The organism is Flavobacterium frigidum, from assembly GCF_048286735.1.
Lineage (GTDB): Bacteria > Bacteroidota > Bacteroidia > Flavobacteriales > Flavobacteriaceae > Flavobacterium.
Map to the genome: position 1 here is coordinate 57,672 of NZ_JBLVPU010000014.1, position 48,679 is coordinate 106,350.

Here is a 48,679-nt window from a genome sequence, read left to right on the forward strand (position 1 = left end):
GCACATGGGAATTGTAAAAACGGATGCAGCCCAACGCTTATCCCTTTTTATCCCCATTCTATCAGCTTGGCTAATCTTCAACGAACAATTTAGTGTACTAAAAATAGTAGCTTTTGTTGTTGCAGTACCAGCCCTATTGCTAATTCTTTCAAAAAGCACCCAAAGTACTGCCACAAAATGGGTTTATCCAGCCGTGGTACTAATTGGTTTTGGGTTGATAGACATTCTCTTCAAGCAAATTTCCTCTTTTACAAGTCTGCCCTATACTACTTCATTATTTGTAATATTTGGAATTGCTATGACAATTATGATTGCCGTAGTTGCCTACGAAGTAATCCTAAAAAAAATAGTCATAAAAACTAGCAATGTTATTTTTGGGGCTTTGGTAGGAATGTTCAATTTTGGAAATATCCTTTTCTACCTCAAGGCACATCAGGATTTCTCAGAAAGTCCTTCTACAGTATTTGCGGGTATGAATTTGGGAGTAATTGTTATTGGAAGTCTAGTTGGGGTTTTAATTTTTAAAGAAAAACTTAGTAAAAAGAATATTGTAGGATTGTTTTTAGCTTTATTGGCAATCGTCTTAATTGTGCTTTCACAAGTGTAAAAAAACAACTATAATTTAGATCTAGTTTTTTGGCTTTTGCAAACTGATAAAAATTCAAATTGGATTTATTTGCATGGACTTTTACATCAGTTCTAAACTCAAAAACAAAATTCATAAATACAAAAAAACCGTCTGGCTTGCACGAGACGGTTCTTTTTAATAAAAAAATCTATTTCTATTCCGCTACAGTATTTAGTTTACTATTTTTTCGGCTAAAGCCAAAGTAAATTACTAAACCTAATAAAAGCCAGATTCCAAAATAAATCCAGTTCCAAACGCTTAATTCGGCCATCATATACAAACAACAGATTAAACCCAATAACGGTATTAAAGATAAGTTAGATTTGAAAGACCAAACGGCTAATCCGATTAAAGTAATCAAGAATATCCACATCGGAATTTTATGTTTGAATAAACTAAAACCACTTTCGTATTTTAAAGAATCCGCAATCGGTAAACCAGAAATGATTCTAGAATATTGGGCATCATCAGCTTGGTATTGACTCAATAATAATTCTAAATCAGGTGTTTCAGTTGTACTGTTTTTAGCATCAACTGTCACTAAATAATCGTAAACTTTTTGAGTTTCCTCTTTATTTAAAGAGGTGATAATATCAGCTGAATTATTGATTTGAGTTTCATTAGTAATAAAATCCATAGTCGCTTTTTTGTTGTAACCAAAGGCGAAAACCAACCCAATTACTATTAAAACTGGCAAAATAAATTTCGAATTAACATAAGGGGTTTTGAATTTTCCACGAGGAATATCGGTTTTGTTTTGTAACACTAAAACTCCCGCACAAACCAGTACAAAGGCAAATAAAGTACCAATACTACACAAATCCGTAACCAAAGTTAGGTTCAAAAACAAAGCCGGTACGGCTACTACAAAACCAGTTACAATTGTTGCATAAGAAGGCGTTTTGTATTTTGGATGTACTTTTGAGAAACGTTTAGGCAATAGACCATCACGGCTCATGCTCATCCAAATACGGGGCTGTCCCATTTGAAAGACCAATAAAACACTTGCCATTGCTACTACTGCGCTTACTGCAATAATACCCGACATCCATTTTAAGTCTAATTTTTCAAATACAAAAGCTAGTGGATCTCCTACATTCAATTGATCGTAACTCACCATTCCTGTTAATACCAATGCTATTGCAATGTATAAAACGGTACAGATAATAATGGCCCACATCATTCCTCTTGGCAAATCACGTTGTGGATCTTTACATTCTTCAGCCGTTGTTGAAATAGCATCAAAACCGATATAAGCAAAAAATACAGCTGAAACTCCTTTCAAAACTCCTGTAACACCATTTGGAGCAAATGGATCCCAATTTGCAGTATCTACATAAAAAACACCAACCGCAATCACTAAAAGAACGATACACAATTTGACCACCACCATAATATTACTTGCATTACGAGACTCTTTCATCCCACGGTAAATCAATGCCGTGATTAAAACGATAATCAACAATGCGGGAAGGTCTGCAACAAAATGAAACGATCCAATAACTGGAGAAGTCATCCAAGCGGTGTAAGCATCTTGTAAGGCTGGACTTAAGTTGACATATTCTTTACCACTTTGCATCAGGGCTGTGGCATCATCAAATCCCCTAGATGCGGACAAGAAATCCATTTGAACCCATTGTGGCAAACTCAGACCACCACTTTCGAGCAATCCTGTAAAATAATCACTCCACGATATAGCAACAGTGATATTTCCTACAGAGTATTCCATGATTAATGCCCAACCGATAATCCAAGCTATAATTTCGCCAAAAGCAACATACGAATACGTATAAGCACTTCCAGAAACAGGAACCATCGAGGCAAATTCAGCATAAGCAAAAGCTGCAAAACTACATGCGATTGCAGTAAACAAGAATAGGAAAATAACAGCAGGACCACCATCTGCACTTGCTTTACCGATGGTACTAAAAATACCAGCTCCCACAATAGCAGCGATTCCAAAAGCAGTCAAATCACGAGCAGTCAAATGTTTACCTAAAGCATTGTGACCGTCAGTATTATTTTTTTCTACTTGTTTTAAAATATCTTGTACTGTCTTTTTTCTAAATAAACCCTTTAATGCCATATTGTAAATTTTATCATTAAAAATTAAGATACCGTAAATTATTCGTTTTTATGTTAGATATAATGCAAATAATCTTCAAAAATCAAAAGTATAAAACAAATTGAACTATTGCCATTTCTCCAACTATTTTTTTTATTTTTTTTAATTCACAAAAAAATGATTTTTTTTGACACAAAAAAAGTCAAAAACCATAATTTTAATCTCAAAAAAAGTAAATAACAAAATGTAAAAAGAGGTTTCGTTCAACTCAAAACTTAAGTTCAATTGGTTTATTTTTTCAAACAGCTCCTTAATATAGAAACTGGATGTAGTGCCTTTCTAGTGGTTCCGTCAAAAATCTGGTGGCGACAACTCGTTCCGGCTGCTGCAATAGCTGTTGTGGGATCAGTAGTTCTAATTTTAGGAAATAAGGTATCTTCACCCATTTGCATACTGATTTCATAATGTTCTTTTTCATATCCAAAAGAACCTGCCATTCCACAACAACCCGAATTGTAAATAGTAACCGAACTGTTTTTCGGCACATTCAACATCGCAAAAGTCGCATCCATGGTACTCAATGACTTTTGGTGGCAATGTCCGTGAATTTTAATAGTTTTTTCCTCCTCAGAAAATTGTTCTGCATGAATTTTACCTTTTGCAATCTCATTTTTGAAAAACTCTTCAATCGTAAACACATTTTTAGCTAATTTTTTAGCACTTTCTATATCATCCGCCAATCGAATGTATTCGTCTCTAAAGGTCAATATCGCCGAAGGTTCTATTCCTATCAAAGGAAAATCAGTACTAATATAATCTAAAAAAATACCCACATTTGTATTGGCAATTGCTTTTGCTTCTTCCAGAAAACCTTTGGATATAAAAGCTCTTCCGCTTTCTTCATGATCTACCAGAATTACTTCATATCTTAACGTTGTCAATAACTCATACGCATCGATTCCTACTGAAACATCATAATAATTAGTGAACTCATCACTAAACAAACATACTTTTCCGTTGACAAAAGAATCACTTGGCGCTTGATTCCAATTCTTTTCATACCATTTTCTAAAAGTCATTGGAGCCAAAAGCGGTACTTCCCTTTTAGGAGCAATTCCCATACTTTTTTTTACTAAAGGCAAGTTCACCATGAAATTAGTAATTTTTGGAGTGATACTCCCCAGTCCATTCAATTTAGCATTAAAAGCAAAGACTTTATTGCGCCATGAAAATCCATTAGCTTTTTGGTACTGGTACAAAAATTCCGATTTCAAAGCAGCTACATCCACATTACTGGGACATTCGCTGGCACACGCTTTACAACTCACACACAAATCAAAAACTTTATACAATTCTTCATGATCGAACTTATTGTCTTTTTCGGAATGTGTCAAATATTCTCGTAGCGCATTGGCTCTGGCACGAGTCGTGTCTTTTTCATTACGGGTGGCACGATAACTAGGACACAAAGTCCCTCCAGCCGAAGGTAATTTTCTGCAATCACCAGAACCATTGCATTTTTCTGCAGCACGCAAAATTCCCATACTATCCGAGAAATCCTGAATAGTTTGAATATCCGGCTCAGCTCTACCCGCCTCCACCCGAAGGTTTTCATCCATTTTGAAAGCGTTTACAATTTTACCTACATTCAAAATAGTATTAGGATCAAAGGCAAGTTTAATTCGTTTTAACAATTCATAATTCTGTTGCCCAATCATAAAGGGTAAAAACTCGCCTCGTACAATTCCGTCTCCGTGCTCCCCACTCAAGGATCCTCTGTATTTTTTTACCAAAATAGCCACTTCGGTTGCGATGTTTCTAAATTGATGTAGTCCTTCTTTAGTTTTCAAATTTAAAACTGGACGCAAGTGAATTTCTCCAGCACCAGCATGTGCATAATATATGGCACTCTGTCCGTGACGCTCCATCATAGCGGAGAATTCTGCAATATAATTGGGTAAATCGCTCAACTCAACAGCGGTATCTTCAATAGAATCAGCGGCTTTATCATCACCAACAATACTTCCTAAAAGTCCGAGACCTGCTTTTCGCAATTCATTTATTTTATCAATATCGGCTCCGTAAATTTTTGGTAAAGCATACCCAAAATTATTTCTTTCCAAATCAGCAATCAAATCATTAGCTTGTATTTCGGCATCTTCCATACTGTTATGCGATGCTACTTCGAGCATAATAACCGCTTTGGGTTCCCCTTGAATAAAAAATCTGTTTTTGGCTTGCTCTCTGTTTGTTTTGGTACAATTCAATATCGTGTCATCCATCATTTCGCAGGTGTACAAATGATGTTTCATCGCGGTTACCACAGCTTCTAAACTTTCCTGAATGGTATGAAAATGAGCCACTACCATAACATTATACGTTGGTGGTAGGTGATCTACTTTCAAGGTAATTTCAGTGGTAAAAGCAAGCGTTCCCTCGCTTCCGCAAAGGAGTTTTCCTAAATTTATAGTCTTCTCGGTTCCTCCAAAAAGTTCCGATTTCAATACTAAATCTATTGCATAGCCTGTATTTCGTCTGTGGATTTCTGGTTTCGGAAATTCCTTGATAATCTCCTTTTGGTTTTCAATATTCGAAAGTTCCTCATAAATAGTTTTATAGATTGAACTTTCGAGCGTGTTCCCTTTTGTTTTTTCAATGAATTCAGCAGAAGTTATTTCGTTAAATATTGCTGAGCTTCCATCACTCAAAACCGCTTTGATTTCCAATATTTTATCTCGGGTAACGCCATAACGTATCGATGTGGTTCCCGACGAATTATTGCCTACCATTCCTCCTATCATACAGCGATTTGAGGTCGATGTATTGGGTCCGAAAAACAATCCGTGTTCTTTTAAATATAAATTCAGTTCGTCCCGAATCACGCCTGGCTGTACCGTAACTGCTTTTTTTATTGGATCAAAAGTGACAATTTTTGTAAAATGTTTCGACACATCTACAATTATTCCAGAACCTACTGTTTGACCTGCCAAGGAAGTTCCTGCAGTTCTTGGTGTGATAGAAATCTTATTTTTTGCTGCAAAGCGAATAATTTTGACAATATCATCCTCTGATTTTGGAATTGCTACAGCAACTGGCATAATTCGATACGCAGACGCATCTGTGGCATACAGTGTTTTATGAAGGTCATCATATAAAAGAGTTCCTTCTAATGATGCAGCTAAATCTTTTAATGGAGTCAAGTTGGACATGGGTAATAAGATAACTTTAGATTTCACAAATATAAATATATACCGTATCACATGCACCGAAATCAAATAAGAAAAAGAGAAAAAAATAACCTCCTATATATATTTAGTAGAATACCAACCACTGAAACTATTATAAAAATTGGCAAAGAAATTGACTAATCAAAATAAGTTGAATTTTAAAATCAATTTGTCACATCATTTTCACTAAAAAAACTATTTTTGAATACTTTATATAAAATGACTTTCATGAAAAATTATAAGCATCCCATTTTACTTTTTGCATTTCTTTTCTTTGCCTTTTGGAATAGTACTGCACAAGTTTTAACACCTAATCCTAAAAATGAATTTAGAGCCGTTTGGATTGCTACTGTAGTTAATATTGACTGGCCAAAAACCAGTAAAGATGATGTTGCCAAACAAAAGGCAGATTATTTGGAGATTTTAGATACTTATAAAAAACTAAATTACAACGCAGTAATTGTTCAAATAAGAAGCGTTGGTGATGCTTTTTATCCCACAAAATTAGCACCATGGTCTCGTTTTTTGACTGGAAAAGAAGGCCAAGCTCCGCAACCGTATTACGACACGTTGGCTTGGATGATTGCGGAAACGCATGCGCGTGGTTTTGAATTTCACGCCTGGATGAATCCGTACCGCGCTACGATGGACTACAATACAGCCATTTTAAGTCGCGAACATGATTATTACAAACATCCGGAATGGATGATTAAATATGGTGGAAAATACTATTACAATCCTGCCTTGCCTGAAGTTCAAAAACATTTATTGAATATTGTTAACGAAGTAGTTCAAAACTACGATATCGATGCAGTACATTTTGATGACTATTTTTATCCTTATAAAGTTGCTGGTGAAAAGTTTAATGACACTGCTGCCTACGAGAAATATGGTAATGGGATGAGTATTGAAGATTGGCGCCGTTCTAATGTAAATACTTTTGTCAAAGATGTTTCAATTTCAATTAAAAATATAAAACCTTGGGTGCAATTTGGAATTAGCCCATTTGGTGTGTGGCGCAACAAATCAGTAGATCCAAAAGGTTCTGATACTGAAGCAGGACAAACTAATTATGACGATTTATTTGCAGATCCTATCGCTTGGATGGAAAACAAATGGATTGATTACCTCGTTCCGCAATTGTATTGGAGCATGGATCATCCTAAAGCATCCTATTCGAAATTATTGCGTTGGTGGTCCGAAAATTCGACTAATACCGCAATTTACATTGGAAACGGAAGTTATAAAATCAACGCTGATTCTGATAAAAGGTGGAATAACCCAAGTGAAATCCCGAACCAAATTGACTTAACGAGATCCTACAAAAACGTTCAAGGCAATGCTTTTTTTAGTGCTAAATCATTCGTGAATAAGAATCAAAGTGTTACTAAATTACTTTCTGAAAACCAATATAAATATCCAGCTCTACCAACGGTCGTGCCAAATAATGTTAAGAAAATAACGATCATCCCCACTGTAAATTCGATTTTGACAGATCCAATTTCATCCCGATTTAATGTAACTTACCCTCTACTTAGCAAAGTGCGCTACGTGATGGTATATGGTTCTAAATTTAATTCAAAGATTGATATAAACGATCCAAGCCATATCATTGATAAAATAGTCTGTAAGGAAAACAGTGATACTGTTGAAGTGGTAATCCCTACGTACAAACTAGACAAGAATACTACCTGCGCGATCAGCTTCATTGATTTTTACGGTAATGAAAGTGACCCAACTTTAGTGCACTTTACACTATAAAATTTAACCGAATTTAAAACGCTACAAATGAAAACAGACAATAGTCCTTGGTATTGGATTCCATTATTAAATTTCGCTTCAGGTTTTCCCTATGCCATTATTCTTTCTGTTTCAGGAACCATGTATAAAAGTCTTGGTATCAGCAATGAAGACATTGGAGTTTATACAAGCTTAATGTATTTACCTTGGGTAATTAAACCATTGTGGAGCCCGTTTATTGACTTACATGGAACCAAACGGAAATGGTTTTTAAGTATGCAATTATTAATTTCGATTGCATTTTTAATAGTAGGTTTTATTATTCCGGCTAGCAATTTTTTCATCTTGAGTTTAGCTGTTTTTTGGGTAGCCGCATTTGCATCAGCGTCCAATGATGTGGCTAGTGATGGCTTTTATTTGTTAGTTTTAGAAAAAGATCAACAGTCTTTCTTTTTAGGGATTAGAAGCACTTTTTATAAAATTGCAATACTTACAGGAAATGGATTAGTTGTGATTTTAGCGGGATATTTAGAAATTGCATACGGTGACAAACATAAAGCTTGGTCTTATACAATGATACTTGTAGCAGTATTTATGATTGCTATTACAATTTACAATTTCTTTTTTACTCCAAAAACTGAAAATAATGGAGAATTAGAAACTAAAACAAAACCTAATTTTAGCAAAGTTTTTTCTACTTTTTTTCAAAAAAAACAAATAGTTCTTATTCTAGCTTTTATTTTACTATTCCGATTAGGTGAGTCACAGTTATTAAAAATGCTTAATCCTTTTTTAGTAGAGCCTATTAAGTATGAACTAGATGAATCAACCAAAAATATCAAACAAAAAACAGCATTACAATCCTATCATTCTATAATTAACAATGGAGGAGAAGCATCTAAAACTGAATTAAAAAACATTTACTATGAGCTACCAATATTAGCCGTAATGCAAAATGAAAAAACAGTATTAGATTTAAACATCATACCTAAAGCCGATATTACAACATATAATGATGTAATGTCAAAAAGAACAAAATTTATTGATGAATTAATTAAAGAAAAAGGTAACATCGATGCAATTCCCAAAAAAGGTATGGGCATATCAAATATGGACTTTGGTATTATCTATGGTATTTTTGGGGTAATTGCACTTGTAATTGGAGGGGTTATTGGCGGTTTCTTAATCTCAAGAGATGGATTAGGAAAATGGATGTTACCCATGATTTTAGCAATGCACTTACCAATTATTGGATTCATTCTAATTTCACATTTTCATCCTGAAATTATTTTTAATCTGAGTCTTCCCTACATTGAATATTCCTTAGATCCTTTTTATTTAAACGTATCTTCTTCTGTTTTTTATTTTAATCCTTATATAGTTGTTACAGTAATTATAGAACAATTTGGTTACGGTTTTGGTTTTGCTGCTTTCATGATGTATTTAATTTATGTAGCCGATGGGGAATCAAAAACGTCTCATTACTCTATCGCAACGGGATTTATGGCTTTAGGAATGATGCTTCCGGGAATGTTGAGCGGTTATATTCAAGAATATCTGGGATATGGAAATTTCTTTATTTGGGTGTTTTTGGCAACTATTCCAGGATTAATTTTATCTCGCTTTTTGATTTTTCCAGCCGATTTTGGTAAAAAATCAGAACAAGAAAAAACAAACTAGCTTTTTTTTAACATATAAGCGCTATGAGTTTGTTTAAGTAATTTTCTCATAAAATAAGTGTTTTTTACAATGTTTTTACAAAATTATTTATGCGCATAATTTGACTTACAGGACTTATATGTTGAAAATTAGTATTATATTTCTTTCAAAATGACTTTAGAACAAAAAATAGGACAATTTTTCTTTCCTGCCGTTTTCATCAACGATACCGAAGAAAACATTCAAGCTATGGAGCGCTTAATTAAAGAATACAATATAGGCGGATTGACTTTTTTTCATAGTCGGGCCAGTGCAGCTACCAATTATGAAACCAAGAAAAAAATTGTAATCAATGACGATAGTTGTCTGCGTTTAAAAGAACTCATCATTCGATACCAAACTTGTGCTCCTACTCCATTATTAATGAGTATTGATGCCGAATGGGGCTTAGCCATGCGTGTCGAAAAAACACCGCAATATCCGTATGCCATTTCGCTTGGTGCCTTACCCGAAAGTGAAAAAAATTTGGTTTATGAAGTAGGTAAACAAATAGGTTTAGACTTAAAATCAGTAGGGATTCATTATAATTTAGCGCCCTTAGCGGATATCAATAACAATCCGAATAATCCAGTTATTGGCTACCGTTCTTTTGGACAAAACAAAGAAAAAGTAGCTGCATTTGCTTTAGAATATGTTCGAGGATTGAATGATGCAGGCGTTCTAGGTTGTCTGAAACATTTTCCCGGACACGGCAATACAAATGTCGATTCGCATTTAGGATTACCGGTTTTAAAAGAAACATTGGACGAATTACTAACCAATGAACTAGTTCCATTTATAAAAGGAATCGAGAATAATGTCGATTCGATTATGATTGGTCATTTGGCCGTTCCCGCTTTGAATGAAGGAAAAGAGACTTCGGCGACCTTGTCAAAATCTGTTATCGAAACCCTTTTGCGAAAGCAATTAGGATACGATGGCTTAGTGATTTCAGATGCTTTAAACATGCACAGCGTTTCTAAAGTATACGATCAAAAAGGACAATTGGAATGGGAAGCTTTCAATGCTGGCAACGATGTATTGTGTTTTGCCGAAAACGTGCCTGAAGGAATCCATGAAATCTTAAATAATGCTACTCTGGAGCGAATTGAAGCTAGTTTTCAACGCATTTGGAAATGCAAACAGAAAGCCGGAATTACAGATGGAAATCTAAGTTTACCAAACCTTTCCCAGAATGACTTTGATTTTGAAACTACGTCGAAATTAAATTTTAAAATTGCTCAAAACAGTATGACTAAAATCAAAGACAACCACAATACGGTGAATGTTTTTGATGCGAAAAATAGAGAAGATTTAGCAAAATTAAGCATCTACAACAGCACTGATACAACATTTTTTAAAGCCTTATCTGCTGCTTTGCCTTCTCCTGAATTCAGTTATGAAAGTGGTGAAACTACCACTCTCGTGGAACTAGAACAAAGCCTATCTAGATTTGACACCCTAGTCATTTCTTTATTTGTACCAAAGGCTAAACCCTTGAATAATTTTGATATTGATGATGCAGTTCTTCAATTTTTAGGCAATTTATTTAGTACAAAAAAATGTATTTTATATGTTTTTGGAAATCCATACGTTCTACAAATCATACCAAATATCAATAAAATATCAGGAACTGTACAAGTATATCAAGATTTTCCAGAATTTCAAGAAGCCGCAGCAGAGCAACTTTTGGAAAACATAAAATGCGAAGGGACTCTGCCTGTTGTGGTTAACTACTTATAAGTGATAGTTTAAAAATCACAGTATAGTAACTCCCTATTTTGAAATAAGTATTTATAATCAAATACTAATTTAATTCATCTTTTGTATACCTACTTTTGCACCATCAAAAAAATAACTTAAAAAGTAAATAAAAATGTCATTAGTAGGTAAAAAATTTCCAAGTATTGCAGTAGACGCTATCTCTGAAATGGGTGATAATTTAAAAATTAACATTTTCGAAGAAGCTGTAAATAACAACAAAAAAGTACTTTTGTTTTGGTATCCAAAAGATTTTACATTCGTATGCCCAACTGAATTACATGCTTTTCAAGCTGCTTTACCAGAATTCGACAAAAGAAATACACTAGTAATTGGTGCCTCTTGTGACACTAACGAAGTGCATTTTGCTTGGTTAAATACTCCAAAAAATAATGGTGGAATTGAAGGTGTTACGTATCCAATTCTAGCTGATACTAACAGAAACTTATCTAACATCTTAGGAATTCTTGATATCGATTCAACTGAATATTCTGAAGAAACTGATTCTGTAATTATTGAAGGTTCTAATGTAACTTTTAGAGCGACTTACCTTATTGACGAAACTGGAAAAATTTTCCACGAAAGTGTAAACGATATGCCACTTGGACGCAACGTAAACGAGTATTTACGTATGGTTGATGCGTACACACACATTCAAGAAAAAGGAGAAGTTTGTCCTGCAAACTGGGAAGCTGGAAAAGAAGCTATGAGTGCTGATAGAGTGAGTACTGCTGAATACTTAAGTTTAAACTAAATCAATAACAACTTCAATAGCAATAATCAATTTCAATTCTACAAATGGATTATTGCTACTGATTTTTTAATATTAAAAAATATGTTAATCGAATTAACCGACGATACGTTACAAGATTTAATTGCAAAAGAAGAAAAAGTAGTGGTTCAATTTTCGGCATCATGGTGTGGCAACTGCCGTATTATGAAACCAAAGTTCAAAAAATTAGCTTCAGAAAACGAAACAATTACTTTTGCGCTTGTTGATGCAGAAAACTTTCCTGAATCGAGAAAATTAGCTAATGTGAGCAATTTACCAACTTTTGCCACTTTTGTGAATGGTAAATTGGTTAATGAAACACAAACTAATAAACAAGAAGTTCTAATTGAATTGGTAAATGAAATCGTTTAATTTTATTCCTTTACTTATTCGTTTAAAGTAACGATTCTCTTTTTAAACAAACATTTCAACGAAAAACCAAATAAACAATTAAATAATGAAATTACCAGTAATCAAACATTTAACGCAGTTTATAGAAGAAAACGACGAAGATTACATCATTGAAACAATCGAAGTTTTAGAGGCAATGACTGAAATTGCATCACTAAAAGACGAAGAATTAGATGTTATTGGAGAATTAATTTCGAATATGTATGGCGCTCTAGAAGTGAATAAATTGGTTAAAACTGGAACCGACAAAAAAGAAGCTTTAAACAGTTTTATGAAACGTGTTCTAGGATCTATTGATCAATAAAAATAGAATTCAAATACTAAAATATTGAAACGTACTCCAATCCGAGTGCGTTTTTTTATATTTGAATGAAGAGAAATCGCCATTCAAAATTATAATAAAAATTGTTTGGCTAAGTTTGTTTTTAAGTACGTAAGATTTTTTATCAAAGATCATAATACCATTTTTTTAGTACTGCCAAAGCAGGTTTAAAAATCTAAATTTCCAGTTTAAAAACCAGCATTAACCCAAAGATGTAGTTTTAACATGACAGTCATTTAATAATCATGCGCAATTGCATTGCTGGCAATAATTCCTTCCGTACTTTCGCTCCACCATTTCTCTTGGTTATTATAGTGAACTGTGGTTCTCTTTCTCTTTACTAAAGCATAGGGAATTAAAGATATCGCATTAATGTGATGGTTGCTCTATTCCTCAAAAGTGTTTTGTTTACGCTCCTTTATTGACGCCAGTACGTTCATTACTTTTAATTCTAGTTCCAAATATGCTGAAAATTTTAAACGGCATTTTCTTCATCTCATTAAATAGCACCAAAGCAACAACAATATATTCTATAGCAATTAGACCTAAATTTTCTTTAAATACAGGATTAGAATACGTGTAATAGCTAACAACAACCATCAAACTCCAAACAATTGGAAATTTAAAATTTGTAAAAACACTAATTAACACGAGATTAATAATGTACCAAGGGTGTACCGTTGTAGCCGTAAAAAAGTAAATGCTTAACACCAGTAAAAAACTTTGAAACAAATTTAAGGTTGTCTTATTCTTTCCAAAAAAGGACTGTAATACGATAAAAACAATCATCAAAACTGGAATTACTTGACCAGTACTTTGAATAATATTGTACCCTTTAAAATAATAACCAATGGCTCTAATAATATAATAAACACTTGCATTAAATTCAAAATTGGTAAACCACAAACCAATAGTTTTAGAATAATTTGAAATCAATTCAGCAGAAAAAAATGGTACAAAAAACAAAATATTTATTCCGATTATAATTCCGTAAAAAGCGAAACTTTTTTTCCATCCTAATTTTTGAAAAAACAAAGGCAATAACAGTAAGGGCAATAGTTTTGTAGCAATAGATAATGCCAAAATCACAGCAGCTTCCCTCCATTTATTCATCTGCAATAAATAGAGACTCCAAATAAAAAAGAAGAGCATTACACCTTCAAAATGCAAATTACCAGTTAGTTCTATAATTACCAACGGATTTAATAAAAACCAAAATATGCGGTGTCTTTCTAATCCTAACTTTTCTAATAATTTGCTACCAAAATACAAAGTTCCAAAGTCGGCTGCAATGATGATTGTTCTCAAAACTATTGTTCCACCTAGAATAGAATGATTACTGAAAAAACCAGCCAATACAAAGAATAATTGATTGACAGGTGGATAATTAGAAAAATGAGATGCACTTAAATTACCCATTGCTCCTACTAATTCACGTGCATGTGAAAGTGTGAAATTTGGATCTAAAATTAAATCATTCGGAAGGTTTGTAAATGGATTTAGACCTAATAAAATAAGGCGGCCATCCCAAATAAAACGATAAAAATCTTGTGATAAATTGGGTAAACTAAAAATAAAAAGTAATCGAAACAGTACCGAAATTAAAATTAAGAAATTAAAATTATTCTTTTCTGTTTGGATAATTTTGTAAGTAAAAAAAAAGAGTAATCCAAAAGAAAATAATAAGGCAAGAAAATCAGTTCTTTCTAAAAAGTAAGCAATATAAGCATACAAAAATACGCTGCATAAAACATACGATTTAGTTGCATTGCTGTTCTGTTTCATTGAATTTGTAAGAATCATAAATTTACATAAAAGAAAGCATTAGATTCAGGGCACAAAATGAATTGATTAAATCTACTATTGATCAACTTCGAGAAAACAAAACATCAAAATTGAATCTTTATCTACAAAATAGATGTCAAAAATTTAATAGAATTTACTAAAATATTTTTTTATTTTAAAGATGTAAACTCCAAGAATTTTATTGTTTTGTCTAAAAGATCTATAAAATTAGTCGGTAATTTGGATTGATTTAACGAAAACATATCCATATCCAATGGAAAGCATCAAATGAAATGGTAACAAACCATAATCATTCAAGCGAATACCACTATAGATTCCAAAAAGAAAATAAATTAAAAGTAATCCCTCTATAATAATATTTTTAGATACTTTTTTGGAGATATAAGTATTCTGTTTCCATTTATCTTTTAAACTTTCGATATTGAATTTTGGCGTTCGGATAAACTCACTTTTTTTACCCCAAAGACCCTCTAAAACCGCCACGGTGTTATGGAATGAGAAACCCATAGCAATACTATAAAAAGTAAAAAACAAACCAATATACTTTAAAAAATTAGTAATTCCTCCGCCGTTAATTTTTTTGAAAGTAAACCAATAACATGTAAAAAATATTAGCGAGGTAAAAACAAAAAGTGCCAATATATCAAAGAAAAGGGCTAATTGTGGATATTTATTTTTAATGAATACAACTGGAACACTCAATACTGCCATTAAAAATATAAACAAAAACATTGAACTATTGAGTAAATGCAATAGACCATGAATTTTTGTTTTAACCGAAATATTTGTTGAAGTTATGACACGCCAGTTCATTTTTCTAAAATTCTCAGCACCTCCTTTATTCCAACGAAATTGCTGTGAACGTGCTGCACTGATAATAACAGGTAATTCAGCCGGAGTTACTACATCAATCAAATATTTAAATTTCCATTTTTTGAGTTGTGCTCTATAACTCAGATCTAAATCTTCGGTTAAAGTATCACTTTCCCAATTTCCTGCATCAATGATGCATGCTTTGCGCCATACTCCTGCTGTTCCATTAAAATTGATAAAGTGCGATTGTGAATTTCTTCCTACTTGTTCTAATATAAAATGAGCATCTAATGCAAAGGCTTGAATTTTGGTCAATATAGAATAATTTCTATTTAAATGTCCCCAGCGAGTTTGTACTACACCAATACCTGCATCCTTAAAATAAGGAATAGTTTGTAGCAACCATTCTTTCTGCGGAACAAAATCAGCATCAAAAACAGCAATGAATTCACCTTTTGCAGATACTAAACCCTCTTTCAAAGCTCCAGCTTTAAAACCGATACGATTAGACCTTGTAATCAGTTTTATATCTAACCCTTCAGAAGATAAACGATCAACTATTTTTTTGGTATCAATTATACTTTCATCAGTACTATCGTCCAAAACTTGAATTTCTAATTTATCTTTTGGATAATCCAGTTCTGCAATAGTAATAAGCAATCTTTCGACAACATACTTTTCATTAAAAATAGGCAATTGAATCGTAACTACAGGGATTTCCGAAGGTATTGTAAAATCAAATTGTATCGATTTATCAATTTTTTTTTGATTTTTTAAATAATTAATCAACAAATTAAGTTGCGAGAAACCATAAAAAAAAAGCAATAATATAGACAAGCAATATATGGTAAGAATGATATAAGAAAGTTGCAGCATATTATTTGAAAGCGTATTTAAAAATCCAACCAATAATTTTAATTCCAGCCATGATAGTACCTTTTACAGTTCCTGATACTTTTGATACACCAATCCGGTTTTTATATCGAACTGGAATCTCCTTATATGAAATACGTTTGCGTAAAACTTTTAATTGCATTTCTACTGTCCAACCATAAGTTTTATCATGCATTTCAAGATCAACCAGAGTAGAGTATTTTATGGCTCGAAAAGGTCCTAAATCTGTAAACTTTGAACCGAAAAAAAGTTTCATCAATACAGTAGCTAATTTATTTCCAAAAATTTGTTGTGGAGTCATTGAGCCGGTTTCCCTTAATTCAGGTACTCTTGCACCTATAACAAAATCAACTTTGTTACTAAGTATAGGATCTATTAGCTTGGTTAATTCTTCAGGATAGTCAGAGTAATCACCATCCAAAAAAACGACAATGGTAGGTTTAACTTCTTGCTGAGAAATATAATCAAGCCCTTTTAAACAAGCATAACCATATCCCTTATTATTTTCAGATAATACAGTGGCTCCAACATTTTGAGCCACTGCGATTGTATTATCTGTTGATTTATTACTAATTACAATAATTTCAGATACATAGTCAGGAATCTCATTAATAACATTTGCTATCGCTTTTTCCTCATTGTAAGCAGGTATAATTACTTTTATTATATTCATTATTGTTTTTCAGGGATTGTCACTTTTATAAGCCGCAATTGTATTCCATTCTTTAATCTTTAATCCTGCTTTGTAGCGCGCGGCTTTTATTATTGCACCATTTTTATAGAAAATACCAAGGCCATCTTCTACATTATTTTTATATTCAACTTTTTTTACTATTTCACCTTTATTGCTATAGAACAACCACCACTCAATTTTTTTATTTTCGGCAAAATGGCCCTCTTCTTTTTTACTCCCATTTTCATTGTAAAAAAACCAATAATCAACTTTTTGATTTTGTTGAAGCCATCCCTCAGACTTCAATTTACCATTTTTATAATGATTTTTCACATACGTTTTTGGTCCTGAACCAGAAATAACACAGAGAAAAATCATTATAAAAACAGACTTAATCATTTTTTAATTTTTTGGTAACCTTACTATATTCTATAGGAAGAAGTTATATTTTATTTAGAGACCAATCAAAATCATACGTTTGAACGGTCAGTTTATTGTCTATTTTTTTTTCTAAAAAAAGATTGATAAAATCGATTTCATTAAAATAGTTTACAGCAAAATCTTTTTTGTACCATTCAAAGATTTTTGACAATTCTATGACTTTAGTATCTTTATTTATAAAAAAGTAATTTTTAGAATTTATAACAAGAGTTGCACGAGATTTTATCTGCTCCTCAATTGTAGCTGGCAAATAAGCAGTATTTAATAGTGGAGCTCCACCATTTGCTGCACTTGACAAAGTAAAGTGTATCGCAGGATCAAAAAACAAATCTCTTAAAATTACATTTTCAATATCATCAAGAGTTAATTCTTGATTTCCTACCACAAATGTATTCGTAGTAAAAAATCCTGGTATTGTTTCAACAGATGCTATTGGAAATTTATCAACAACACTTTTAATAACATGAAGATTATAAACATTAATCCAAAATGCTTTTGCAACTTTTTTATCGCTAAACTTAGTATCAAGTTTTGCAATATTATCTAAAATGTAAATTAATTCTCCAGGACTTTTCTTGATTTTAAAATAATCAACTTTCCCATCTGCTGACACATTTTTCTTTAAAAACTCTGTAGCTTGTTCAAAAAATAATTCTGTAGTTTGAGCCTTTGAAATTAAAGTTAAGCCTAAAAAACAAAGTGTTAATAAAATCTTTTTCATTTGAAATTCATTTTTATTTATTGGTTATTAAATCCATTAATTTAAAATCATTTCCTAGTAAAATCTCATTAGAATTGATTCTGCCTGAAGGGGTGTCATTTTCTAATTTTAGTACTCCACGCGGACAAACTGCCGAACAAACGCCGCAACCTACACATGAAGAACGAACGATATTTTCTCCTTTTTGTGCATAACTGCGTACATCAATTCCCATTTCGCAGTAGGTAGAACAGTTACCGCACGAAATACACTGTCCGCCATTTGTTGTAATTCTAAATCTTGAGAACAATCGTTGTTGCAATCCTAAAATTGCCGCCATTGGACAACCAAAACGGCACCAAACACGGTTGCCTAAAATGGGGTAAAATCCAACTCCAATAACGCCACTAAAAGCTGAACCTATTGCAAATCCATACCATTCTCTCAATGAATTACTGTCAAAAAATAGAATATTTTGACTACCAGAAAAATAATTTAGCAGCAAAGATATAATAATTATGACTACTAATGAAACCATCGTATAAATAGCATCTGTATCCATATCATTTCTTTTGAAAATATACAAAAGTGATGTAAATACACTCAAAAATAATACAATTCCTATAGTAAATTGATCTTTTGTTATAAAACTCATTCCAGGATTATTGGACAAAAAAGTGAATATTACTGCAATAGTTATAACAAATGAAAAGACTAATATGCTATGTATCATCCAGCGCTCTATTTTCCATGAGGCTTCAGTTTTACTAGACAAATGTCTAAAACTATCTCCCGCTGTTTCAGCAAGGCCACCACAACCACAAACCCATGAGCAATACCAGCGCTTTCCATAAAAATAGGTAAGAATTGGAGAGATAATAAAAATCATAGCAATACCAAAAATCAGCATGAACATCCCTAAATTACCTCCTTCAAGCATATTTTTTAAATGCCAATCATTGAAGAAATAATAATTAAGAGGCCACATATTTTTTAAATCTTTTGCAAAATAAGCTTTCTCAGGATTTAATTTTTCTAAAATTTCAGGAATTAAAAATGCAAATCCCAATTGAAAAAACATCACAGAAATTGTACGCACTAATTGGTATTTATTGTGGCGGTATTTTAGAATAAATTTATATCCCAAGCCTAAAATTGCTACTGTATATAGCGTTCCGTATACAAACCATTGACTGGCTGCTTTTCCATTTAATACAAAACTTAAAGGGTCAAAAAAACCAACTATTCCGGTATTTAATCCACCACTTTGATTGAGTCCCAAGTATTGGGGAAACCAATATAAAGCAATGTAGAATGCCGTCAATACAATTCCGATCATCCAGGCCCAACTCCCTTTACTAGTAAGGCTTTGATGCCAGATACCATTGTTTTTTATGCCTTCAGGTTGGTTGAGATACGTTCTATTAGCATAAATAATAATTCCTGTTAATACCGCCAGAATAGATCCTGTAAGCCACATCTCTTTATTGGGAAATGATACGTTAAACAACGCGAGTGTCATAATAAACAAGCCAATTAATCCAAGTGTAATGCTCAATTTTTGAACAACATCCATTTGTAGGTTTTCATGAGAAGCGATCGATATATTTTTACTTGATTGGCTCATATTATTGTACGGTAGCAAATTGATTATTAAATTGTTTTTGAATTTCGTGGTCGTGCGAAGTAAATAATTCAGGATCGAAATTAGCTTTTGATAAATTTCGAATAATATAATCTACCGATTCCTTATTATTTAAAACGGTGTCAAAAAATTCATGACGCATGCGTATTCCAAAGGTATTTATGCCTAAAAAAATTCTACTCTCCCTATCAAATGAAATGCGGACTGCTTTTTTTCCTGCAGCATGTTCCCAGTAAAAATGAACTTCATTTTCTTTGGCTGTAGCCCATACCCATCCATACGTTTGATATTCAATATCTAAAAATTTTGCTGAATTGAACCAGTTCCCAGGCTTGTATGCTGTAGGGTTTCCTGTTAATGTTTGTGCTAACACTTCGCCCATCATGCGCCCACTGTACCAAACAGCTTCAACAGGTCGTCTCAATCCTATTGCTTCACGTTGCTCAGCACAATCGCCAATCGCGTAAATATTTTGAACACTCGTTTCCAGAAATTGATTCACTTTGATTCCTTTTCCTAATTCAATTTCAGAATTTTTAAGAAAATCAATATTTGGCGAAACACCGGTTGTTAATCCTACCAATTCACAATTTATAGTTTCACCTTTATCCGTAATTACAGCTTTAACACGGCCGTTCTCATCAGAAATAATTTCAACTAAATTTGTTTCTAATTTTAAATCGATATGGTGTTCTGCTATATGGCGGTTGATCATTTGGCTTTCGCCGAAAGGCAAAACTCCACCCCAAAATGTTTTTTCCCGAACCAAGAAAGTAACTTGAATATTGCGAGACCGTAACATTTCGGCTAACTCAATACCGATCAATCCTCCGCCTACTATTACAGCATGTTTCGTTGTAGGTGCCCATTTTTCTAATGCTTCTAGATCCTGTTTATGATAAAATCCTGTTACGCCTTGTAAATCCTGCCCTGGCCAACCATTTTTATTTGGCACTGATCCTGTTGCTAGCACTAATTTATCATATCCTATTTTTTCATTACCGTTTAAAACGATAGCTTTTAAATCTGGTTCTACGGAAGTGACATATCCTTCGATAAGATTAATTTTGTTTTTTTTCCAAAATTGATCTTCATACGGTAGTGTATGCTCAAATTTCATATGTCCCATAAAAACATACATCAATGCAGTTCTAGAAAAGAAAAATTTATTTTCAGAGGAGATGATCGTAATCTCTGAATTACTTTTTTTTCTAATGTGACGTGCCAGTGTAACTCCAGCAATTCCGTTACCAATGATGACAATATGTTCCATATAAAATGAATATGCTTGTTATGATTTAAAAAATGCTTTTTAATTTCTTTTAAAAATAGAATATTTTCGATAAAAATGATTGATTTTGTTTAAAAGTATTTCAACCTAATTATTTTCTTAATTACAACTTTTAAAAAAATAACAGTTGCAAAACTAATTTTACAACTGTTACTTTGTTTTACCATAAAGGAATTTTGTATTAGTTTACAAAATACAATTAAGGTACTAAAACTTTATCAATAACGTGAACTACACCGTTTGTACATTGAATATCTGGGATAACCATGTTGGCTGGAGTTGCAGTTCCATTACTTTTCACTGTAAATGTTCCATTCGCAAAAGCACTGTACGTTAGTGTTCCTCCACCAGCTGTCATTTCCGTTAAAGCTGTTTGCTCTGATGTGAATTTACCTTTAATTGCACCTGTCCTACCTACTGCATGGTTTAACAAAACCGTTTGTAAAAAGGTTGGGTCAGCTGCAGATACTGCTGCTACATTTGGAAATCCTGCTGCGATGAACGCTGCGTCTGTTGGTGCATATATCGTAAAATTTGCAGTAGGATCTGATAAAGTAGCTGCTAATCCTGATCGTACTACTGCTGCCACTAAAAATGTTAGTTCTGGCTTTTTGAATACACCACCACCCGCTACAGCTTGTGCTGATGCAACAATATTAGCTCCAGTAGCAAGCATTACTTTATCAATCGCATGAACAGTTCCGTTACTTGCTGAAACATCTGTTATTACAATCTTAGAACCATTAATGTACTTATCATTTCCTCTACTGATGAACCGTCTTGTAAGACCTTGCAACGCTGATCCTGAAGTTCCTCCTGCCATAATTTGGCTAGATGGTAAGTTCGCATTAGAAACGTGATATAATAATGTGTTCGTTAAAAACGTATTATTTAATGCGCCTAAACTACCTGCATCAACTAGTCCTAATCTAGCAAAAGCATCATTTATAGGAGCAAATACAGTAAAATTTCCTGAAGGATCTCCTGCATTTTTGTTACTTAATACTACCGCTACGCCACCTTGAATTGCTGCTGCCTCAAGGGTACTGAAAGCTGAATTTGTTACAGCTATGTTGGCAATTGTTGGTTTCTCATCAGCATAATCATTATCACATGATACTAATGTTGCTAGTAATGTAAAAGCCAATAATGCGCTTTTTATATTTAAATTTTTCATTTCTTTAATTTAGAGTTATTAATTAAAATTTATAAACTAGTGCACCATAAAATCCAGTCGCTTTTCCGATATTTCTACCTGCTACTAAAGTGCTAGCACCTCCAGCTAATCCAAAATCTTTGTAAAGAGGAGTGTAAAGGTTCAAACCTATTTTGGTATAGTTTACTTTTGTAGCTGGGAAAAAGCCTTGAAAACCTTCTGCCAAAATATCTACACCACTTGTAGATGTTTGATTTGCTACGTAAGCATCGCAATAAAATTTAGAAGCCGCGTATCCTAATTTAAGTTCTGATGTGTACGAGTTAGGCACATCATTTGAAGCTATATTTCCTCCAATTTGTCCTGAAGCAAAAATTCCAGAGTCCATTTTGAACATAGCTAAACCAAGAGCACTAACCGTTGTGCTTCTGTTTCCAATTGCAATAATTGATTGCAATCCTTCATCAACTTTGTAGTCTCCTATTGGTGTTTTTAATCCTAAAGCACCAATCAATCTTAAGCTAGATTTACCAAAATTCTGGAAGTAAGGATTGTATTTCAAGTAAAAAGATACGTCTTGAACTCCACTTCTAGTGTTTGAATAGTTTAAGTTGCTTAATTGCTCTTGAGAAGCATTCCCTTCAGCTGAAATGTACGGTAAAGACATTACAACATCTAATTGATTTGATAGACCATAAGTTGCATACAAATTAGTACTGTTTAACTTTACTTCGTTAAAAATTGGTACACCATTTGTTTCTTGTGGTACTAAGTACACTTTATCATACTTTTCTGAACTTAAAGAAAGAGAAACATTTCCTTTTCCTTTACCTTGCATGAATCCACTTATTGGGCTCTGCGAAAAAGCGGTATTTACACCTCCTAGTGTTGTTACAGCTAACATTAATAGTAATTGTTTTTTAATCATAGTGTTTAAGTGTTATTTGTTTAACTTATTTATTCATTTACGAGGGATAAATAGATTTGGTTTTAGAAAATCTAAAAAAAATTAAAAATTTTAAAAAATTGTTGATTTTCAATTAACTACCTCATCAAAAATATTTATAAATAATATTGAAAACTTCCTTATCCAATAAAAAAAACCAATTTAATGATATTTTTTTTTGATACAAATTTCAAAAGTTCTTATAAATTCTTGTTATAAAATGTTTCACTGTTAACTAATTTGTACTAATTCTTAAAACTTAAAAAGTATTACTTTGAATCCCAATCAATGAAAAGTTTTAAATAATATTTTTTTTATGTTAAGACAACTACATAAAATTGAATTTTATTGGTATTTAAAACGAACTGTATAATTCCTATCATCAACATTTTAGATCAAATTATATTTCGATTGAAAAAGTGAGTGCAATAAGAAAAAGTAATTTACTAGGAAAGGTTAGTCATTAAGATTCCAATTGTAATATTTGTAACTTATTTTTGCATTTGAACTGATTTTAATGGTACTATAAAAGTTTAAAAAATCTATTACATCCCCTTTTGTTTTAAAATCGGCAGCAAACCAATCAAATATTTTTGATACTTCAATTTTGTTCGGTGTAATGGAATTTTTAGATGTATCAGTAATGAAATTTCTAGTAACCGAAACCAATTGTTTTTCCAATTTTGATTCCGTAAATGCTTCATTTAATAATTCCGGACAAGAAACCGAAGCACAATTTATGGCAAAGTGAATGCGAGGTTCATTCATCTTGCGCAGAATGTTATTTTCAATTTCTTCTAAACTGTATTTTTTGGCACCAATAGAAATAAATTTTTTGCCCCATGGATCAGCAATATCTTTAATGCTTTTAGTTGGGTAGTTGTTTAAAATTAATTGCACCGTATATGCATTATATGCGTTTATCCAATATGCTAGAGTTGCATTTCTTGACCATGATTTAGTGGGTGAATTGTTTGAAAGTTCGTTTAAGTATACCTTTAGTTCTTTACTATCTTTTTGAAAACCTCTATAATTTACATTTCCGTTCTTTAAAACATTTTTCTGTAATAATGCATTCCATCTTGCATGATTAACGCCAGATGCTTCTGCAGTGTTGCTTTTCTCATTAATAAATTTTACGGCTTCTGGATTTGTTCCGTTTTTACCACTAGAAAAAAATGGTAAAAAAATTAAGGACAGGAAAAACATTTTCATAGGTTTAATATTTAAGATTATTGATTTGGTTTAATTATTTATAAAAATTGGTAGTCATTGCTGTTTATTTTTGTCATTTCAAATTTTGTAATTCTTGTGTTGATGAATTTTAAAACAGTTATATTGTATTTAACTTACTTGTACTTGTAAATTTTGTTTTATAAAATTAAGCAACTGGTGTTTTTTGGTTTTATACTCCAAAAATCCTTATAGCTGTTACTCTTATTTTATTTAAACTATAAGTTATAATGAGATACGATAAATTATATAGATCGGTTTTAGTTAAAATACTTTTTTAAAGAATTGTTCAGCATTTAATTTAAGAATTCGTTTTAGTTTTCATAAATCTTGGTCCCTTTTTTCAAATATTTACTCCAACTTTTGTTGTAGGTATGTACATTATCTGTATCCTGACCTTTATTGTCAATTACTTTCCCATTATTATTTTTCCATTCAAAAATTCCACCATAAAGATTGTATACATTTTTATAGCCCATTTTAAGTAGTTTTTCTCCAATTTTCTCGCTGCGAACTCCAATAGAACAGTAAACAATTATGTTGGCGTTCTTATTTGGTATTGTTGCAGTAATTTTATTTTTATCGAAATTATTATAACCTACAGAAAGCGCATCTTTAATATGACTCACGTTAAATTCGCTTATTTCCCTGGAATCTAATACAATAACCCCTTTTTTTGCCTGAAATTCTTCTACAGTTATGTAAGGGACAGTTTTACTATTTAGTTTTTCTAAAACTTTTGGAATTGTTTTTTGTCCCAAACAAAATTGAGTGGCAACTACAGATAAAAGGGCAAACAGATATTTCATTCTAAGTATGTTTATACAATATCTAACTTACGAAAAAAATTAGTACTCAGATAAAACTTTTTTTTAAATTTAAAGAATAGCAAATTTAAAAAGATAAATCAAAGGTGAAATAAAACAGAAATTCCTTTTTGAAAAAAGATTAAAATGCAATAATAAAGCAAGATTTAAAGCAATCAATTTTAAGATTTAATCTATAATTCGGGAAGGGTTTTATATAATCTTTCAATTTTTCTAAAGCGTTGTGACTTCTAGCCTTTTGATAGGATGAAATTATAGCTATCAAAATAATTGCTGCAGCTAAAAATATACCATCAGATGTTTTTCCGCTTATGAAATAAATGGTTGATGCTACCAATAATAAAATGGTCATAGGATCTTTGACAATCTGAAGTAAGCCATTTAAAAACATATTGTTTTTTTTATAGGCAGTTTTGTTCTCACCGTATTTTTTTCTTGCACGATTTACCTCAGCAGTTGTTAAACCTTTACTTTTAAATTTATTGTGAAGCATACCGTTTTTATTGATTTTTAGATTGAATAGGAACCTATTACATTATAATTTGTGTTTCTTGGAAACTAGCATCGGTGTTTTTGTAGATTATTTTTTATTTTTAACGTTTAGCATAAAGTTAGCAGTATCTGTATCGGCAGTTGTTCCGTATCCATCAACTAAAGTTCCCTTTTCCCCGTTATTGCATTCAATGGCATACATAATAGAACTGTCATCAGGATTAGATTCGCCTTCAAAACGATAGAAATGTACAATTTTCACTTCATTACTTTGGAAAAGATTGTCTGTTTGTAGTGAAACCATATTTTTCCCATTAATATCGAATTGAGAATGAAATCCCAATTTTTCTAGAGCATCCAATACGACAACTAGGCTGTCCATATTTACTTTTTCCATAATTAGTAGTTTTTATTGATTTAAATTTAGATGAAAATATTATTCTTAAAATCGACCTATAAATAATTTTGTTTCTGCTTTACAACGGGTGCATTCCATGAAATTCGTCCAGCTTCATTTTGTTGGTACCAAGAATCTATAGGGCCTTATAAAAAGATTACATTATTAAAAACAAAGACACCAATATCCTTGATGCTTATGACCCATTGCGGGCAATAGCTATTTCAACGTCTTTTTTTTGTTTGTATCCTTTGATAAGGAAATGATACTGATGTTATTAGTTATTCCTGTAATTCCAATAAGGTTGTTGAGTGCATTTTTACTAGCTTCTTTCTGGTAGTTCCATTCGATTTCACCGCTCAAAAATACCCATCCGCTCTTTACAATAACTGAAATTTTTTCGGTTGGGATATCCCAATGCCACTTGAAGGCAGTTTCAATAGCCGTTAGAATTTCAGCATCAGTTCTTTTGTCCTTAGTATTACAAACCACTTTAATGTCTTCGATCACTGTTCTAACCCCAGCTACATTTTTGGCCGCTTGTTCAGCTTCGGCTTTTTTGGCATAGGTATTTACCGAACCAGTAAGTGTTACCATACCTTTATTTACTAGGACTCCAATTTCAGCAGCTTTTAAAAGAGGTTCCCAATTGATGGCATCTACAACGTTTTTCTGTAACTCTTCATTGCTTTTCATTATGAAAAATTTAGTTTGAGATTGAATACAAAGGTGCATCATGTCTGTAAAGCTTCAAATGACCTAGCGTTTTTAAAAAAATGATTTTCATTACTTTACTGTTAATTCAGCAGTAGTTTTTGTACGGGGAACGCTACTTCATTTTCTGACATAACCTTATCTTCAAATGAATCGAAATTATGAATTGTTATTCTAGCAATTTCATCTAAAGCTTCCTTTGTAAAGAAAGCTTGGTGCGGTGTAATTAGAACATTATTGAAAGACATTAATCTTTCGATTTGGTCGTCTTTTATAATTGTATCTGATAAATCCTTAAAGAAGATAGTGTCTTCACCTTCATACACATCAATACCCAAATATCCAATTTGTGCCGTTTTAAGTGCTTCGATAGCGTCTTTTGTATTGATGATTGCTCCTCTGCTTGTATTGATAAGCATCATTCCTTTTTTAATTTTTGAGAAAGCAATACTATTAAAAAGATGTTTTGTTTTTGGGTTCAAAGGACAATGAATAGAAATAATATCAGATAGTGCTAATAGCTTTTCAAAAGTGACATATTGTACTCCTTTTTGAATTAATGTTTTAGATTTTATACTGTCATTTGCAATAACCTTACAGCCAAAACCAAGCATTATAAAGCAAAAAGCCGTTCCAATTTTTCCTGTTCCTATAACTCCAACCGTTTTCCCAAATAAGTTAAAACCCATTAGATTTTGAAGAGAAAAATTATTTTCCCGAACCCTATTGTAGGCTTTATGTGTTTTCCTGTCGAGTGTCAAGATTAGTGCCGTGGCATGTTCTGCAATTGCTTGAGGTGAATAAGCCGGTACGCGCATCACTTTTATTTTATTATTTGCAGCAGCCTCCAAGTCAACATTATCATAGCCTGCGCTGCGCAAGTCGATCAGTTTTATTCCTGCTTTTGCAAGTTGACCCATTACATTAGCATCTAGTTTATCTGTCAATTGTATGCAAACTGCATTAAAGTCTTTTACCATAGCTACTGTTGCTGCGTTGAGTGGTGCTTCAAAATAAGTGAGTTGATGCTTACCATAAACATTATATTTGTCAAGATATTCACGTTCGTAATATTTAGTATTGAAGATCGCTATTTTCATTTTTTAATGGGATTATTAATTTGTAAATTTCTATAGATTTCTACTCGTGTGCGTGCTATGATTTCGTTCCCATTTATCTAGACTGCACTGCTGATTACCGAAGCAGAAATATTTTATAATCGCTTTTTTTTTAAGTTTATATAACCTTTCCTACCTGCAAAGGTTACCTTTTATAGGTGCAAATTTGAGCCATATTTTCCTGTCAGGAAATGATAATACCCAACTGAAAAAATGATATAAAACATTTATTTGAGATCGTGATGGCAAAGTGATTTTTATCACTTATAATACCTACAATCTACATTTTTAAATGGTATACGATGTTGCAACTTTGTTGCTATTCAATAATTCAGCAGCTTATGTCTATTTTAATACTAGTCCGCCATGGACAATCTGTTTATAATCTGGAAAATCGATTTACCGGAACTATCGATATAGATCTTACCCCTTTGGGAGAGGAAGAAGTAAGACGGGCAGGAGAAAAACTCAAAGACTACAAATTTGAAATAGCGTATACGTCAATGCTAATAAGAGCGCGGAAAAGTTTGCGAATCATTCTTGAAGTACTAGGGCAAACCGAAATACCAGTGGTGAAAAATAGTGCTCTCAATGAAAGAATGTATGGCAGTTTACAGGGCCTAAACAAAGCTGAAATTGCAAAGAAATATGGCACAGAACAGGTAGAAATATGGCGTAGAAGTTATGCTATTTGTCCGCCCGATGGAGAAAGTTTGGCTTCGACCTTTGACAGAACGGTTGCGTATTACAAAACTGAAATTGAATCCAAATTAAGAGCTGGCAAAAATGTACTCCTTGTTACCCACGGCAATAGTTTAAGAGCAGTAATGATGTATTTAGAAAACATCAGTCCAAAGGATATTGAAAAAATCAATATCCCAACAGGTTTGCCCCGAAAATATACTTTGGATGCTGATTTAAACATTTTAAATGTTGCTTATTTATAGAAATCCTACCAAAAATATATCCAAGAATCTATTCCTCAATATTGTCTACATCCTATTACTTACGATTATCATCACCCAAACTGTAACCATTATTCTCTTCATCCTCACTTCCTGTTTGTTCCATATCGTCATCGAGTTCAGATCCAGGAATATCTAAATCTAAACCTGAAACATCTTCATTAAAATTCTTTTCATTCCATTTAGAATTTCTAGGTTCATTTGGCGTCTTATTTTTGGTGATGTCTTCTGGATCAATATCTTTTGCTTCAGTTAGCTTATTAAAAATATCTTCACTGGGAGGATAGTTTAATGCTGCTACATTTTCTATCTCCTTTTTGGAGGATTTTGATAATGTGTTTTTATTTTTCATACTATTTAGATGTATTGATGAATGTTATTCCTTTTAGTAATGGCTAAAATTTAATGTCTTGTTTAAAAAAAACACTAAATTTATTTGCCACAGATTAGCATAGATTAATTCGTTAAGTAATTTTAAAAAATCTTTTTAATCCTTTTAATCTGTAGCAAAAACTCTTTTTAAGAGTGTACTTGTTTACAAATGCGTTCTAATTGGCAACTGTCAAACTATGATTATGACTATGAAGCGTATTTGTCTTATTGTTTTGCATTTCTCGTCTGCATTTTTCGACTGTAAGTCGGGCCATAAGATAACTAACAGTTGATTCTGCACCTTGATTGAGGTTGATGTAATCTTCTTCCAAACCGTCATAACATCCACCAGTACATGGATTGTATATAATTTGTTGGAGATGATTGTTTCCTAGAAACCAACTGAAAGCCATTTCCATTTTCTGTAGGTAGGCATTATTTTTAAAAGTGTCATTAAATTTAGCTAATGCCAAGATGGTATAGGCGACATCAATGGGTTGCTCGCCTCCAATTACTTCTGTATGAACTGCTTTGTTATTGTGCAACCATCCCTTATTAGAAATGACTTTAATACTATTTTCGGTAATTGTTTTTGATAATAAAAAATCGAAAGACGTTTTTGCTATTCCTTTGTAAATCACTTCGCCTGTAGCCAGATAAGCACAAAGTATGGCTTCAGGCAGAATGCTGTTTCCATACGTCATATAGCTCTCAAACCAATGCCAGCCTGGTTTTGATTCGTGTTTATACATTTGAACCAATCGGTTAGCCAATAGTTTTATCAATGCTTTATTTTCAAAACACATTTCCTTTTTATTAGCGTAATAGATTCCTTTTATTGTAAAAGCCATTGCCCTTGTAGAGTGCATTTTATGAGTATTAGCTAAAGCAGACTGCATTGTTTTTCTTGCTTCTAAGATTAATGTTTTGGGCAATAAATTACTCATAGAAATCATAAATCCTAAAGCCCATATGGCTCTTCCGTTAGAATCCTCTAAGTTTTCACTATTTTGGTCTGTGAATTTTTTTTGTTCGTTTACATAATTCAAAAATGTGCCGTCTTTTTGTTGACAAAAGTGGATAAAATGGTAGTATTTATCAATATAAATTAGGTCTTCACTATCATTTGTTAATTCAAAATGCTGGCACATTGCAACTAGAGCTCTTGCATTATCATCGAGCGTATACCCACTATTTAAATCTGGTTGATTAATGATCGAAAACTGTATCATTGCAAATGGACTCGTTAATGCCTTGAAATGGCTGAGGTTTATTTTAGGCGTTCTATAATTTAGCTTTAATTTTTTCTGCAAAAATTTTTCAAATAATTTAGTATGCGCAATAGCCGAATTTTCCCAAGCCGTTGGTGCCATTTTATGAATCCCATTATTTGAAATTTCCTTACATAACTTTGGATTATCTAATAAAATGGCTACTTTTTTTTCTAATTGTACTGAATTTCCAAAGTCAATAATAGTACCTCCACCGCTCATTAATAATTCACTAGCGTGCGGTATAGGAGTGGAAATCACTGGACAACCACAACTTATAGCATAAGAAAAAGTACCACTTACGGCCTGATTTGGATCTTTTGAGGTAAAAAGGTAAATATCTGTTAGCTGTAAATAGTCGAGTAATTCCTCGAGCGGTAAATACGTATTTATGAATTTTACATGATGCTGCAGACCGAGTATTTCTATTTTTTGCTCCAGACTTTGACGGTATTTTTCACCTTCTTCTTTTACAACAGATGGGTGTGTTTTGCCTATAATTAGAAACAGAATATCTGGATTTTTATTAATAATTACTGGCATTGCGTCTAATGAGGTTTCAATAGATTTTCCAGAGCTGAGCAAACCAAATGTAGAAATTATTTTTCTGCCTGATAATTTGTATTTTTCTTTTAAAGCTTCTTTATCGATATATTTTACCAAATGTGTTCCGTGTGGAATGACAGTAATCTTATTTTTTAAAATGCCGTAATCCTGTTCCAATAACTTTGCAGACGCTTGGGTCATGACTATAAAGGAGTCAACAATAGCATTCATTTCGGCTATGTTTTTTTTCAGTTGCATATCTGGATTAGGCAGTACCGTATGAAATACGATGATAATAGGTTTATTTATCGCTTTTAAAAAAAGAATAAAATCTGCTTCATTGGTTTTAAATAAACCAAATTCGTGCTGAATCAATACCAATTCTAAGGAGTGATTTACATTAATGGTATTTGCGAGTTTAGTGTAAGAGATTTTATTATCCGTTTCCAAAAAATAAGTTACCTCATCAGTATAAGAATACGTGTTGTTTTGCATTTCCAGAGCTGCAATTTTAACATCAAAAGTGTTTTTAAATTTGTTTTTTAATGCCAAAATTAAATCTTGTGAATAGGTTGCAATCCCACATTCACGTGGTGGATAAGTCGTTACAAATAAAATTTCGGGCAATTTCTCTTTGTCTTTTACTGAAACTTTATCCAAACTGAAAAATTTGCCATTTTGACCTGAATACCCATTGTTGCGATTTGATCTTATTTTATTTATCATCGTGTAGTTTATTAAGTAATAATTCATTGATTAATCCTGAAAAAGAGACCGAAGCACAAGCAATTCTTTCATCTGCAGCACCATAATAGATGTACAAAGTATCGTTAAAAAATACTGCTCCACTCGGAAAACAAACATTATTTACCTCTCCTTTTAGTTCCCATTCTAATTCTGGTTTGAATAAAGGATACGGTAAGCGAGCGATTTCTTTTCTAGGATCTTCTAGATCCAGTAAAGCAGCGCAGGCCGAATAAATGTATCCATCCAGACCATCCTTCACACCATGATATATAATTAGCCATCCCTGATCTGTTTCTATAGGAGGACAACCACCGCCAACATAGCTGATTTCATGATCAAATTTTGAAGTAAGTACAACATGATCATTAAAATGGACCATGTAATCGTCGTAAAATAGTTCTGTTAAATCATTTAAATCTTCAATACCAACAAGAATCTGAATTTCTGGTTTGATCCTGTGTAACAAGTAAAATTTTCCTTTTATTTTCCTTGGAAAAAAAATTACATTCTTGTCCCATAGCAGTGATCTTTTTGGATGCTTCTCCAATTCAACGTTATGCCTGTTGTAGCGGAAATATTTTTCATTGAGAGGAACGTCCATTCCAGCAAGGCTATTAAATTTTTCAAAACTAATCTGTGGAACTATAATTCCTTTTTTTTCAAAATGAATCAGATCTTTTGAAATAGCAAGACATCCTAAAGCATTAATCCCATCAAAACCGGTATACGTTAAATAGTAGGTGTCTTCTATTTTTACTATCCTTGGGTCTTCTATTCCATGACTTTCATAGTCAAATTCGGGGAACAAAATAGGTGATTTATTTCTGTCCACAACTAATAAAGGACCTTCTAGTTTACAATACCCTATGCTTGAATGATTGCCTTTGCGCACTGCTCGATAAAAAAGATGTACAAAATCGCCCTCTTTTATTGCTGCAGGATTTAGCACTCCTTCATTTTCAAATGGGATAATTGTTTTTTCGAGTAGTACGCCTTCTTTTTTGACTTGTATCATTTATTTTTTCTTTAATTTGATTTACCCATTTAAAAAAAATAGGATAGCAATGAAATTATTGATGCATTTTGACATCAACCTTCTTGAAATACTCCGAAACAAATTCCTGTTGTTTTTTATCAGACATTTCATCAGCATTTATCACATCAATCTTTATGCTGTCAAACAGACGATTTTGTCTTAAAAAATTAAATAATTCAGACTTTGCATTGGTAGGGCCAAGCAAAACTACCTCAGTAAAATCTTTAATAATAGCTGCCAATTTTTTATAATAGCCATGTTTTCTTTGCTGTTGTTTGTTATTCATTTCACTTTCACTGCGATGTAGCGTTTCATTCTTGTCCTGATGGTCAAAATCAAGTGAGACTGTATCTGTGATTTTTATTTCATCCGAAAATTCAATAAGATGGGCATGGGCATGATCCATACAAATGCCTAATTTTTTTATTGTTTTCATTGTAATTTTTTTAGTTTATTCTGCTTCCATTACTAACTCATTACTAACATGTATCACGCCAGGTGTTTTCCATGCAATGCGTCCTGCTATTTCTTTTTGATACCAAGAATCAACTGTACCTTTTAAAATTATTTTTGAATCTAATACCTCTATTTCAATATTTTGTGAATCCAGCTCGTAATGGTTTTCTAATGCGAGCCATAAAGCTGTACTGTTAATTACAGTATCACTTTGTGATTTTATACTGATGTAATTGCTAACCCCTTTGACCCCAATAAGGTTTACAATTGCCTCTTTAGCAGCTTCTTTCTGATAGTTCCATTCTAATTCTCCAAAGAGGGTTACCCATCCATTTATAACACTGACTTTGATTGTATCGTTTATGGTATGCCAATTCCATCTGAAAATAGTAAGGATTTCGGCTGTGATTGCAACATCCTTTTTGCCCTCCCAACTATTTATTAGCACATCAATTTTATTAATTACAGATTTTACTCCAGCTATTTTCCTAGTGCTATTTTCGGCTTGTATTTTCTTTATATAATTCTCTACTACACCTGTAAGTGTGACTACTCCATCATTAGAGATTACTATTATATTGCTAATAGAAATGGGAGATTTCCATTTTAATGCATTGCTGACATCCTTTTGTAAAATTTCATCGGTTTTCATTTTTTATAAGTTGGAATGAAAAGATGCATTCATTCTGTATCAACACAAAATTGGAATAAATACTCTTGAATTGAAATGAGAATAAGCAGTATTATAAGTGATCTATATCACTTAATTAGTGCTGCTAGAGAAGTAAAACTATAGAAGAGTCAATTATATAATTTATAATGTCAATTGTGTAATAATATGTAGGTTTAAAAAGACCATATTTACATATTGCCAATACTTTTTGGAAATAAATAGTTATGAAAAATGCTGCCTTACTTCATGCCCTAGTTCATAATGCTATAGACGGTATTATCACTGTTGATGATTTTGGAACTATAGAAAGTATAAACCCATCAGCTTGTGCACTATTTGACTATTTAGAAGAGGAGGTTTTAGGAAATAACATCACGATGCTTATACCGGCACCAGACAGGAAGGCTTATACTGACTACATCAAACATTATAGAGAGACAGGAGAGGCTCTTAATAGTGGAATTGGAAAAGAACATATTGGAAAAACTAAAGAGGGTTACCAATTTCCGTTTAGATTAGGAGTAAGTGAAGTAAACTATGATGGCAGAAGGATATATGCAGGATTTATACATGACCTGAGCCAACAAAAAAAAGATGAAGAACACTTGAAAAATTATGCTTACCATTTAGAAGAGCTTGTAGAACAAAGGACCGAGATCCTTAATGATACGATACGTTCCTTGGAGAAATCAAAAGAAAAAGTAAGCGCTACTTTAGAGAAAGAAAAGATACTCAGCACTTTGAAAAATAGATTTTTATTAATGGCTTCTCATGAGTTCCGAACCCCGTTAAGTACTGCACACTTATCAGCATCCCTAATAGAAAAATATGCCGAACCATTAGAAAATACCAATATTACCAAACATGCCAGAAAAATCATTAGTGCTGTGACCAATCTAACTACTGTATTAAATGACTTTTTATACACAGAACAATTAGAAGTAGGTACAGTGAAAGCAAATCAGACTTGTTTTGACCTAGTACAATTAGCTGAAGAAATTACAGAAGAGATGCAATTGCTGGCAAAACGTGAACAGCAAATACAATTTAAACACTTCGGCATTAAAAAACTAATCAATCTGGACCAAAACTTAATTAAGAACAGCATTATCAATTTAATTACAAATGCTATAAAATATTCTGCGGAGACCTGTTGTATTGCTTTTACTACTGAAATTAATGATACCCATTGTATTATTAAAGTAAAAGATGAAGGAATAGGAATTCCAGAAGAAGATCAGAAACATTTGTTTGAACCTTTTTTCAGGGCTCATAATACAGCTAATATCCCTGGAACTGGACTCGGTTTAAATATTGTTGCTCGATATATTGCCCTAATGAAGGGTACTATTTCGTACAGCAGTACTCTAAATAAAGGAACATTATTTACACTCAAATTTTCAATGACATGAGCAAAGTATTGGTAATAGAAGACAACATAGAAATAAGTGAAAATATAGTTGAAATTCTTGAATTAGCCGACTATGACGTAATTGTGGCCAAAAATGGCAAACAAGGTGTTGAAATGGCTACTATGAATTTACCCGATATTATTCTCTCTGATATAATGATGCCAGATCTAGACGGATATGGTGTATTATACCTTCTTAATAAAAATCCAGAAACCACAACTATTCCGTTTATTTTTATTACTTCCAAATCAGAACGAGTTGATTTGCGTAAAGGAATGGAAATGGGTGCCGATGATTATCTAACAAAACCATTTGGCCGGTTAGAACTTTTAAATGCTATCGAAACGAGGTTGAAGAAAAAAGACTGTCAACATCTTTTTTACAGTAAATCGTTAGAGAATTTGGATCACCTTGTTTCAAAAACGAATGGATTGACTGAATTAAAAAAAATTATATCCGAGCGAAAAACTAGGTTGTTCAAAAAAAACCAGATTATTCACTACGAGGGAGACCATGCCACGGGGATTTACCTTGTAATGTCAGGCAAAGTTAAGACCATGAAAATGGCAGAAGATGGCCGAGAATTGATGACAGGTATCTATCAAGCAGAAGATTTTCTTGGCATCAACGTTATTCTTTCTAATAATGCCCACGAGGATACTGCAACAGCACTAGAAGACAGTTGCTTGTGTTTTTTTCCTAAAACACAATTTGATGAAATGTTGCGACTGTATCCAGATGTTGCAGGAAAGTTTCTTGAAATCTTATCCCATGAAATTCGTAAAAAGGATGGCTATCTTTTGCAACTTGCCTACCAATCTGTTCGGAAAAGGATTTCAGAAGCGATTCTACGTTTATACCAACAACACGAAGATGGAATAAAGACGTTAAGCGTTAGCAGGGATGACTTGGCGGCGTTAGCAGGAACAGCTGCAGAAACTGTAAGCCGCACACTAACCGAATTTAAAAATGAAGGACTGATTGAAAAAAAAGGGAGTATTCTAAGGATCCTGAATCCTGATAAAATGAGTAAGATGCGGAATTAGCCAAATGAAGTACACGGCAAACTTGGGTCAGGGGTACTTGGTCTAAATGAATATATTGCAATTTGCGATAACACGATTTGCAATCCCTTCACATTCCAATTGTCAAGACCGATTTTTTTATAACATCAAATTTTTTTTACACTTTATTAATATACTATGTGGTCACGGATTGCAAATCCGAGCGATTGGGTTGCGAATTTGCGCCATTGGGTTTGCCAAATCTTTCAAATACAAAACCAATTTCAAATTAAGCCTAATCCCCAAATTGCTTTTAGCGTGTGTTGGTGAATCAGTTTTATGGTTAAGTTGTAAAAATAAGAAAATCCCTCCTTACAGGGAGAGATTTCTGTTCTTATGTTACATATTATTTTTTTGGTGGTTCATAAGGTTTAAATACCGCAATTCTTTCCACTGGACATCTTTCTAATTTATAAAGTAGTGCGATGTTATTACGATCAATTAAAATAGCATCATGAAGTTCTTTTTTCTTTTCTATACCAATGTTGTCATATCCAAGGGGTTGCCTTTTTGCATGAATATAATTAATGTAAATGTTTTCAGAATTAAAATCTGCAAGAAAATATAATCTATATCCTCCAGCATCGGGAATTCTTTTTTTAAGAAAAGGGATGTGTTCAGGACCGTAAAGTCTATTTCCAGTAGCAACAATATCAAAAGTGTTATCTATAAAAAATTCTAAAAATAATTTTTCTAAATCTTTGTATTGTTTCTTTTTAATTAATTTTTGATACTCTTCAATAAAACTATTGGAACAATAAACATTCATCCATTATTTGCTTAACATTTCTATTCTTTTAGCAAATTCAGTAGCAGCAGGGAGGTTAAAATACAAATCTTCTAAATCTTGATTGTGCTCTTTTAGATCGTCTAAAGCGATTTTATAATTACGCATTACTTTGGTGGCAATGTCTTTGGTAATAACCCAACTCATACTTACATAAGTACGAATTAGTTTTTTATGAACTGCGTTTGATTTATCAAGCAATCCTTTTATTAATTCAAGACATTCATCGTCAACGTTATCTACCCAAGATAATTTTTCTAATTTTGAATTAATATCTAATATCGTTTTGGTTTGATTTTCAAGAGAAGTTGTAAATACTATAATTTTATCCAAAAATTTATCAACAGCTTCTTGTTTTAAAGCTTTGACATTTTTTTGATTTGCTAATTCAGTAACCTCATTAAAGGTTTCTTGAATTTTTGATTTAGCGGTTAAGCATTCCATCATATAGTTTGATTTAAAACGTATGTGCATTTGTGTTTGACAATTGTACATGACAAATATATACAAAAGCATATATATTATAACACATTATTATGTTAAAAACAGCCATTTCAAGTTAATAGCCATTATACAAACATACACAAACAACTATATTTTATACTTCTATGCTTTGTGATTTTTTCTTTATAAACTACCTCATTGGACATGCTAACTTAGCCATCACAGAAAGTTAAGAAATAATCTTATTTTTTCGCTAGCAGTACTTCCAGTGCTTTGATGATCAACGGATCTCGTTTAGAGCTAATATCATTTTTGGTATTCACCATAGCAATCTCAACCGGAACACCACGATCTTCGAGTAAAATGCGATCCGTTGTGTAGTAACTGTCATTAGACAATGTAAAGTACACATCGTGCGACAATTTCGATTCAAACATATCTGATAACATTCCTGAAGTGTTGGCTCCTATCGTGGTTACATTACTTTGTTTGTACAAGGAGAGCGTAAAATCCTCTGCAGAGCTGGCTGTTTTATCATTGGTCAAGATCACAATTGGGTTTCTATATTGTACGCCTTTATTTGGGGTAATTACAATTGGTCGTAATGGAGAAAACGTTTTGTAGTCGCCCCTAACTTTGGTTGATTTATAATGAGTTATACCTTTTTGTAAAACAAACCTTTTTGCCAGCAAATCGCCCGCATGACCACCTCCATTTGCTCTTAAATCAATAATAATTCCTTTTGTTGAAGCGAATGACTTAAGAATACTATCAAATAGGGTAAGCATCAATTTAACGTCTTTAGCCTCCTTTTTAGAACTATACAAACTCTCGATGGTCCCAAAACAGCGAGATATTCTGATGTAACCGATACCATCGCTTTGTGATGCATAATACAAATGTTCATCATTAACTACGGGACCTATTCCTTTTACTGCGGCAAATTTTTCATTTTGTAATGTTTCAAAACCGGTTTTCCACAAGTCTTTTTCGATTCCCTTAAATTCTTTCTTAAAGGCTGAAGGTCGTTTCGCTTTATAAACCACCTCATCTCCTATTGAGATGGTTATGTGACCGTCTTGCAAAGGATCTACCATTTTACCCAAGGTGTTTATTAACTCTTCCTGTGAAGTTTTCGGAGTGACTTGACTGCGATATTGGGTGTAGGCACCATCCCAATTTACCCCTTTCAATTCAAAAAAAGCATAATTGTCTTTAAACGTGGTCCAGAATTTTTCGAAGTCTTTTTCGGGTAGGCTTACTGCTTTTTTATTTTGGCCGACAACAAAAGTGGAAATACTTAAAACGATTGCTATAATTAATCTGGTCATGGTTTGGTATTAAATAAATTATCACTTCGATCACGAAATTTTATGTAAATAACGACTAAAATTTAATGTCGTTTTTTAATAAAATACTACATTTTTTTACCACAGATTGACGCAGATTGACGCAGATTAATTCGTTATAAAATTTTAAAAATCTTTTTAATCCTGCAAATCTGTGGTAAAAACTTTTTTTAATAATTGTGAAAATATATCTTTCTAACTACTTACTAATCATGTTTAATTTTTTCTATTTTTAGTTTTGTATAAATAAGCTAAAGGTGCAACTACGGCTAGAAACATTAAAATCGATAACAGTACATCGTCTGTATCATCTAAATCAACTTCGGATTTCATAATTTTTAAAAGAAAAAAAGAAAGTAGTAAATTGACAAGCACACATGCAATGCGCATAGCTGTAATGACTGTAGTTTGTTAATAGCTATCTCTCCAGAATTTAGTACCTACAACAAGTAGCAAGTCTACTAAACCTGTAAGTAAAAAAATAAAATAAATTTGGTTCCTATCTATTCCATTGATGAAAAAACCGAACCAAACAATTGATGAAAGCAACGTAAGCGCTCCAAAGATTTTTTTTGACATACTATTGATATATTTTATTTTGATACTTTCGTCTGTTGAGGTTTTAAGTAAAAACGTTTTTAACTAATTTCTTCTATTTTAGTTTTAACTGAATAATTAATTTGATGTTCTTATCCGATAACACGATTTTCAATCCCTGCGCATTCCAATTGTCAAGACCACTTTTTTTATATCATCAAATTTTTCTCACTTTATCGATATACTATTTGGTCACGGATTGCAAATCCGAGCGATCGGGTTCACGGATTGCAAATTTGATTGATTGGGTTTATTAATTATTAAAGTATTTTAAAAAATCTAGTATAATCTTCAGAAACACAACGTGTAAAAAAAGCATTATCATACCGACAAGTAATTCAATGATTTGAAAATTATATCTAGTAAATAATTTGAAACTTTATTGGTGTTAAATGCTGTGATAATTTTATGTATAATTGGTAATAATCATGTACCCCTGTATTAAAATTTTGTACACTAACTCTATCACCGTATTGAAGATGAGCATCAATACCTGCATAAAACCAACAATCTTTCAATTGTGTCAAAAGCACAATTAGCTCATCATCAACATATTTAATTGATGGAATTGAAAATATTTCATCTATTTTGGTTTTTACAAGATTTCGCTCCCTTTCAAAATGCTGAATCTCTGTTATCTCACCAGAACCGAAAGGAATCCAAACTCCATGCTTACCTAAAATCCTATAGTTCATATCCATTTTCTCTGCATTTAGACTTTGTATATTTTCAAAATCTGAGAATAGTAGCTTTTTACTTATGTTATCCGTAAATATATTTAATCTTTTGAATAATAGATATTTTACTGAATGATGAAGTGAATTTACTATGGTCTCTAATCTAGGTTGAATAACCTTAAAAGCTTCTTTTTTTTTGATGAAATTAGGATACGTGACTGTAAACAAATAGAATATAGTAGCCGGCAAAGTACTATAAGATGCCGCTAGTACAAAACTATTTATATTTTTTACATTGGTTTCTGAAGTATTTGTGCTGAATAATGGTATGATACCGAACATTATTTGCAATATAAAAATAAAGCTTATAACATTAAAAAGTATTAAAAGTACTGTTATTGGATTTGTTTTTATAAAATTCATATTTTAGGCTATTATATAAATATATTTGGATTTAACTTTACTTTTAATCAGTATAATTTTCTTTACGATTTAAATTTTAAATCTTTAAAATTAGATAGAATGAGGATCAATGTTATAAAAGCAGTAAACATTTCAGTGCCTACAAAAAGTTTAGCATACATACTATTAACTTTGATTTCACTTGCGTTATTCATTACAAATACACCAAAACTGTAAAATACAAAATCTAAAAAAACAAAAACACCACTTTCTTTTTTCACATTAAGGAAACTTTCTGAATTATAATCAAATAAACACCAGTAATAAGATGAAAATGTTAATGACAGAAAAAATACAATTCCTAAAGTGTGAGCCAAAAACTTAAATCTTCCATTACTATTTTCAATATGAGAAAATATTTTTTCAGTTTGATAAGTCACAAAATAAAAAACACTAAACAGCAGAAATAAATAGAAAAAAAAAGCATAACTGTAAGCGTAAAAATCTGTTAATTCTGATTTTATTATTACGCTAAATAAAACGTAACTCAATAGTGGTAATAAAACAAAAACACCATGATTTTTGAAATATGCTATAATCCTTTTAATGTTTCTCATAAATATAAGTAAATCTATCCCAATTTCTTCCCCTTCTTCTCCTTCACAAACAGCCCAGCTGTATATTTCTCGTACAACTCAAATAAAAACTCCATACGCTTTGCTTCACTTGTAAATGCTTGTTTGCTATATGCAGCGTCAACAGCTTTGTCAAGCTCATTATGTGCTTTAACTAGAGCTGGAGGCATAGTTAACGGATTATACAAATCAGCTAAGGAACTACTAGGAAAACTTGCTCTAACATCTAGCACATTTTGTGCTTTTTCTTCAATAGTTTTTATTTGTTTTTCAGTTGGGTTTTCTGGCTATGGATAATTGTTATAAACAATACTTGATGAATATCTATATCTACTTTCCAATTTTCCTCCAATATTTTTAATCCAATTCATATGCATTATTGAAGTCAAGACACCAAAATGAAATAAATTCGCATTTGGTAATACATATATTTGGTTTGAAGCAATTGTAGAAGAGTCTAAAAATGCAATTGGAATATATCTTCTATTTTCAGATGTAAGTGTAGGGAATGCCAAATAATTTGTTTTTGGTTGTCTAATTTCAGCAAAAATAGTTGGTGTATCAGCTAACTTTTTTGTTGTTGTTCTATTACTATTTGCCCTCCAATTCTTTACATTATTAACTCTCTCTAATATCTTTGAATTATTTTTTATTTCAATTGGGTTTGCATTTAATAACCATAGACAATATCTATCTTCTGAGTATAATAACTCTCGACCTCCTATAAATTTATAAATTAAGCTTTCAGAGTCCTTATTTTCTCTTAAAATTTCCTCTCTTTCTTCTGATGACAAAGTATAATTACCATCATCTAATGCAAAACTACCATAGTTTATTTCAGGAACATTACATATTGGATTTCGTCTACCATCTATAAAAATATCTTTACTTTCAACTAAATAGGGATTTATATTTTTTACAAGGATTTCATGTGGTTCACATTTGACATCTTCATATTCAAAAATTTTTTTATTATTGATGTCATAATTTGCAAAACCAACAATTACACAATGGACAGCAGCATTTCCTTTTGCTTCATTTCTCCAATTAAAAGTTCGATGTGCAAAATGAATTTTAATGTGATATTTATTAAATAACAAATTCCATAAAAGACCAACTTGTTCACCTTGAACAATTGAATTAGTAGATACAAATGCAGTGCTTATTTTTGTGTTTTCTACATATTGAGCTGCTTTTAAATACCATGCAGCAACATAATCTAAAACTCCTGCACCTTTTACATCTGAAAAAAGTTTTTCCATGTCAACCTTCTGCTCAGGTTTTTGCTCTTTTTTTCCAATAAATGGTGGATTACCAATAATATAAGATAGATCGTTTTTTAAAACAACGTCTTCCCAATCAATTCTTAATGCGTTTCCATGAACAATTTTCGCTGATTTTTTTAGTGGCAAACGGGCAAAATATTGTCCAAATTCATTGCTTATCATCATATTCATTTGGTGATCCATCAACCACATGGCTACTTCGGCAATACGAGCGGGGAACTCTTCATATTCTATGCCGCACATCATGTCTACATCAAGCCACATGATTTCCCTAATATCAAGAACGCCTTGACCTGATTTATAAGTAGCGCGCAATACTTCTAGCTCCAGTAAGCGTAAATCTCTATAGGTAATTACTAAGAAGTTCCCACAACCACAGGCAGGATCAAGGAATTTGAGTTGGCTAATTTTTTTATGAAATTCTAGAAGTTTGTTTTTATTGCTTTTTATGGTTTCAAACTCAGTCCAAAGTTCATCTAGAAACAAAGGCTTAATTAATTTCAAGATATTACTCTCACTGGTGTAATGCGCTCCTAAATTTCTTCGCTCTTTAGGGTTCATGACACTTTGAAACATAGAACCAAAAATGGCTGGCGATATTTTGCTCCAATCAATGTAACAACACTCTAGTAAGGCACGGCGCATTTTGCTATCAAAACTAGCCATAGGAAGAATCTCTTCAAACAATTTTCCGTTCACATACGGAAAATCATTGAGTTGTTCGTCTAAGTTTTTAAAACGTTTTTCTTTTGGAGTATTTAAAACCTGAAATAATTCTTGTAGTTTAGAGGCTAGATCGCTTCCATCCTCGGCAGTTCTGCCTTCAATGTAATCTTGTAGTTGTTGCTTGTCAAAAATAGTAGTATCCTCTGCAAACAAGCAAAACAATATTCGAACTAAATACACTTCTAAAGGATGCCCCTCATACCCTATTTCTTCTAATCGGTCGTGCAGTTTACCCATCAATTCAGCCGCTTTTATATTCGCTGGGTCTTGTTCTTTATAGGTTTTCTTTTGATACCCAAGTATGGAACCAAAACTTTGAACGTTGAGAACTAATTCATCAAGTGTAAACTGTACCGTAGTTTGTTCCTCAGTATCATAAAGCCTAAAAATATGAAAGTCGCAAACCAAAACGTATTTGGGTAATTCGTTTTGCTTTAATCCGTGGGTATAATCTATAGCCTGCTGAAAAGCTTTATCCAAGTTTTTACCCCGACTTTTCATTTCAACTAAGATGGTTCCCTTCCAGAGTAAATCTATATATCCATCTGCATCTGAGAGTTTTTTTACCCTGTGCTCAAAAGTCCCTATCTTTTTACGAGTTATCCCAAAAACTTCAAAAAAAGCATCTAAAAACGGTTTAGCATCAGCTTCTTCATTGGTGGTATCTTTCCATTCTTTAGAAAACCGAACAGCTCTGTCTTTAATCTCGTTCCAGCTTAACGCCATAATTATGAATTATTTAATCTTTAATTTTTATGGATACCTCTACCCTATCCTTTGCAATCGCTCTCTAGAAACTGTGCTGTGCCGCTGGTAAGAAACTTGTTTTTACAATCTAGTACTGATGTATCGTCTCGTTTACAGTGCTTTAAATTCTGTAAAATATTTCTAAACACTAGAAGAAACCACTATGGATTTTATCTATACAGTAACGCGTTTCATTTTTATTTGCAAAAAAAGGCAACGTGTTGTAAAATGTGGTATTTAATAGTCGTAAATGTAGGAAATTATAATATACAAAAGGTGTAAAAACAAAAAAACAACAGCTTACTTTGGGTTTGTTAAGCAAACGGTACGGAATAAAATTCGAACCTTATACTCAAAGATTTGAAACTCGTAGCTGATTGATTTGAAACTTAAAGTAATACATACATTTGATAGGATGCTAGAATTGATTGGTCCTAATTATTAAATCGTCTTAACCATGCACAATCCTAATTGTTTTCCGTTGTAAAAAGGCGGAATAACTGTTGTTGTATTGATTCTTTCGGATCCGATAGGAGAATTTGTGTTTTAAAAATACCGCAAAGACAGCTACTCAATCTTTTAGTTATCAGATCAGTACAACACTATCTGAAATTATATCAAAAAGTAGTAATTGCATAATTTTATTAAATAATTCTATAAAAAACATTCTGAGAATATGAATTAAATTTGAATTAATAGAAGATTTCAAGAATTTAACTTGCTTTAAATGTTGAAATAAAGAAGTATAAATTTTGAAATGTCCTGGCAACTTCAAAATATTTAACTAAAACATTTTATTAAATGAAAAATTCACAGGATGAAAAACAGCGCGATTTGTCTCTTAACAAATCAGATGGAACCAACAAATTCCTGACTACCGATCAAGGTGTCCGCATCAATGACGACAATAATTCGTTAAAAGCTGGTGAAAGAGGACCTTCCTTACTTGAAGATTTTATTCTTAGAGAAAAAATTACACATTTTGACCATGAACGCATCCCTGAAAGAATAGTACATGCACGAGGGTCTGGTGCACATGGTTTCTTTGAAGTAACAAATCCGATACCTGAATTTACTAAAGCTGGATTTTTGCAAGAAGTAGGATTAAAAACTCCCGTTTTTGCAAGATTTTCAACAGTTGCTGGTTCTAGAGGTTCTACTGATCTTGCAAGAGACGCGAGAGGGTTTGCTGTTAAATTTTACACACAGGAAGGAATCTATGATCTTGTGGCAAATAATATTCCAGTATTTTTTATACAAGATGCTTCAAAATTCCCAGATCTCGTTCACGCAGTGAAACCAGAACCTCATAATGAAATGCCTCAAGCAGGCTCTGCTCATGATACCTTTTGGGATTTTATCTCTCTCATGCCTGAATCTATGCACATGATTATGTGGGTGATGTCTGACCGTGCAATTCCTCGAAGCTATCGTATGATGGAAGGGTTTGGTGTACACACTTTTAGACTAATCAATGAAGCTGGAGAGTCTTGTTTTGTAAAATTCCATTGGAAACCTAAATTAGGGACTCATGCAGTAGCATGGGATGAAGCGCAAAAAATTTCAGGTAAGAATTCCGATTTTCACAGAGAGGATTTATGGGAAGCAATTGAAACTGGGAATTTTCCGGAATGGGAATTAGGTGTACAAATAATTCCTGCAGCAGAGGAACACAAATATGAATTTGATTTACTTGATCCAACGAAAATCGTTCCTGAAGAACTAGTACCAGTTACTATTGTGGGTCGAATGGTACTCAATAAAAATCCTGATAATTTCTTTGCCGAGACGGAACAAATTGCTTTTCATCCCGGGCATGTTGTACCTGGAATTGATTTCTCAAATGATCCGTTGCTTCAAGGAAGATTGTTTTCTTACACAGATACACAACTATCTAGATTAGGCAGTCCTAATTTTCATGAGATACCAATCAATAGAAGTATTGCGCCAGTTCATAACAATCAGCGGGATGGGCATATGCGTCAGGAAATCAATATGGGACGTGTAAGTTATCATCCTAATTCACTTGGTGGAGGTTGTCCTTACCAAGCCAAAATTAGTGAAGGAGGATTTTCAAGTTTCAACGAGCGTGTAGATGCGCATAAAGTTAGAGAACGAAGCGAAAGTTTTGCAGACCATTTTGGTCAGGCTAAATTATTTTTTAACAGTCAGACACCAACAGAAAAAAGCCATATTGTAAAAGCCTTACGCTTTGAACTAGGCAAAGTAGAAACTGCAGCTATAAGAATCCGAATGTTAGGCCTTCTATCTCAAGTAGACACACAACTGGCAGAAAAAGTTGCTATAGGACTAGGCGCTACTCTCCCAACTGTACTAGAAACCCCTTTAAACAAGGGCGTTTCACCAGAAAACGAAATAAAAGGGCAGCAAGAATCCCGTACTGTGGAGTCATCAATTGTATCGTCTGCTGCACTTTCTATGCTTAAAAACCCAACTAATTCAACTACCATTGCTTCGAGGAAAGTGGCTATTATTTGTGCGCATGGGGTTTCGGAAGCAGCAGTAATGAATATGAAAAATGCGCTTATAAAAGAAGATGCCAAAGGCTTCATAATTGCACCACACCTAGGTTCAGTTCGCACTGATTCAGAAGGAGCTATTGCTGCTGATTTCAGTTTTCTGACCTCCTCCTCAGTTTTATTTGATGCTGTTTACATTCCACACGGATTAGGATTTAGTACACTCCTGACAAATGATGATGTGATGGAATTCCTGAACGATGCCTATAAACATTGTAAAGTTATTGGCGCTGATGGTAAAGCAACCGAATTGATAAAAACGGCGCCATTTGCCTCTAAAATGAGAAGCGATGATCCAGGAATCCTATTATCTAGTGCTATTGCAGACGAAACTTTTGCAAAAGATTTTGTAGCAGCTATGGGCGAGCATCGTTTTTGGGACCGTGAAATAAACTTATATAATTAACGATCAAATATAAAAATATGAAAAATTCAGAAAAAACTATTGATAGTAAACCCACTACGATAGACAGTAAAAATAGTACTGTAGTGCCTTCAACAGATGCTGCTGTAGATTTAAGAGACTTTTTTATCGATAGCCTTAAGGATATTTATTGGGCAGAAAACGCACTTGTTACAGCTTTGCCAAAAATGGCCGAAAATGCTACATCATCAAGCCTTGCAAGTGCAATTTTAGACCATGTGGTAGTAACTAAAAATCAAGTGACAAGACTTGAAAAAGTTTTTAATCTTCTTGGAGAAAAAGTTGAAGGAAAAAAATGTGAGGCTATGGCAGGACTGCTAAAAGAAGGCGACAGTATTCTGGAAGGTACTCAGCCAGGTGCTGTTAGGGATGCAGGTATTATCGCTAGTTCGCAAAAAATTGAGCACTATGAAATTGCAACTTATGGCACTTTATCTGCTTTTGCAAAAACACTTGGAGAAAATGATGCTGCAAAATTACTGACACAAACGCTGGCTGAAGAAAAAGAAGCGGACTGTTTACTTAGTGATGTTGCGCTCAATATCGTTAATAGTGTAGCTGCTGAATAGCAATAATCGGTGTGCGCAACTGATTAGTAGAAAACTATTCTCGATGCCTAGTTTTTTTTTACTGAAACATCTGTACCTAGTGCAGATGTTTTTGCATAAAAAATAGTTTGTAATACTACAGTATACTTTCATCTCAATAATTCCTCATTCCCGCTTTAAAGATTCTTGTAATAAAGGAGCATTTACTAATTTTTGCAATTGCTATTTTTGAGAATTACTTTTTATGATTTCCTGTTATTATTTACCTGCTGTAGTTGCAATTTGTTTTGTAAAGCTAGTTGTAATTTTGGCTATACAGCTAGCTAAATATCTAATAATGTGAATTTTGTAACTATTTATAATAATTGTGTATCTAATACATTTTACTAATCTTTAAATTTGTTTTTCAACTAATAACATAATTAATTTCTAAATTTAAAAGTTATGAAAACGACAACAGATCAGCTAGAAAAAGTCCGTGATGGAGAGAAAAAAAAGACAGTAACAACTGCCAAGAAAAAAAATGATGAGCCAAAAAAAGATGTTGTGAAAGCTAAACCTGATGCAGCAAAAGACTTAAGAGATTTTTTCGAAGACGGCTTAAAAGATATTTACTGGGCAGAAAAAGCATTAACAAAAGCATTGCCTAAAATGGCAAAAAACGCAACGGCTTCAAAATTAATTCATGCGTTCGAGAGTCATTTGAAAGAGACCGAAGAGCACGTTACTCGTTTGGAAAAAATATTTGAATCTTTGGGTCTCAAAGCAGTTGCCAAGAAATGCGATGCAATGGCGGGACTACTTGAAGAGGCTGAAGGAATTATCGAAGAAACTAAAGTTGGAGATGTTCGTGATGCCGCAATGATTTCCGCAGCACAAAAAGTAGAGCACTATGAGATAGCAACTTACGGAACTTTACGAGTGTATGCAGTTACTCTTGGTGAAACAAAAGCCGCCTTGCTTCTTGCAAAAACACTTGAAGAAGAGAAAAATGCTGACGTAAAATTAACAGAAATAGCTGTTTCTCATATCAATGTAGACGCTGTACACGAAAGCCATAAATAATATAAGTACTTCGTCACGAATTTTATGTCTTGTCCTGAATAACCGATACAGATTATTAGATAAAAATATTTAATTAAACACTTGCAAAAACGTTTTTGCAAGTGTTTTTTGTTTTATATGTCCTCATTTTAATTTGACTT

General features: G+C 32.6%; 41 protein-coding genes and 1 pseudogene (1 of these 42 running past the window's edge). 13 read left to right on the forward strand and 29 right to left on the reverse strand.

Going from position 1 to position 48,679, the window contains the following annotated elements; translation table 11 throughout:
* A protein-coding gene (locus ACNQGO_RS09665; protein ID WP_417985122.1) for an EamA family transporter crosses the window boundary here: on the forward strand, window positions 1–607 show its 3' portion. It extends 245 nt beyond the left edge of the window; 607 of the gene's 852 nt are visible here — the last part of the coding sequence; its start codon lies off the left edge, out of view; the stop codon is at window positions 605–607.
* A 175-nt stretch (window positions 608–782) separates the two neighbouring features.
* Here the strand turns inward: ACNQGO_RS09665 and ACNQGO_RS09670 are convergent, their stop codons facing one another.
* Together ACNQGO_RS09670 and ACNQGO_RS09675 are read right to left on the reverse strand one after the other, a co-directional pair.
* Complete coding sequence (locus ACNQGO_RS09670; RefSeq protein WP_417985123.1) at window positions 783–2,714, reverse strand: amino acid permease; 1,932 nt, start codon at window positions 2,712–2,714, stop codon at window positions 783–785.
* Window positions 2,715–2,983: 269 nt separating this feature from the next.
* Window positions 2,984–5,902 (reverse strand): FAD-binding and (Fe-S)-binding domain-containing protein, encoded by a 2,919-nt coding sequence (locus ACNQGO_RS09675; RefSeq protein WP_417985154.1) that lies wholly within the window; start codon window positions 5,900–5,902, stop codon window positions 2,984–2,986.
* A gap of 246 nt (window positions 5,903–6,148) precedes the next feature.
* On the opposite strand from ACNQGO_RS09675, the gene ACNQGO_RS09680 reads away from it, so the two are divergent.
* From ACNQGO_RS09680 to ACNQGO_RS09705, 6 genes are all read left to right on the forward strand, one after another.
* Window positions 6,149–7,681 (forward strand): glycoside hydrolase family 10-like protein, encoded by a 1,533-nt coding sequence (locus ACNQGO_RS09680; protein ID WP_417985124.1) that lies wholly within the window; start codon window positions 6,149–6,151, stop codon window positions 7,679–7,681.
* A gap of 27 nt (window positions 7,682–7,708) precedes the next feature.
* Complete coding sequence (locus tag ACNQGO_RS09685; RefSeq protein ID WP_417985125.1) at window positions 7,709–9,340, forward strand: MFS transporter; 1,632 nt, start codon at window positions 7,709–7,711, stop codon at window positions 9,338–9,340.
* A 150-nt stretch (window positions 9,341–9,490) separates the two neighbouring features.
* The gene (locus ACNQGO_RS09690) at window positions 9,491–11,101 is read left to right on the forward strand and encodes a glycoside hydrolase family 3 protein (protein ID WP_417985126.1); all 1,611 of its coding nucleotides are present in this window, start codon (window positions 9,491–9,493) and stop codon (window positions 11,099–11,101) included.
* Between the two features lie 133 nt (window positions 11,102–11,234).
* The gene (locus ACNQGO_RS09695; RefSeq protein ID WP_417944060.1) at window positions 11,235–11,873 is read left to right on the forward strand and encodes a peroxiredoxin; all 639 of its coding nucleotides are present in this window, start codon (window positions 11,235–11,237) and stop codon (window positions 11,871–11,873) included.
* A gap of 81 nt (window positions 11,874–11,954) precedes the next feature.
* Complete coding sequence (locus tag ACNQGO_RS09700) at window positions 11,955–12,263, forward strand: thioredoxin family protein (protein ID WP_417968205.1); 309 nt, start codon at window positions 11,955–11,957, stop codon at window positions 12,261–12,263.
* An 85-nt stretch (window positions 12,264–12,348) separates the two neighbouring features.
* Window positions 12,349–12,606, forward strand: coding sequence for a DUF6952 family protein (locus ACNQGO_RS09705; protein WP_395047758.1), 258 nt, complete (start codon window positions 12,349–12,351; stop codon window positions 12,604–12,606).
* Between the two features lie 426 nt (window positions 12,607–13,032).
* Here the strand turns inward: ACNQGO_RS09705 and ACNQGO_RS09710 are convergent, their stop codons facing one another.
* From ACNQGO_RS09710 to ACNQGO_RS09780, 15 genes are all read right to left on the reverse strand, one after another.
* Window positions 13,033–14,409 carry an MptA/MptB family glycosyltransferase gene (locus ACNQGO_RS09710; RefSeq protein ID WP_417985127.1) on the reverse strand — a complete coding sequence of 459 codons (1,377 nt, stop codon included), beginning with the start codon at window positions 14,407–14,409 and terminating at the stop codon, window positions 13,033–13,035.
* A 228-nt stretch (window positions 14,410–14,637) separates the two neighbouring features.
* Window positions 14,638–16,119, reverse strand: coding sequence for a cellulose synthase family protein (locus ACNQGO_RS09715; RefSeq protein WP_417985128.1), 1,482 nt, complete (start codon window positions 16,117–16,119; stop codon window positions 14,638–14,640).
* Between the two features lies 1 nt (window position 16,120).
* On the reverse strand, window positions 16,121–16,810 hold the full coding sequence (locus tag ACNQGO_RS09720; protein WP_417985129.1) for a glycosyltransferase family 2 protein: 690 nt from the start codon (window positions 16,808–16,810) through the stop codon (window positions 16,121–16,123).
* Window positions 16,811–16,819: 9 nt separating this feature from the next.
* A complete protein-coding gene (locus tag ACNQGO_RS09725) occupies window positions 16,820–17,209 on the reverse strand; it encodes a toxin-antitoxin system YwqK family antitoxin (RefSeq protein ID WP_417985130.1) in 390 nt (129 codons plus the stop codon).
* Between the two features lie 43 nt (window positions 17,210–17,252).
* A complete protein-coding gene (locus tag ACNQGO_RS09730) occupies window positions 17,253–17,972 on the reverse strand; it encodes a DUF547 domain-containing protein (RefSeq protein WP_417985131.1) in 720 nt (239 codons plus the stop codon).
* Between the two features lie 13 nt (window positions 17,973–17,985).
* Window positions 17,986–19,578: a 4Fe-4S binding protein gene (locus ACNQGO_RS09735; protein WP_417985132.1), complete on the reverse strand. Its 1,593-nt coding sequence runs from the start codon at window positions 19,576–19,578 to the stop codon at window positions 17,986–17,988.
* Window position 19,579: 1 nt separating this feature from the next.
* Complete coding sequence (locus ACNQGO_RS09740) at window positions 19,580–20,869, reverse strand: NAD(P)/FAD-dependent oxidoreductase (protein ID WP_417985133.1); 1,290 nt, start codon at window positions 20,867–20,869, stop codon at window positions 19,580–19,582.
* Between the two features lie 217 nt (window positions 20,870–21,086).
* Window positions 21,087–22,064, reverse strand: coding sequence for a fasciclin domain-containing protein (locus ACNQGO_RS09745; RefSeq protein WP_417985134.1), 978 nt, complete (start codon window positions 22,062–22,064; stop codon window positions 21,087–21,089).
* Between the two features lie 22 nt (window positions 22,065–22,086).
* A complete protein-coding gene (locus tag ACNQGO_RS09750; protein ID WP_417985135.1) occupies window positions 22,087–22,971 on the reverse strand; it encodes a hypothetical protein in 885 nt (294 codons plus the stop codon).
* A 474-nt stretch (window positions 22,972–23,445) separates the two neighbouring features.
* Window positions 23,446–24,204: a DUF547 domain-containing protein gene (locus ACNQGO_RS09755; RefSeq protein ID WP_417985136.1), complete on the reverse strand. Its 759-nt coding sequence runs from the start codon at window positions 24,202–24,204 to the stop codon at window positions 23,446–23,448.
* A gap of 332 nt (window positions 24,205–24,536) precedes the next feature.
* The gene (locus ACNQGO_RS09760; RefSeq protein WP_417968185.1) at window positions 24,537–25,031 is read right to left on the reverse strand and encodes a rhodanese-like domain-containing protein; all 495 of its coding nucleotides are present in this window, start codon (window positions 25,029–25,031) and stop codon (window positions 24,537–24,539) included.
* Window positions 25,032–25,170: 139 nt separating this feature from the next.
* Complete coding sequence (locus ACNQGO_RS09765; RefSeq protein ID WP_417985137.1) at window positions 25,171–25,542, reverse strand: cation-transporting P-type ATPase; 372 nt, start codon at window positions 25,540–25,542, stop codon at window positions 25,171–25,173.
* Between the two features lie 87 nt (window positions 25,543–25,629).
* Window positions 25,630–25,938, reverse strand: a complete 309-nt coding sequence (locus tag ACNQGO_RS09770; protein ID WP_417985138.1) for a hypothetical protein — start codon at window positions 25,936–25,938, stop codon at window positions 25,630–25,632.
* Between the two features lie 219 nt (window positions 25,939–26,157).
* Window positions 26,158–26,634 (reverse strand): BON domain-containing protein, encoded by a 477-nt coding sequence (locus ACNQGO_RS09775; RefSeq protein ID WP_417985139.1) that lies wholly within the window; start codon window positions 26,632–26,634, stop codon window positions 26,158–26,160.
* Between the two features lie 101 nt (window positions 26,635–26,735).
* Window positions 26,736–27,752, reverse strand: coding sequence for a 2-hydroxyacid dehydrogenase (locus ACNQGO_RS09780; RefSeq protein WP_417985140.1), 1,017 nt, complete (start codon window positions 27,750–27,752; stop codon window positions 26,736–26,738).
* A 359-nt stretch (window positions 27,753–28,111) separates the two neighbouring features.
* Here ACNQGO_RS09780 and ACNQGO_RS09785 point away from each other — a divergent pair, with 359 nt between their 5' ends.
* The gene (locus ACNQGO_RS09785) at window positions 28,112–28,717 is read left to right on the forward strand and encodes a 2,3-bisphosphoglycerate-dependent phosphoglycerate mutase (RefSeq protein ID WP_417985141.1); all 606 of its coding nucleotides are present in this window, start codon (window positions 28,112–28,114) and stop codon (window positions 28,715–28,717) included.
* Between the two features lie 55 nt (window positions 28,718–28,772).
* On the opposite strand, the gene ACNQGO_RS09790 is transcribed toward ACNQGO_RS09785, so the two are convergent.
* From ACNQGO_RS09790 to ACNQGO_RS09810, 5 genes are all read right to left on the reverse strand, one after another.
* Window positions 28,773–29,087 (reverse strand): hypothetical protein, encoded by a 315-nt coding sequence (locus ACNQGO_RS09790; RefSeq protein WP_417985142.1) that lies wholly within the window; start codon window positions 29,085–29,087, stop codon window positions 28,773–28,775.
* Window positions 29,088–29,283: 196 nt separating this feature from the next.
* The gene (locus ACNQGO_RS09795) at window positions 29,284–31,650 is read right to left on the reverse strand and encodes a glycosyltransferase (protein WP_417985143.1); all 2,367 of its coding nucleotides are present in this window, start codon (window positions 31,648–31,650) and stop codon (window positions 29,284–29,286) included.
* Entirely contained in the window at window positions 31,640–32,686 is a 1,047-nt protein-coding gene (locus tag ACNQGO_RS09800; protein ID WP_417985144.1) for a glycoside hydrolase family 130 protein, read from the reverse strand. The genes ACNQGO_RS09795 and ACNQGO_RS09800 overlap by 11 nt, the downstream gene beginning before the upstream one ends.
* A 55-nt stretch (window positions 32,687–32,741) precedes the next feature.
* Window positions 32,742–33,143 carry a hypothetical protein gene (locus ACNQGO_RS09805; protein ID WP_417985145.1) on the reverse strand — a complete coding sequence of 134 codons (402 nt, stop codon included), beginning with the start codon at window positions 33,141–33,143 and terminating at the stop codon, window positions 32,742–32,744.
* Between the two features lie 15 nt (window positions 33,144–33,158).
* Window positions 33,159–33,815, reverse strand: coding sequence for a BON domain-containing protein (locus ACNQGO_RS09810; protein ID WP_417985146.1), 657 nt, complete (start codon window positions 33,813–33,815; stop codon window positions 33,159–33,161).
* Window positions 33,816–34,060: 245 nt separating this feature from the next.
* Between ACNQGO_RS09810 and ACNQGO_RS09815 the strand changes: the two genes are divergently transcribed.
* Together ACNQGO_RS09815 and ACNQGO_RS09820 are read left to right on the forward strand one after the other, a co-directional pair.
* A complete protein-coding gene (locus ACNQGO_RS09815; protein ID WP_417985147.1) occupies window positions 34,061–35,248 on the forward strand; it encodes a PAS domain-containing sensor histidine kinase in 1,188 nt (395 codons plus the stop codon).
* The gene (locus tag ACNQGO_RS09820; RefSeq protein ID WP_417985148.1) at window positions 35,245–36,294 is read left to right on the forward strand and encodes a response regulator; all 1,050 of its coding nucleotides are present in this window, start codon (window positions 35,245–35,247) and stop codon (window positions 36,292–36,294) included. The genes ACNQGO_RS09815 and ACNQGO_RS09820 overlap by 4 nt, the downstream gene beginning before the upstream one ends.
* A 364-nt stretch (window positions 36,295–36,658) precedes the next feature.
* On the opposite strand, the gene ACNQGO_RS09825 is transcribed toward ACNQGO_RS09820, so the two are convergent.
* From ACNQGO_RS09825 to ACNQGO_RS09855, 7 genes and pseudogenes are all read right to left on the reverse strand, one after another.
* The gene (locus ACNQGO_RS09825) at window positions 36,659–37,081 is read right to left on the reverse strand and encodes a hypothetical protein (protein WP_417979152.1); all 423 of its coding nucleotides are present in this window, start codon (window positions 37,079–37,081) and stop codon (window positions 36,659–36,661) included.
* 3 nt (window positions 37,082–37,084) lie between these two features.
* The gene (locus tag ACNQGO_RS09830; RefSeq protein ID WP_417985149.1) at window positions 37,085–37,546 is read right to left on the reverse strand and encodes a hypothetical protein; all 462 of its coding nucleotides are present in this window, start codon (window positions 37,544–37,546) and stop codon (window positions 37,085–37,087) included.
* 239 nt (window positions 37,547–37,785) lie between these two features.
* A complete protein-coding gene (locus ACNQGO_RS09835; protein ID WP_417985150.1) occupies window positions 37,786–38,874 on the reverse strand; it encodes a S41 family peptidase in 1,089 nt (362 codons plus the stop codon).
* Between the two features lie 429 nt (window positions 38,875–39,303).
* A complete protein-coding gene (locus ACNQGO_RS09840) occupies window positions 39,304–39,471 on the reverse strand; it encodes a hypothetical protein (protein ID WP_417948005.1) in 168 nt (55 codons plus the stop codon).
* 377 nt (window positions 39,472–39,848) lie between these two features.
* Entirely contained in the window at window positions 39,849–40,508 is a 660-nt protein-coding gene (locus tag ACNQGO_RS09845) for a hypothetical protein (protein WP_417948006.1), read from the reverse strand.
* Window positions 40,509–40,651: 143 nt separating this feature from the next.
* Window positions 40,652–41,185 carry a hypothetical protein gene (locus ACNQGO_RS09850; protein WP_417985151.1) on the reverse strand — a complete coding sequence of 178 codons (534 nt, stop codon included), beginning with the start codon at window positions 41,183–41,185 and terminating at the stop codon, window positions 40,652–40,654.
* 14 nt (window positions 41,186–41,199) lie between these two features.
* Window positions 41,200–43,941 (reverse strand): annotated as a pseudogene (locus ACNQGO_RS09855) (class I SAM-dependent DNA methyltransferase).
* A gap of 822 nt (window positions 43,942–44,763) precedes the next feature.
* On the opposite strand from ACNQGO_RS09855, the gene ACNQGO_RS09860 reads away from it, so the two are divergent.
* The 3 genes from ACNQGO_RS09860 to ACNQGO_RS09870 all read left to right on the forward strand — a co-directional run bounded on the left by ACNQGO_RS09860 (window position 44,764) and on the right by ACNQGO_RS09870 (window position 48,539).
* The gene (locus ACNQGO_RS09860; protein ID WP_417985152.1) at window positions 44,764–46,908 is read left to right on the forward strand and encodes a catalase; all 2,145 of its coding nucleotides are present in this window, start codon (window positions 44,764–44,766) and stop codon (window positions 46,906–46,908) included.
* Between the two features lie 17 nt (window positions 46,909–46,925).
* Window positions 46,926–47,495, forward strand: coding sequence for a YciE/YciF ferroxidase family protein (locus ACNQGO_RS09865; protein ID WP_417985153.1), 570 nt, complete (start codon window positions 46,926–46,928; stop codon window positions 47,493–47,495).
* A 423-nt stretch (window positions 47,496–47,918) separates the two neighbouring features.
* Window positions 47,919–48,539 (forward strand): YciE/YciF ferroxidase family protein, encoded by a 621-nt coding sequence (locus ACNQGO_RS09870; protein WP_417944025.1) that lies wholly within the window; start codon window positions 47,919–47,921, stop codon window positions 48,537–48,539.
* Window positions 48,540–48,679: the final 140 nt, after the last annotated feature.

Coding starts and splice junctions, on each gene's coding strand:
- ACNQGO_RS09670 (WP_417985123.1), bottom strand. CDS start 2,714: ATGGCATTAAAGGGTTTATTTAGAAAAAAGACAGTACAAGATATTTTA.
- ACNQGO_RS09675 (WP_417985154.1), bottom strand. CDS start 5,902: ATGTCCAACTTGACTCCATTAAAAGATTTAGCTGCATCATTAGAAGGA.
- ACNQGO_RS09680 (WP_417985124.1), top strand. CDS start 6,149: ATGAAAAATTATAAGCATCCCATTTTACTTTTTGCATTTCTTTTCTTT.
- ACNQGO_RS09685 (WP_417985125.1), top strand. CDS start 7,709: ATGAAAACAGACAATAGTCCTTGGTATTGGATTCCATTATTAAATTTC.
- ACNQGO_RS09690 (WP_417985126.1), top strand. CDS start 9,491: ATGACTTTAGAACAAAAAATAGGACAATTTTTCTTTCCTGCCGTTTTC.
- ACNQGO_RS09695 (WP_417944060.1), top strand. CDS start 11,235: ATGTCATTAGTAGGTAAAAAATTTCCAAGTATTGCAGTAGACGCTATC.
- ACNQGO_RS09700 (WP_417968205.1), top strand. CDS start 11,955: ATGTTAATCGAATTAACCGACGATACGTTACAAGATTTAATTGCAAAA.
- ACNQGO_RS09705 (WP_395047758.1), top strand. CDS start 12,349: ATGAAATTACCAGTAATCAAACATTTAACGCAGTTTATAGAAGAAAAC.
- ACNQGO_RS09710 (WP_417985127.1), bottom strand. CDS start 14,409: ATGAAACAGAACAGCAATGCAACTAAATCGTATGTTTTATGCAGCGTA.
- ACNQGO_RS09715 (WP_417985128.1), bottom strand. CDS start 16,119: ATGCTGCAACTTTCTTATATCATTCTTACCATATATTGCTTGTCTATA.
- ACNQGO_RS09720 (WP_417985129.1), bottom strand. CDS start 16,810: ATGAATATAATAAAAGTAATTATACCTGCTTACAATGAGGAAAAAGCG.
- ACNQGO_RS09725 (WP_417985130.1), bottom strand. CDS start 17,209: ATGATTAAGTCTGTTTTTATAATGATTTTTCTCTGTGTTATTTCTGGT.
- ACNQGO_RS09730 (WP_417985131.1), bottom strand. CDS start 17,972: ATGAAAAAGATTTTATTAACACTTTGTTTTTTAGGCTTAACTTTAATT.
- ACNQGO_RS09735 (WP_417985132.1), bottom strand. CDS start 19,578: ATGAGCCAATCAAGTAAAAATATATCGATCGCTTCTCATGAAAACCTA.
- ACNQGO_RS09740 (WP_417985133.1), bottom strand. CDS start 20,869: ATGGAACATATTGTCATCATTGGTAACGGAATTGCTGGAGTTACACTG.
- ACNQGO_RS09745 (WP_417985134.1), bottom strand. CDS start 22,064: ATGAAAAATTTAAATATAAAAAGCGCATTATTGGCTTTTACATTACTA.
- ACNQGO_RS09750 (WP_417985135.1), bottom strand. CDS start 22,971: ATGATTAAAAAACAATTACTATTAATGTTAGCTGTAACAACACTAGGA.
- ACNQGO_RS09755 (WP_417985136.1), bottom strand. CDS start 24,204: ATGAAAATGTTTTTCCTGTCCTTAATTTTTTTACCATTTTTTTCTAGT.
- ACNQGO_RS09760 (WP_417968185.1), bottom strand. CDS start 25,031: ATGAAATATCTGTTTGCCCTTTTATCTGTAGTTGCCACTCAATTTTGT.
- ACNQGO_RS09765 (WP_417985137.1), bottom strand. CDS start 25,542: ATGCTTCACAATAAATTTAAAAGTAAAGGTTTAACAACTGCTGAGGTA.
- ACNQGO_RS09770 (WP_417985138.1), bottom strand. CDS start 25,938: ATGGAAAAAGTAAATATGGACAGCCTAGTTGTCGTATTGGATGCTCTA.
- ACNQGO_RS09775 (WP_417985139.1), bottom strand. CDS start 26,634: ATGAAAAGCAATGAAGAGTTACAGAAAAACGTTGTAGATGCCATCAAT.
- ACNQGO_RS09780 (WP_417985140.1), bottom strand. CDS start 27,752: ATGAAAATAGCGATCTTCAATACTAAATATTACGAACGTGAATATCTT.
- ACNQGO_RS09785 (WP_417985141.1), top strand. CDS start 28,112: ATGTCTATTTTAATACTAGTCCGCCATGGACAATCTGTTTATAATCTG.
- ACNQGO_RS09790 (WP_417985142.1), bottom strand. CDS start 29,087: ATGAAAAATAAAAACACATTATCAAAATCCTCCAAAAAGGAGATAGAA.
- ACNQGO_RS09795 (WP_417985143.1), bottom strand. CDS start 31,650: ATGATAAATAAAATAAGATCAAATCGCAACAATGGGTATTCAGGTCAA.
- ACNQGO_RS09800 (WP_417985144.1), bottom strand. CDS start 32,686: ATGATACAAGTCAAAAAAGAAGGCGTACTACTCGAAAAAACAATTATC.
- ACNQGO_RS09805 (WP_417985145.1), bottom strand. CDS start 33,143: ATGAAAACAATAAAAAAATTAGGCATTTGTATGGATCATGCCCATGCC.
- ACNQGO_RS09810 (WP_417985146.1), bottom strand. CDS start 33,815: ATGAAAACCGATGAAATTTTACAAAAGGATGTCAGCAATGCATTAAAA.
- ACNQGO_RS09815 (WP_417985147.1), top strand. CDS start 34,061: ATGAAAAATGCTGCCTTACTTCATGCCCTAGTTCATAATGCTATAGAC.
- ACNQGO_RS09820 (WP_417985148.1), top strand. CDS start 35,245: ATGAGCAAAGTATTGGTAATAGAAGACAACATAGAAATAAGTGAAAAT.
- ACNQGO_RS09825 (WP_417979152.1), bottom strand. CDS start 37,081: ATGAATGTTTATTGTTCCAATAGTTTTATTGAAGAGTATCAAAAATTA.
- ACNQGO_RS09830 (WP_417985149.1), bottom strand. CDS start 37,546: ATGATGGAATGCTTAACCGCTAAATCAAAAATTCAAGAAACCTTTAAT.
- ACNQGO_RS09835 (WP_417985150.1), bottom strand. CDS start 38,874: ATGACCAGATTAATTATAGCAATCGTTTTAAGTATTTCCACTTTTGTT.
- ACNQGO_RS09840 (WP_417948005.1), bottom strand. CDS start 39,471: ATGTCAAAAAAAATCTTTGGAGCGCTTACGTTGCTTTCATCAATTGTT.
- ACNQGO_RS09845 (WP_417948006.1), bottom strand. CDS start 40,508: ATGTTCGGTATCATACCATTATTCAGCACAAATACTTCAGAAACCAAT.
- ACNQGO_RS09850 (WP_417985151.1), bottom strand. CDS start 41,185: ATGAGAAACATTAAAAGGATTATAGCATATTTCAAAAATCATGGTGTT.
- ACNQGO_RS09860 (WP_417985152.1), top strand. CDS start 44,764: ATGAAAAATTCACAGGATGAAAAACAGCGCGATTTGTCTCTTAACAAA.
- ACNQGO_RS09865 (WP_417985153.1), top strand. CDS start 46,926: ATGAAAAATTCAGAAAAAACTATTGATAGTAAACCCACTACGATAGAC.
- ACNQGO_RS09870 (WP_417944025.1), top strand. CDS start 47,919: ATGAAAACGACAACAGATCAGCTAGAAAAAGTCCGTGATGGAGAGAAA.